This window comes from Neotamlana sedimentorum (assembly GCF_000943565.1).
Taxonomy (GTDB): Bacteria; Bacteroidota; Bacteroidia; order Flavobacteriales; family Flavobacteriaceae; genus Neotamlana; species Neotamlana sedimentorum.
Window position 1 is genome coordinate 461,371 of record NZ_JTDW01000004.1, and the last position, 57,671, is coordinate 519,041.

Sequence of the window (57,671 nt, forward strand, 5' to 3'; positions counted from 1 at the left end):
CTTTATGCATAACTTCTACAGCAAACATTGGTATTACACCAACTAAGGAGCGTACTTTTAAACGGTCGGACTCTCCGTTATGCATTTCTACTACATCGTAATAAAAATTATCTTCATCGTCCCATAACGAAATATCGCGTTCACCAATATGATGCATTGCCCAAGCAATATTTAAAAAGTGCCTAAAAAATTTAGCCGCAGCATCTTCGTACGATCTGTTTTGGTCGGCAAGCTCAAAAGACATGCGTAACATATTTAATGTAAACATGGCCATCCAGCTAGTCGCATCGGCTTGTTGCATTCTTGAAATACCTGGAGGCATGTGGTTTCGGTCGAAAACACCAATATTATCTAGACCTAAAAATCCGCCTTCAAATAAATCGGTTCCATTTTGATCTTTTTGATTTACCCACCATGTAAAATTGAGTAATAATTTTTGAAAAGCGCGTTCTAAAAACTCGATATCGCCTTTACCTGTATGTGCTTTATCTTTTTCGTAAACATGCCAAACAGCCCATGAATGTACTGGAGGATTTACATCGCTAAAATTCCATTCGTAAGCAGGAATTTGTCCGTTAGGATGCATATAGTTTTCTTTTAAAACCAGCAAAAGTTGTTCTTTCGCGAAATATGGATCGACCTCCACAAAAGACGCCATATGAAATGCTAAATCCCAGGCAGCATACCATGGGTATTCCCATTTATCGGGCATAGAAATAACATGTCTATTTGTAAGATGTTGCCAACTTAAATTACGTAAATTAGTTCGGTTTGGCTTAGCTTCATTTGGCCCACCAAACAACCACTTATGTACATCGTAATAATAAAATTGTTTTGTCCAAAGTAAACCTGCAAAAGCACTTTTAGCAATCTCTTTATGCGCAGTTGGCAGGTCGTTTTTTAAGGTTTGGTTATAAAACGTCTCACATTCGTATATTCTTTTATGGAAAATATCGTCATAGTCGTCCCAAGGATTTTCATTCTTATCTTTACTTAACCTAACTCTAATCGTTTTGGCTTCACCTGGATTTAAACTTAACTTAAACCAAGCCGCGAATTTCGAACCATTTTTCTCAGGGTTTACAGTATTTTTACCATTAACTACATGCTCGTTTATGCCATCTTTTACATAATCGACATCGTTTGGAATATTATAAATTCGTTTATTATTCGTTTCATTTTCACAAAATAATTGCTCTCCACCTTCGTGATAAAAATAATAACGACCGTTTCTAGTGCTTCGTGAATAGGCACTCGTATCATTTATTGATTTGATAGTTGGGCGCGTATGTCGCTTATTGTGTTTCCAAAAATTTCGAAACCACAAATGTGGTAACACGTGGATATCGGCAGTTTTATCTCCTCGGTTTACCACGGTAACTTTCATTAAAATATCGTTAATATCTGCTTTTGCATACTCAATATAACAATCGAAATAGTCATTATTTTTAAAAGCTCCGGTATCTAAAAGCTCATATTCAAACTCATCTCGACTTCTGTGATTGCCCGAAACTAAATCGCTATAAGGAAATTCGTTTTGTGTGTATTTATATAGATATTTACAATAAGCATGCGATGGCGAAGAAGCTAAATGAAAATAAAGTTCCTTTACATCTTCACCATGATTTCCTTGGTTATTGGTTAAACCAAATAAGCGTTCCTTTAAAATAGGATCTTTTCCATTCCAAAAAGCAGTTGCTAAACATAGAATTTCTCTAGAATCGCAAAATCCTGCGATACCTTCTTCTCCCCAACGAAAGGCGTTACTTCTTGCCTTGTCATGATCTATAAATTCCCAGGAAGTACCGTGTTCACTATAATCTTCTCGTACTGTTCCCCATTGTCTGTCGGCTAAATATGGCCCCCATTTTTTCCAATTTCTATAAGTGTCGGGAACCGATAATCGTTCTACTTCAGGACCGTTTTGATTCATATAATGTACAATTAAGTTTTAAAACATCGTTTTAACAGCTACTTAGGATAGCATGTATAACTTAATTAAAAGTACAGATTTTTTAGTAAAATTCTATCCTTTAAGGCGGATGTTTCTTATTAAATTTTGAAAACTAACTTATGTGCAACCCTAAGTTTATATAATTCATTCTGTAAATAAAACAATCTTCAACCATTTATGAATAAAAATGAATCGCTATAATTTTAATTTAAGTAATTCTTCTTCGGTAAATACACTTCCAGATGATGGTAACACTTTTCTAAGGTTTTCAATATCTTTTTCAGTTAACTTGGTATTACTCTCAGAAAAAGCATTCTTTATATACCTAATAACATCAAGAATATCCTTATTAGTAAAATCGCTATTGTTACCTAAACCAGGCATTGTTATATTTAAATCGAATCGTTGTTTATTTACATGAATTGGTCCTGTTAACCCGTGAAGTAAAACCAATGCTAATTTTTTCGAGGAACCAGAAACGTATTCCGAATGAATTAATGGCGGTGCTAAACTCTCCACACCTTCCCCATCAATACCGTGGCAAGTCGCACAAAGTTGTTTAAAAATGCGATATCCAGAAGTTCTAGAATCTGTTACAACATTATTATTAACGTAAATTGAATTTTGCTTATTTAAACTTTTATTGTTTATGGCGGTTTGTAAGTTTCTTGTTATTAAAGAATCTTCATTCGTATTATTTTTTTCTATGTGTTTTAAATAGTCTGTTTCAAAAGTTGTTAAACTATTAAGCGCGGCTTCTTGATAGATGTTATTTTCAGCGTAACGTTTCGATAAAGTATCTATTACATTAAAAAATTCAGAATCATTAAATGTAGCCCAGCTATTTAACGAACTTAAAATATATAAATCTATTTCCTGATTATTAACTTCAATAAGTTTATTTAAAATTTCATAGAATGTTATTGCATTTTCCTTAGTAGCAAATTGTTTAGCTAAAACTATAGCATGACATTTTACTTTAAATTGTTTTTCGCTATTTAATAACTTCAATAAATCGTTAAAAGTTAAGCTAGACAAACCATTTAAAGTGTGTAAGGCATGAATTTTAGAGATTTCATTTACAGTTTCGTTATTAATTAACTGCAATAAAAGCGCATTGGCTTCTTGGTTATTACGCCATATTAGTTTTTGTTGCGCTTTATCTCTTACCCAACCGTTATCGTGCTTTAATAATTCAACTAACTCCAATACATTTAAAGAGTTAAACTGAATTGGTTTATAGTTTTTATTTGAATTATTATGCGTTATTTTTAAAATCCGTCCCTTTTTTAAAATAGTATCCAATCTGCTTTTTGCTAATGCGTTATGCAAATACGGCGTCATAAAAGCTTTATCTTGAATAACACCGCGATGCATATCTACAACATAAAGATTTCCATCTGGACCGTTATTAATGTTAACAGGTCTGAAACTGGTATCTGTAGTTGCCAAAAACTCTTTATTTTCTATAGCTTGATTGGCACTTAAATTAACTTTATTAAAATTGACTATATTTCTTTTAATTAAGTTAGCTTCTGGAACACAAACAAAAGCATTTTCAAGGTAGCTATCTGGAAATTGGTTACCTCTGTAAATTAACGGGCCACATGCCGATGTAACATTAACCAACAAACTATCGGCATTTAAAACACCTTTTACATAACCTCTATTTACTAAAGTTGGATGCAACGGATATACTTTTTGATTAGGAGTTAAAGCTTGACCTAACACCGATTTTGGTTTAAAGTAGTTGTTTTCAATTATAGTGTTTGGCAACACATAATCTCCCAGCAATTGCGTACTATTAGTATTGTAAAACAGTCTTCCAAAATTATCTTTGGTAATGCCCCATTGCCCTCTAAAAGTTGTTGGTTCTTTTAACCATTTACCAGCCTTTCTTTGATATCGAAAATGAGATTTAGCGTTATAAATCCAATTATCAATATGCATTAACAATCCGTTGGGTTGATGTTCTACGTTACCACCATCGGCATATAAAGAATCTACTAAAACTTTATTTTTAGGCTTATCGTTTTCAATCTCAACAAACCATAAATTAGGAGGTTCGGCATAAAGTAAACCGTTATAAACATGAGCAATTGCTCGTGGTAAAACCAAACTATCAATAAAAACCTTCTTTTTATCTACAATACCGTCGTTATTTGTGTCTTCTAAAATTGAAATAACGCCATTTGGTTCGTCGTCTCCTGTACCTTCAAGATTTGGCATGTAGCCTTTCATTTCAACGGTCCACATGCGTCCAGCATCATCAAATTCTAAAGCAACTGGAGCGTCTAAGAAAGGTTCGGAAGCAACAACTTGAATGTTAAAACCAGGTTCAATTTTATAGTCGATTAACGATATTTCGGGAGTGTTTTTAGTTTCAGTTTTACAAGAAGAAATAATAGCTACTAAAAAAAGGCTTATTAATACATGTTTGTTTAAAAATTGATTAAAAAAATGACCTCTTATTTTAAACAAATAAGCAATGTTAACCGGCATATATATAAAGTTTAGTTTTTAATTACTTGCAATAATATAAAAAGAAATAAAAACACAGTAAATATTTCAAACAGTTAACAAAAAAATACAACCCAGATAAAAATGATTCACCAAGGATTAATTTATTTTTTTAATTTTTAAATGAAAAATGCCTAAATATTTCGAAATGCGGCTGAAGGTTTTGTACTTGGCAAAAATGGAGCAGAAAAATAGATTTTAAGGAATCAAAAAAATATAACCTCCAGGCGTTTAAATTTTACGCACAAAAAAAAGCCTTTCAAAAAATTGAAAGACTTAAATAATTTAATTCCTAATTAGTATTATAAAGAAGCAACGTGCTTAGCCAAACCAGATTTAAGGTTAGCTGCCTTGTTAGCATGAATTACATTTTTCTTAGCTAATTTATCTAACATAGAAACTACAGAAGGAAATAAAGCTTCAGCTTCTTTTTTATCTGTTAATTCACGTAACTTTTTTATAGCATTACGAGTCGTTTTGTGTTGGTATTTGTTTAACACTCTTTTCGCTTCGTTACTTCTAATTCTTTTTAATGCTGACTTATGATTTGCCATTTCTTTTTATTGATATTTTTATTTAAAAAAATTGTAGCCCGTAGGGGAATCGAACCCCTCTTACCAGGATGAAAACCTGGCGTCCTAGCCGATAGACGAACGGGCCATTTAGGTTATTTCATTATTTAATGAACTAAGCAATTCGTGATTGCGGATGCAAATATACAACTCTTTTTAAATGCTACAATACTTTTTTAAATTTTTTTAAAAAAAATTTTAATTAGTACGCTTTTGCAAATAAAACCCTACCTTTTGAAGGCGCTCCAGAGTATACACAAAGGCCATTTTCTTCCTCTTGATTTAATGGAACACACCTAATAGTTGCTTTTGTAAGTTCTTTAATTTTATCTTCGGTTTCGGCAGTGCCATCCCAATGTGCCGAGATAAACCCTGTTTTTGTTTCTAATACGGTTTTAAACTCTTCAAAAGTATCAACTTTAGTAATATGTGTATTTCTAAAATCTAGTGCTTTATTAAATAAGGATTCTTGTATTTCGGTCATTAAACCTTCTACTTTGTCAATTAATCCATCTAAAGGAACAACTTCTTTTGTTAAAGTATCTCTACGAGCAAGCTCTACGGTTCCATTTTCTAAATCCCTTGCTCCTATCGCTATTCTTAAAGGAACACCTTGTAATTCGTGCTGTGCAAATTTAGCACCTGGACGTAGCGTATCTCTGTTATCGAATTTAACCGAAATGCTTTTAGCTCTTAAATCGTTAACAATTCCATTTACAACTTCTGTAATAGCTGCAAGTTGTTCTTCACTTTTATATATAGGAACAATAACAACTTGATTTGGCGCAAGGTTTGGAGGTAAAACCAACCCGTTATCATCACTATGCGTCATTATTAAAGCTCCCATTAAGCGTGTTGAAACACCCCAAGATGTAGCCCAAACATAATCTTGCTTCCCTTCTTTATTAGCAAACTTAACATCGAAAGCTTTTGCAAAATTCTGACCTAAAAAGTGCGATGTTCCTGCTTGTAGTGCTTTACCGTCTTGCATTAACGCTTCAATACAATATGTTTCTTCGGCACCAGCAAAACGTTCGCTTTCTGTTTTTAAACCTTGAATAACCGGAATAGCCATAAAATTTTCAACAAAATTAGCATACACATTATTCATTTGTTCAGCTTCAACAATCGCTTCTGCTTTAGTAGCATGAGCGGTATGCCCTTCTTGCCATAAAAACTCTGCTGTTCGTAAAAACAAACGTGTACGCATTTCCCAACGCACCACATTGGCCCATTGGTTAACAAGAATTGGTAAATCGCGATACGACTGAATCCAATTCCTGTAAGTATTCCAAATAATGGCTTCACTTGTTGGTCTAACAACTAATTCTTCTTCAAGTTTAGCATTAGGATCAACACGTAACTTACCTGGCTTATCTGGATCGTTTTGCAGTCTATAATGAGTTACCACAGCACACTCTTTTGCGAATCCTTCCGCGTTTTTTTCTTCAGCTTCAAACAAGCTTTTCGGCACAAACAATGGAAAATAGGCGTTTTGGTGTCCAGTTTCTTTAAACTTTTTATCTAATTCCGCTTGCATCTTTTCCCAAATAGCATACCCATATGGTTTAATTACCATACACCCTCGTACGGCAGAATTCTCTGCTAAATCAGCTTTTACAACCAACTCGTTATACCATTTTGAATAATCTTCTGCTCTACTGGTAAGTTTTTTACTCATATCTATATTTTGGCACAAATATTGTGACTATGTTAAATAAAAAAATAGTTCAGCAAAACTAACTATTTTTGCGATGTTCAACAATAAAAAAGAAAGAGTTATGCAGTTTAAGAAATACATATTTGCGAATCTATCGAAAATAGGCCTATTTGGTTTGTTATTTGCATTAGTTTCGTGCGGTTCTTACCAATACGTTGGAGGTGCTAATGATGGTATATACGGAAACACTAATACGCACACGCAATACGAAGAGGCTATTGTTGAAGTTCCAGAAGATAACCCTAACGGCAATAGTAACTATTACGAGAATTATTTTAAAACAAAATCTATTGAATCTGAAGGTTTATACGCCAATGGTGAAATTTTCACCGATATAGATACTTATGAAAACGACAATTTTGTTGAAAACGATAGCATTGCTAATAATTACCAAGGGTATGCTGGTTGGGGACAAATAAACGAGAGCGTTACCATTAATTATATTGACAACGGTTGGAATAACTGGGGTTGGAATGCTGGTTTTGGGTGGAACACTTGGGGCTGGAACGATTGGAGATATAACCGTTGGGCTTGGAATCCAAGATGGAATTATGGCTGGAATAACTGGGGCTGGAATAATTGGGCTTATGGTTATTACAATCCTTATGTTTATGCTGGTTGGGGATACAATTCTTGGTATTACGGAAATAACCGCGCTTTTTACAATTCAAACAGATATTATAATAATAGATATACAAACAGAGCATCGTATAATGCAACTCGAAGAGGTAGTTATGCCAATAATAATGTAAACTCCACAAGTAGACGAAGCTCGGTAACTTCGAGAACGTCAACTTCAAAATACAATACAACAACAAGACGTAGCAGTATAAATAGTAATAATGTTTCGGCTTCAAGAAACACTACCGGATCGACTACAGTTAGTAGAACATCTAGAACACCTGTATCTAATTCTACTTCAAGAACATCTTCAACTGTAAGAAGAAGTTCTAGTACTGTAAACAATTCAGGAACAAATTCTAACAGTTCATATACCCGACGATCGTCTTCACAAACATCTACACCTTCTAGAAGTTACACGCCAAGTTCAACCTCAAGATCATCAAGCTCAAGCGTGCGATCTTCAGGAAGTTCTAGCAGATCGTCTGGAAGCTCAAGCAGATCGTCATCAGGAAGTAGCAGAAGACGCGGTTAAGATTATTAAAAAATTAGAAAAAAATATATGAAAAAGATAAGTTTACTAGCCATAGCTGTGCTTTCTATGGCGTTTAGTTATGGCCAAGAAATAACGGATGCACTTCGTTATTCACAAAGCGAAATTCAAGGAAGTGCACGCTTTAGAGCTTTAAGTGGTGCTTTTGGAGCCTTGGGTGGCGATTTAAGTGCTGTAAGTATAAACCCAGCTAGTTCGGCTGTTTTTAATCAAAGTTATGTGTCTTTTACAGTATCAAATTTAGATACAAAAAACACCACCAACTATTTTGGAAACGATGTTAAAACAAATAATTCTACCTTCGATGTAAATCAAGGAGGTGCGGCTTTTGTTTTTGCAAGCAGAAATAACTCGCCTTGGAAAAAACTAGCTTTTTCTATTGCTTACGATAAAACCAACGATTTTAGTAATAACTGGACCGCTTTTGGGACAAACACCAACGACGATGTTTTCGTTGATAACACCACAAACGACGTATTGTCTCCAGCAAACTCGATTGCGGGCTATTTTTTCCTTCATGCCAACGGATTAAGACTAGATGAAATTGAACGTTTAGATGGGGAAACCTATTCTGAAGCTTATCAATATATAGGTAACGAATTTGGGTTCGCAAACCAACAAGCTTTTTTGGGGTACGAGTCTTTTATTATAGAACCAGAAGATATTACCAACGATGCTAATACGAGATATTATTCTAACGCTGCTCCAGGTAACTTTATGCACGATTACTCTTATTTTGCTACGGGCTACAATGGGAAAATTTCGTTCAACTTTGCTACACAATATGAAGATGATTTATATTTAGGAATAAACCTAAACTCACATTTTATTGATTACGAACGAACCACCTTGCTTTTTGAAAACAATTTTAATACCGCTTCAACAATTGATTATATTGAATTCGAAAACTCACTTAGAACTCAAGGTAATGGTTTTTCGTTTCAAGTAGGTGGTATTTATAAATTAACTCCTAATCTGCGCATTGGTGCAACTTACGATTCTCCTACTTGGTACACCATCGACGAAGAAACCACACAATACATTGCAACAGATGGTAGCAATGGTTTTATTGAAATTTTTCCAGATGTAGTAAACGTTTACCCACGTTACAAACTTAAAACACCATCGAAAGTGTCGGGTAGTTTGGCATATATTTTTGGAAATCGTGGCTTAATTAGTTTCGATTACTCTAACAACGATTATGGTAAAATGGAATTTGGGCCAACTGAAGACGCATACTATCAACAACAAAACGAATTAATTGCAAACACTTTTACAAGTGCTTCAACTTACAGACTTGGTGGCGAATTAAAACATAAGCAATTTAGTTTTAGAGGTGGTTACCGTTTTGAAGAAAGCCCTTACGAAGACGGTGAAACTGTTGGCGATTTAGAAGGTTTCTCCCTCGGTCTTGGTATTAGTTTTGGTAATACTAAACTCGATTTTACTTACGATCAAGCAGAGCGTTCGTACTTAACACCATTATATAGTACAGGATTAATTGATACAGCTTCAATTGATAGAAAAAATTCGAATCTAACCTTAACATTAGCATTCAATCTTTAAAAAAAGAAACCTAAAAAAACTTAGCCTGAATTAATTAAAATTCAGGCTTTTTTATGCAAAAAAACATATAAATAACATTTATAATATTATTACAATAATTGTTTGTTAAGAATAAATTGAAAAAAACGGAAATGTTTATCTTTGCAAACTAAAATTACACCTGATGAAAATTGACAATCACATTGACGAACATGACGCCTTAGGAGAAGACCACATTGGAACTTCATCAAACACACCACTTCGTTTAGATGCTTTTGAGCTTTCAAACGAAGAAAAAATTGAAATTATAAAAGACGATGTACGTCATATAATGGAAACTCTTGGTCTTGACTTAACAGACGATAGCCTTAGTGGAACACCAAACCGAGTTGCCAAGATGTTTGTAAAAGAAATTTTTGGAGGCTTAGACCCTAAGAAAAAACCTAGTGCTTCAACTTTCGACAATAAATATAAATACGGTGAAATGTTAGTAGAAAAAAACATCACCTTATACTCTACTTGCGAACACCATTTATTACCAATTGTAGGTAGAGCGCATATTGCCTATATCTCGAACGGCACTGTAGTTGGTTTATCTAAAATGAATCGTATTGTAGATTATTATGCAAAGCGTCCGCAGGTACAAGAGCGTTTAACTATTCAAATTGTAAAAGAATTACAAGAAGTTTTAAACACACAAGATGTGGCATGTGTAATTGATGCAAAACACTTATGCGTAAATTCTAGAGGTATTCGCGATATTGAAAGCAGTACAGTTACCTCAGAATTTGGCGGAAAATTTAAAGACACAACCGTACGTCGTGAGTTTTTAGATTACATTCAATTAGACACTAAATTTTAATATGTTCCACAAGCGTATTTGAGTTTAAAATACTGAAACAAATACCTCATCAACAAACCACAAAATACAATGCAACTGTACCAGCATAACCAAATAAAAATATACAATTCTATAACAGGACAAAAAGAAGTTTTTAAACCAATTAACGAAGGCTATGTTGGAATGTATGTTTGTGGACCAACAGTTTACAGCAATGTACACCTTGGTAATGTACGTACATTTATGTCTTTTGATGTTATTTTTCGCTACCTAAAACACTTGGGATATAAAGTACGTTATGTTCGAAATATTACAGATGCAGGTCACTTAGAAAACGATGCCGATGTTGGTGAAGATAAAATAACTAAAAAAGCACGTTTAGAACAAATAGAACCTATGGAAGTGGTACAACGCTACACCGTAGATTTTCATAATATTTTAAACACGTTAAACTTTTTGCCTCCAAGTATCGAGCCTACAGCCACGGGCCATATTATTGAGCAAATTGAATTAATTGGTAAAATAATTGATAACGGATTTGCCTACGAGGTAAATGGCTCGGTTTATTTTGATGTGCATAAGTTCGACGAATCTAACGAATACGGAAAGCTTAGCAAACGTAAGTTAGAAGATTTAATTCACAATACACGTACTTTAGATGGGCAAAGTGACAAGAAAAACCCACAAGATTTTGCGCTTTGGAAAAAAGCCGAACCAGAACACATTATGCGATGGCCTTCACCTTGGGGCGATGGTTTCCCTGGTTGGCACTTAGAGTGTACTGCAATGAGCACAAAATATTTAGGTGAAACCTTTGATATTCATGGTGGCGGAATGGATTTAAAATTCCCGCATCACGAATGTGAAATTGCTCAAAATGAAGCTGCTTTAGGAAAATCGCCGGTTAACTATTGGATGCATGCTAATATGTTGGAGCTTAACGGGCAACGCATGTCTAAAAGTACAGGAAACACAATTAATCCGCACGAGTTACTTTCGGGTAACAACGATAAAATGAGTAAGGCATACTCGCCTAGCGTGATTCGTTTTTTTATGGCGCAATCGTCCTATAGAAGTGTTTTAGATTTAACCGATGACGGCTTAAAAGCTAGCGAAAAAGGTTATAATCGTTTAATGGAAGCACTTTCACTTTTATCGAAGCTTGAAGCGTCAAAAACATCGTCGGTTAACATTAACGAATGGCTTCAAAAATGTTATGATGCCATGAACGACGATTTTAATACGCCCATTTTAATCGCTAATTTATTTGAAGCGGCTAAAATTATTAATCAAGTAAAAGAAGGAAGTCAAACATTAAACGAGGCAGATTTAAAAACTTTGAGAACAAGTATAAATGCTTTTGTTTTCGATGTTTTAGGACTTTTAAATGAAAGTGAAAACAATGCTGGAACCGATAAACTTGCGGCAGCTGTAGATGTTTTAATAAAATTACGCCAAGAAGCTAGAGCAAATAAAGATTTTGCATTATCTGATAAAATTCGTGATGAATTAGCAGCAGCAGGTATTCAATTAAAAGATGGAAAAGACGGCACCACCTTTTCTGTAAATTAGAACATTGATTATCAGTCTGAACTCGTTTCAGAATCACACCAACTTAAATTTAATGAGAACCTGACACTAGTTCAGGTTGAAAAAGCATGAAAAAACTACTTGTTGCACCATTTCTGTTTTTAATAAAGGGATATCAAATTTTTATTTCACCTTTAACTCCTGCTACTTGTAGATTTCAGCCCACTTGTTCTCATTATACCACAAAAGCCTTAAAAAAACATGGTTTATTTAAAGGTAGTTGGCTTGCTATAAAGCGCATTAGCCGTTGCCATCCTTGGGGCGGCTCCGGTTACGACCCCGTACCTTAAATTTAACAATTAGCAATATTCCCTACGTATTTTACCGTATTCTTAAAATTTCAACACTTTAAGTGATTGATTATTAAGTATTTTTTGTACTTTTATAACATCTCCCGCAAATATAATTCCCCACATTTCTACGTAATAGTTTTAGGTTCACGCCTAGAAATAAATTTTAATTCTTAAAAACGGATTCTTTTTCGCAAGTGGCTTTATACCTATTTGCGAACTAAGTAAGCTTTAAAATTGTTGCTGATTGCTGTTGTTGGGTGGTTTTAAATAAATGTTTTTAGAATTAAAATGTGATATAAACATTCTTTTACATTTTAAAACCATAAACCATGACCAAAACAGCTAAAATAAAAGGGCATAAAATTAAGGTTGAAGACGTAGACTTTAAAGTTCCAGAAACACTTCAGCAAAAATTTAAACTAAAAAGCTATATCGAAGTTTCATCAACGCGTTCTGAAAATAAAGAAGAAACTATCGAGTTAGAGGAAAACGATTTAATCGCGCTTCAATTTTCCGACAATACAGAATGGATTGGTCACCCAGAAGATGTACAAGATATTTACGATAAAAAAACACGTAGTCAGCGTTCTTTAGCTAAAGAAGATTATGTTTTTAACATACAAATTACTTCAGAAAACAACAGAGGTTTCATTAATCGTGCATTAGTTAAAGTTTTTAGCGTTTTTACCCCAGAAAAGGCAACTAAACTTAAAGAGAAAACATTACTTCAACTAGCTAAAGCTTACGATAAAAAAGTACAACCAAAAATTGGTTTGTTTCAATTAGACAAAAACTTCAATAAAACAAAGTTTAACCAAAATGACGTAGATTCTAAATCGCATTTATTATTTATTCATGGCACATTATCAACCACTCACGACGCCTTTCAAAAATTAAACAGCAACAACGCGACATGGCAAAATTTAGTCGAGCTTTACGGATCGCGAATTTGGGCATTAGAGCACCATACCCTTTCTGTAAGCCCGCTTCAAAATGCTTTAGACTTTTTAAATGCTTGCCCTAACGGCAGCATTATCGATATTATTAGTCATTCACGAGGTGGTCTGGTTGCCGATATTTTAGCAAAATGCGATTATCGTAATCAAGTAACTGGATTTCATGAAACCGAAATAGCCATTTTAAAAACAAAAGAAGACGAACAAAACAAAACATTAATGGTCGCCATAAATAATGTGGCAAAAACCAAAAAACTACAAGTTAACAAAGTTGTTAGAGTTGCTGCTCCGGCATCGGGAACCACCATTTTATCTCGTCGTATAGACCATTATTTCAACCTAATTTTAAACGCTGTATCTATGGCTTTTGGTATTACAAATCCGTTTTACCACAGCGTTAAAGCCTTTTTATTAGATATTATAAGTCAGAAAGAAAACCCAGAAGTACTTCCCGGATTAAATAGTATGATGCCCGAATCGTCATTTCAAAAAATGATGAATATTTCGGCAACCACTGTAGAAAGTGAATTATATAATATCGCTGGAGATTCAGATATTTCTGGATTAAACCTACATTCCTTAAAAGTTATATTAGCCAATTTATTTTACCGAGGTGCTAACGATTTAGTTGTCGATACCAATCGTATGGAACATGGCGTTACTCGAACTAGTGGCATGTATAAATTTTTAGCCAAAGGTGGTAATACGAGTCATTTCAATTATTTTACAGCCAGCAATTCTAGCAATGCAGTTTTAGATGCTCTAAAAGCCAACGAAGAAAATCCATCTTCATTATTTACAAAAAGCCTATACACCCAAGGAAATCGTGGCATTCTACTCGATAAATTTTCTATGGATGGCGTGTCGTATTCTGTTGAAAACGTAACTAAAAATGTGGCGATTGTAATACCCGGTATAATGGGCTCGTCGCTAGCACAAAACAACGAACACCAATGGGTTAACATTCGAAAAATATTTGATGGTGGAATCGTTGACAATCTTACAATTAACAAACCTAACGTTACAGCTAGTGGCGTTATAAAGGACTTTTATAATAATTTCGCAGAGCATTTACTAAACGATTACGATGTTATTACTTTAGAATTCGATTGGCGAAAATCGTTAAAACAAGCGGCTAAAGACCTCAAAAAGCAGGTTGAAAGTGTGTTACAAAACAAAAACATAAAAATTCATATCGTTGCACACTCTATGGGTGGTTTAGTGGTTAGGCAATTAATGATGGATTTTCCAGAGGTTTGGACTAATTTTAAACAAAACACCTTCAATAAGTTTGTAATGCTTGGTACGCCATGGTTAGGATCGTACCTTATTATGGAAGTTCTTACTGGCCATAGTCGTCGTGTAAAACAACTGGCTGCTATCGATATAAAAAACGACCGTGCCGATTTGCTAAAAATCTTCTGGAAATACCCTGGCGTGTTCGAATTATTACCTATCGAGGAAAGTGAAAATCGTCCGTTTTGGGACCCTAAATTCTGGGAAGACATCAATACTATTTCCGATTTAAAACACATGCCAGATCCTAATGATTTTAAAAAAGAACTAACTCATTTTAAAAACTATCGCGATCAAGTCATTGCATTTACAAACAGCCTTCAACCAGAAGATTTTAACAACATTTATTACGTTTGTGGGCTTGCCAAAGAAACGGTTTTCGATTATAAATTTAAAAACCGATTCTTATCAAAAAACAAAAAATTAATATACGAAGCTACTTCTTATGGTGATGGCAGTGTAACTTGGGAAACTGGTGTTCCTAAACAACTACTTAATACACAAAAAATATTTTATACACATACTTCGCATGGCGATTTGGCCAATGAAGGATATATTTTTAAAGGTGTTTCTGAAATTTTAAGTACCGGAAGCACAAACCTTTTAAGTAACGAACGAACAGGAACTCGCAGTGGTGAAATAATTACAGAAGTTTATGAAACTCCAGAGCCTATTTACAATGAAGCAGCTGTAATTAACGGTATTTTCGATATTAAAAAAGACATTGAACCCGAAGTAGAAAGCTTTAATGTTCGCGTTGTACATGCAGATTTAAAAGTGGCTTTTTACCCGGTCATGGTTGGACATTTCTTTATGGATTTAATTTTAAGTTCAGAAAAAGCACTCGATAAATATCTCGACGATCGTTTATCGCAACGCATGAATATTGGCTACTATCCGGGTAAAATTGGTGAAAGCGAAGTGTTCTTTAACTTAAAAACACAACCCAAAGGAGCCATTGTTTGTGGTTTAGGAAATGCCGATACGGTTACTCCTTTCCTACTTTCTAAATCTGTTAAACAAGCCGTTTTAAAATACGCTATGTTTATGCGTGACAACTACACGCTGCCCGAAGCCAAAAAATATGCCACCGGAATATCTTTCGTATTAATGGCTATTGGTTACGGCAAATTACCGGTTGAAGATTCTGTAAAAGGTATTTTACTTGGTGTGGCAAAAGCCAATAAACAAATTAAGGAAACAGGCGAAGGCTTAAAACAAATTAAAGATATTGAGTTTATAAATTATTACGAAACTATTTCGAGCGAGGCTTATTTAAGTTTGTACAGATTGCAAGAATCAGACAACCGCGTAATTTTTAATTTGCATCCTAATATTGTGAGGCGCGCAGGTGCTAAAAAGCGAAATAACTTTAGGAATAACGACTACAATTGGTGGTATAATTTACATATTGGCAGCCTGATTGATGCTAAAAACCCTTCAAAAATAAATGGGTTTAAATATTTTTCATCAAATAAATTAGCTCGTGTAGACGAAGAAAAAATAGGCATTAAACTATCTAAAATTTTATATCTATTAGAAGAAATGTCTGCTACTTACGTTTGGGACGAACGCCTATCGAAAACCTTATTCGAAATGTTAATTCCTAACGATTTTAAAAACATATTTAGAGATCAAAATAACGTTATTTTAAAACTCGATAAATACGCCGCCCAAATACCGTGGGAGCTTTTATTTGACAGTTCTACTACCGATAAACCAGCATCGGTAAACACAGGATTTATTAGGCAGCTAATTACTCAAGATGGCAGCCAAAACACACCTGTATCGTTAAACAATCAAGATGTTTTTGTTGTTGGCGATCCCGTTTATAACGAACGCGGATTATTTCCGTTACCAGCTGCAAAAGAGGAAGCCATTTGGGTGATTAATAAATTTAAAAAAGAAGCTTTTCGTGTAAACCCGCTAATAAATTCCAACGCCAAACATATTATGATGGAATTGTTTAGTAGACCTTATAAAATCATGCATTTTGCAGGTCATGGTGTTTATAATCCGGGAGATGATAATGTTGGAATAGCTATTGGAAACGGACTTTGTATTGACCCTGCGGTTATTAATCAAATTGGCTATGTTCCAGAATTTATTTTTATAAACTGTTGTTTTTCTGGAGTTTTAGATGCGGAAGACGACATATATAGTAAAAACCGATTTAAACTAGCTGCAAACATAGGCACGCAACTTATTGAAATGGGCGTTAAAGCCATAATTATTACGGGTTGGCCAGTCGACGATGCAGCAGCAAGAACCTTTGCCGAAACCTTTTACAAAAAAATGTTTGAAGGTTATAATTTTGGCGATGCTGTACAAAAAGCTCGAATGGCGTGTCATAACAACCACTCTGGAACAAATACTTGGGGCGCATACCAATGCTATGGCAATCAATATTACAAGTTTCGAAATAGTAGTAAATCAAAAAAAATAAATCAGAAGTACATTATTGCTTCCCAAGTTTATACCGATTTAGACAACTTACTTATAGCCGTTCGTGATAAAAATGTAACTAACGACGCTGCTATCGATAAACTAAATATCATTTTAGATAAAACCCAAGAATCAAACTTAATTGATGCTACCGTTTTAGAAAAAGAAGCATTAATTTATGATGAATTAGGGCATTCGAATTTAGCTTACGAAAAGTATAAAGAGTTATTTGTTTTCGATAATGGCAACTTCTCCATAAAAGCTTTAGAACAGTATTGTTTAGTACAATCGGTTATTTTAAAGAAAAACATAAATAATTACCTTGAATCGAAAGAGAATGAAAAAGTTGAAGATTTAATTTCGGAATATATTGCTGAGATAAAGCTGCTAACCTTGGCAGGAAGAAATACCACACGATTAAATATTGTAGCGAACGCCTATAAACAAACTGCACCATTTTTTAAACGTCCTAACGAACTCCAGCATTTATTTGAAGCCTATAAACTCTATCAACATGCTCTAGATATTTCAAAAGATAAGTACGACGGTAAATACCTCGATGCTTTCTCGAACATGATTTTTATTGCCCATTGCTTAGAGTCACTAAAAGGAAGTATAACCTTTAAAGATGCCCTAAAAAATAGCGCATTACTTCCTGAAGACAGTGATTTCGATAGTTTAAAAACCGAATTCACGATGTTGGATTTACTAGGCAAAAACAAAGCTTTTAGCGCAGTAGCAGATTTAGATAAATTTCTTGAAGAATATTACCAACGTCTAGACGATTTCGATAAAGCAGATGTTGATATTTCGGTGCTTTTCGGTATGACCGAAATTAGTTATGCCCGATTAATACTTTCAAAAAACAATAAAGATCAGCTAGATGGAATAATACTAAAATGGTACAAAGAAATATTTAATCTACTGTATAGTCCAAGGTATATAAATGTTGAAATTGAACAAATTAAATTCCTATTACACTACACCAAAAGCAAAACGGTTAAAGCAAGTTTAGAATTTATTTTAGAAGAACTAAATAAGAAAATTAAATAAAAGGTCATGGCTACATTATATCTAGGAAGTTGCGATACTGGAAAGCGACCGAATAACCGGAAAACGTACTTAAAACCCTACCACATGGATGGTCTTTTACTTGATAAAGTTTCGTTTAGAGACGACGACAGAACCAAGTGGCGTTCGTTTAGAAATGTTGATGGAAACGAGGTTTTAATGCTACAACAATTTTTGTTTGATGCTGGTTTTATGCCTCGAAACGACTTTAGTGGCATTTTTGGTTATGTTACTCAAGCGGCTGTAAGGCTATTTCAAGAATATGTGCGCACGGTAGAAAATGTTAGCACAATGGTGCCGGATGGTATTGTTGGTGCTGGTACCATGAAACATATAATGCGGTGGAAAAACAACGGTATAACTTCGGTTTGGAGCCAATTTAAAACCAACCCAACACCACAATATATAAACTGGATTAATCTTTTAAATAAAGCGAAACAACACTACGCTTTAAACCCAGGCCCTATTTTAAGTGAATTTAATACATTAGGCAAAACGTACTCCAGCATAAAACCACACGATTGGGATTTTAGTACCGATAAAATTCACCTAATTGGTGTTCGTAGAAACCAAAATGAAAGTACTACAAAACGTAAAAACGACGATTTATTCTTTTTATTAATTAATGGTATGGTATTTACATTTTGGGGATCGACAGACCCGAGTGTAACCATGGCACAACGCCAAGACGAAGCCTTTTTAATTGAAGGCCAACACTTATATAGATTTGGATGGCACAAAATAACCAACGAACGTAAAATATATCGTGCCTTAAAGCCTAAAAACCCAAAAGGCGTTATGATTCTTCGCGATTGGGATAATAATAATTCTCTAACAAACAACGATTTAAAGGTTGTCGATAATCAAGGTCGTACAAAAGGGCTTCAAGTAAATCCAAGCATTAATATTCATTGGACCGGAGTTGGAAGCTCTAATTTTTCGGCAGGATGCCAAGTTATTGCTGGTAAAAGCTATTTAAATCATAACAACAAACTACAAAACTGCTCGGGCTTTGCTTCAACGAGTTACAGCGGATTAACAACTTCAAAAAAGAAAACAAAAGGCGCTTACAATATGTTTACCGATTTGGTACTTTGTTATGCACCTCCAAATATTTCTGAACTTTATTACACGCTCGGACGTGAGGAATCACTCGATTTATCTTCGGAATTTGGAAGCGATTTTGCTTCAAAAACCTTAACAAAGCTTCAATCGATTTAAAACCATAAAAACTTATTACCCCATGAAAAACCCAATTAAACTTTTCACATTAATTACTACTTGTTTACTGCTTAGTTCATGCTATTCTGTACGACTTCGTAGTGTAAACGGCACTTATCAACCCGATCCGCTATTATCGCGAAACGATTATTACAGAGGCATGGAAGTTGTAGAACTCGATACGGTTATTAAAATTGATATAGTTTCAAAAGACTTCACCTATTTAATTAAAGAAACCGACGCTTGTAAATCTGGCAAACTACATACGGTTGAATTTAAAAACACGTTTGGAGGCTCACTTTTAAGTGTATTTTCTTTTGGAAAAAAACGCAAGCTTAAAGTTAAATATGTATGCATGAAACCTACAAATTAAAATTATGGCAACTACAAAAACACACGATTTAAAAACATGGGACACCTTACATAACAACGGTTCTTTCCCATTAAAAAAACTATACATAACAGAGTTAGAAGGCGATGGTATTCTTCCAAAAAAAATCGACCGATATAACGATGCTGTTATTGAAATTCAGCGTTTAATAAAAGAAACTTACGATGCCAATCATGGATTTAGAGCCTATGGTTCGGCTTGGTCATTAAACCATATTGCACATCATAAAGACCGCATGCATTACAATGGCTTTATGAATATTCATATTCCTATTCAATCAGAAAATTTACATAACGATACAAGTTTTAATGCCGAAAATTTATTTCTATTTCAATGTGGCACTACAATTAAACGAATTTCTGAAGTGCTCTCATCTCACGGCAAATCATTAAAAACTACAGGCGCTAGTAACGGACAAACTATAGCGGGTTGTATTTCTACTGGCGTTCATGGTTCGGCTTTCCAAGTAGGTTCGGTACAGGATTATGTTGTAGGGTTACATTTAATAACGGGTCCCAATGTTGACGACAGTGTTTATATAGAACCCAAAAGTAAAGCGGCATTAAATGATACTTTTGCCAAATCGATTTCAAAACAAATTATTAGAGACGATGCCATGTTTTACGCCGCATTGGTTAGTTTGGGTAGCTTCGGATTTATTCACGGTGTCGTAATTGAAGCCGAACCACGTTTTTTACTTAATCGTTATGTTCGAAAAATTGATAAAAATATCGCGTTACAGCTCGCTGATACTTTAGATTTTAAAAATTCTACATTCAAAATAGCTGCGGAAACAACACCTGATGGTTTTGGTAAAACACCATATCATTACAAAGTATTTGTAAATCAATACAGTAATGAAGCAGAATACGTTGTTGAACTTATGTATAAGCATGATTACAGAAACGATTATAAAGACCCGTTTCCAATAATTAAGCAATCCTTATACATGGATTTAATTCATTTATTTACCAAAATGGCAGAAAACTGGCCCAAAAGTATACCTTGGCTGATTAAGCGTTTAGAAAAATCGATTTTGCCAAAAGTCGACGAAGATTTAACCGGAACCTTACCCGAAATATTTTGGGATGCGCCATACCAAGGACCCGCTTTTGCTTGTTCGGTTGGTATTGACCACAAAGATGCTTCGAAAGTTTTAAAACTATTATGCGATTTAACCACTAAAGAAGGACCAATACCAGGTATTTTCGCCATGCGATTTGTTAAACAAACGAAAGCTACATTAGGATTTACAAAATTTCCAATTACTTGTATGTTAGAAATTGATGGTGTACAGTGGAATAAAACTAAAAAAATAATGAGTTTCGAAAAATATTGCACTCGAATTATTGAAGTTTTGCAAGAAAACAACATCGATTTCACTCAGCATTGGGGAAAAGGAAGTCATTGGAAATTTAAAGACTTGGTAAATTACATGTACGGTGAAGATGCCGTAAACACATGGAAATCACAAAGAAAAAAATTATTAAGTGCCGATATGTTACATTTTTTTGCCAACGACTTTTTGTATGAAACAAAATTGGTAGAAGACGATATCATTATAGAACCTACAAATCCGCAAACCGACGACTTAATAACTTAAAAATATTTCTATTTTTGAGGCATTAAACTATAGCTCAAACAAATTTAACTCCAACAAAATCTAAAATATTTAAATCATGTCAGACAAATCTAATTTTCCGTATAAAACCCTTATTTGGGCACTAGTGGCTCTCATTGCTCTTTTTCTATTTAAAAGTCAGTTTGAAAACCTTTTAACCAATGCCTCCGAACTAAATATTATGGGTGTTGTTATTAAAACAAACGATAAAAATGCCCAACGTTTAAAAGATTCTTTAAATAGATACAAAACCGAAGTAGATAAAACCATAACCGATTTAACCGATCAACTTTCAGAAAACGAAGCAGATATAAAGCAACTCGTTTTAAACAACTCCGATTTAAAAAAGCAAATAACGTCCTGCACTGGAGATAAGGTTAACCAAACACCGGTTTTTGTTGGCACGGATATTATGAAAATGCTTAAAAGAAATAATGAATTAAAAGCTAAAACCAACGAAATTAAGAAGGTTGATATTTTGAGTTATAAGAAATAGTATTTTTAATTTCAATTTATTATTATCCTTTAACATCGAGAGCATCTCGCAGGGCATTACCAATAAGCATGAAAGCCATAACCAAACTCATAATACAAAGTCCTGGAATAACGGCTAAATAAGGTTTTCCTAAAATAATATAATTATAGTGATCTTTAATCATGGCGCCCCAACTAGACATGGGCGGTTGTGCACCAATACCTAAAAAGCTTAAGCCACTTTCTATTAAAATAGCCGATGCAAAATTAGCTGCCGATATTACAATTACTGGCGCCATAATGTTAGGTAAAATATGTTTAGTAATAATTCTAAAATGACTGTATCCTAAAGCTTTAGCAGCCGTAACATATTGCATTTCTTTAACCGAAATAATTTGTCCGCGTACAACACGAGCAACTTCTACCCACATGGTTAATCCTACAGCTATAAATACTTGCCAAAAGCCTTTTCCTAACGCTAAAGTAATGGCTATTACTAAAAGTAAGGTTGGAATAGACCAAGTTACATTAATTATCCACATTATGGCCGCATCTACTTTACCTCCAAAATATCCAGCTAAACTTCCCATAAAAATACCAATAACTAAAGATATAAACACAGCAACAAAACCAATAAAAAAAGAAATTCTAGCACCAACAAGAATACGACTTAATAAATCGCGACCATACTTATCGGTTCCTAGTATAAAGTTTTTTTCATTTATGAAATCTTCGGCCGACTTATTAGGAAAAACATTTAAATTAAGTTTTTTTTCTGTACCTAATAAGCCATCAGAAGTATATTCTGTATAAAACAAATTATTATTCTCAATTTTATAATTAGAAATAGGCACTTCAGTATTTATATTTATTTTACCAAAGAATAATTTATCGAAAATATTTTGCTTGGTTTTTAAATCTGAAGGAATAGTGAGCACTTGAACTTTAAAACCAGGTTTTTTAGAATGGATTGCCAAATGCATTTGGTTAGCATATTGCGAATTATCTGGTGCGAGTACATAAGAAAACACCGAGACCAAACCCACAATAATTATATAGATGAAGCAAAAAACGCCCCAAAAGTTTTTCTTAAACTTTTGAAGCGCTAATTGTTTTAATGACTTTGATTTTTCTGCCATAAAATGTCTACTTTTTAACTGCTGAAGCCACCTTTTTAATTGGGTAAGATGCTTTTAAATCTTCTAATACATTTAAAGCTTCTTCAATGTAAACATCTTTACTTAAACTCTTGTGCCATCGTTCCCGTTTTTCTTTTAAATCTGAAGAGTCATTTTCAATCAAGGATTTTTCAAAAGTTGTTGAATAGAAATTTAAATGAGCGTTATAATCATCAATAGCATCGAATTTTTTTGACTCTGCTTCATTTTTTTCATTTTGTTTCACATAATCATTGTAGTTTAATGAGAAAACAGTTTCATCAATTTTATTTTTAACCCATTTAGCATTTTCATCTATTAATGCAATTTGCGGATTATTTTTCATTCGCTCATTACTTTTAGCCACCGTAGTCTCGTAATCGAAGTAATTTTCCCAAGGAGTATAAATAGCTGGGTCTATTTCGTCCCAAGGTAATGGGTTATCCTTATCTTTTTCACCAACATTTATATAAGTAAAACGCCCAGGAACAGTAACATCACTTTTTACTCCTTCTAACTGAACCGAACCTCCGTTAATACGATAATATTTTTGTGTTGTTAAAGCCAAGGCTCCTAAATCACCAGCATTATTGTTACGTAACATATTATTTAAGTTCATAACATTTTGCACAGTACCTTTTCCGTAGGTTTGCTTACTTCCAATAATAATTGCTCGTTTATAATCTTGCATTGCTGCAGACATAATTTCGGAAGCAGAGGCTGAAATTTCGTTTACTAAAATCACCAATGGACCATCCCACGAAATAGATTTGTCTCTATCCTTAAGCACCTCCTTGGCTTCGCCCGTAGAACGTACTTGTACAATAGGACCATCTTTTATAAATAGACCTGCCATTTCTACCACAGTAGGCAATGATCCTCCACCATTATTTCTTAGATCTAGAACTAGACCTTCCATTCCTTCAGCTTTTAAATGCTCTATTTCAGCCTTAACATCTTTAGCTGCGTTAATATTCTTATAATCCTGAAAATCAACATAAAAAGCTGGCAAATTAATTATACCAAATTTTTTTCCATCTTTTTCAACTACTGAAGCCTTAGCATAAGTATCTATAATTTCAACAATATCCCGAGTAATTGTAATGTCTTTAATCGTCCCATCAACCTTCTTAACGGTTAATGTTACTTTAGTTCCTTTAGGACCTTTTATGTAATTAATGGCATCGTTAATTCGCATACCAACAATATCCACAGGAGTGTCCTCGTCTTCTTGCTTTACTTTTAAAATAACATCTTCAACTTCAAGCTCTTCTCCTTTCCAGGCAGGACCGCCAGAAATTAACTCAACCACTTTTATATAATCCATTCGTTTTTGTAAACGAGCTCCAATACCTTCTAGTTTTCCTGACATACGTTGATCGAAATCTTCTTTATTTTTAGGAGCCAAATAATAGGTATGCGGATCGAATTCTTCTACAATTGTATTTACATAAATTGCAAACCAATCTTCTCTTGTTTGGTCATCTATATAATCTTCAAAAATAATATTCAATGATTTTAAAGTAGCTTCTCTTGCTTCTTTCTCAATTTCAGCATCAGATTTTACAGTATACGACGGGTCTTTTTCTTTTTTTTGTTTTTCTTCTCTTTTAAGATCGTCGTAGTTTGAAATAGTTGAAAATTTTAACTGTTTTCTCCAACGCTCCGTCATTTCTTTTTTATTTTTCGGGAAATCAGCCTTTTCTGTATCACTATCATAAGATTCGTTAATAGTATAATCGAAAGGTTTAGCTAAAACTGCTTTGTATATTTCTTTAGCTTCCGCAATACGTTGTAACGTTCTTTGATTAACAACATTAAAAAAAGTTATATCTGTTGCCTTTAATTGATCGTCGATAGTTAACTTAAACTTTTCGAAATCTTTAATATCCGACTCATAAAAATAACGTTTAAAAGGATCGGTTATAGAAATATAATCTTCGAAAAAATCTTCCGAAAATGTATCATCAAATTGAATTGGATCAAAATGCCCTTGTTCTAAAACAAAGGTTATAATTTGAATTAATAATTTATCCTTGTCTGGGTTATCAAATTTTTTTGTAGTAAAACTGCACGAAGCAAATGCTAATAACAATACCAAAAGCATTGCTTTATAATTCCTTTTCATAATTTTTCTCATCTATTAAATTTAGTTGCTCTAGGAAGCACGACATTATTTTTACTAAAATAGTAGAAAAAAGTATGCCAAAACAATCAAACGCTACTAATTTTTTGTTAAACGACCTTATTTAATCTTTTAATATGTAATTTATGTATTTTAGCGCATAGAATTTAAACAAACAGTATGGCAGAAAGACCACTTATTTTAGTAACTAACGATGATGGCATAAATGCTCCTGGAATTCGTGCTTTAATTGAAGTTATGAATGAGCTTGGAGATGTAGTTGTAGTAGCTCCAGACAGCCCGCAAAGTGGCATGGGACACGCTATTACGTTGTACTCCACGCTTTTTGCAGATCCTGTAACCATAGACCAAGGTCCACAAACAGAATACAGCTGCTCCGGAACACCTGCCGATTGTGTAAAAATTGCCATTAGAGAAATTGTAAATAGAAAACCAACGCTTTGTGTTTCAGGTATTAATCATGGGTCTAACGCTGCGATTAATGTGATTTATTCGGGAACTATGAGCGCTGCTATTGAAGCTGGTATTGAAGGTATTCCTGCCATTGGATTTTCACTATTAGATTATGGTCATGATGCTAATTTTGAACCATCGAAATCTTTTATAAAAACCATTACAGAGCAAGTTTTAAAACATGGTTTACCCGAAGGTATTGTTTTAAATGTAAACATACCAAACGTAACTAAAGATGCTATAAAAGGTATTAAAATTTCTCGACAAGCACGATCGAATTGGGTTGAAGAATTCGATAAACGCCAAACACCACAAGGAAAAGATTATTACTGGCTTACTGGAAAATTTGTTAATTTAGATGACGGCAAAGATACCGACTCCTGGGCGCTAGAGAACAATTATATTTCGATAGTCCCAACACAATTCGATTTAACTGCACATCACTTTATAAAGAATTTAGAAAACTGGAATTTAAATGATTAAAAAAGACGTTATTATAGGAATAATAGTTGGCTTAGTTGCCAATACAATTGGCTTAATATTAGCAGCAATGTTACTTGGTGGTGGCGACGATTTTACCGCTGTTATTAAAGCAGCCATTAGTGAAGGTTTTTTAGGTAAATTAATAAGTTTAGGTGCTATTTTAAACCTGATTGCTTTTTTTGTTTTTATTAGAAAACGACAAGATTACAAAGCGCGCGGTGTACTTTTAATAACTGTTATTTTAGCTGTATGTACCTTTATTTTTAAAATATTTTAGACCATTAATAAATGACATATTACATTCTTGCTGGCGAAGCTTCGGGCGATTTACATGGCGCTAACTTAATGAAGGCATTGTACAAAGTTGATGCTAATGCAGACATTAGGTTTTGGGGTGGCGATGCCATGCAAAATGTTGGTGGCACTTTAGTAAAACACTATAAAGAGCGTGCTTTTATGGGATTTATTGAAGTTATTTTAAACCTCAATAAAATTTTTAAACTAATAAAATTTTGCAAGCAAGATATTGCAACATTTAAACCCGATGTTATTGTATTTATTGATAACTCCGGATTTAATTTACGAATTGCAAAATGGGCAAAACAGCAAGGTTTTAAAACCAATTATTATATTTCTCCACAAGTTTGGGCATCGCGTGCAAAACGTGTTTTTGATATAAAACGAGATATTGATTCCATGTATGTAATTCTTCCTTTTGTTGAAGATTTTTATAAAAAATACAATTACAACGTGCATTTTGTTGGCCATCCTTTAATTGATGCCATTGCAGATAGAACCCAAGTTAAAGAAGCTAAATTTAGAGCAGAAAACAAATTAGGAGACAAACCTATTATTGCGCTTTTACCTGGAAGCCGTAAGCAAGAAATAACTAAAATGCTCTCAGTAATGCTAAGTTTAGTAGACGATTACAGCAATTACCAATTTGTAATTGCAGGAGCGCCAAGTCAGGAGTTTAGTTTTTACCAGACCTTTATAAAATCTAATAACGTTAAGTTTATAGCTAATAAAACCTATGATTTGTTGAGTATTTCGTATGCAGCATTGGTAACTTCAGGAACGGCAACTTTAGAAACCGCTCTATTTAAAGTACCGCAAGTTGTGTGTTATAAAGGTAGTAATATTTCGTACCAAATTGCAAAACGTATTATTACCTTAAAATATATTTCGTTGGTGAATTTAGTAATGGATAAAGAAGTGGTTACCGAGCTAATTCAAAACGATTTCAATAAAAAACGCTTAAAGCAAGAATTAAACAACATTTTAAATGAAGACATGCGAAAAACCATGTTTTTGGATTATTTTGAATTAGAAAAAAAATTAGGTGGTAAAGGTGCCAGCAAAAAAACAGCCGAATTAATTTTTAAAAATGCCCAAATTTAATATTACCATGAAAAAACTTGTACTTTTATTAATGCTTCTTGTTGCATTTAGTAGTTGTAAATCTTCAAAGAGTACAAAAGGTAAATCATCTAAAACTACCGTTAAATCTAAAAAAAACACATCAAAATCTAAAGCAGATAATATTATTGATTATGCCGAACAGTTTAAAGGCGTAAAATACAAATGGGGAGGAACCACTAAAAAAGGAATGGACTGCTCTGGCTTAATTTACACTTCATTTACAGCTAACAATGTGCAACTACCTAGAATATCGAGAGATATGGCGAAACGTGGTACAAAAGTTAATTTAAAAAATGTACATAAAGGCGATTTACTCTTTTTTAAAACAGGAAAAAATAAAAGAAACGATATTAACCATGTAGGATTGATTGTAGATATTGTCGATAATGATATTAAGTTTATTCACTCTACAACTAGTAAAGGTGTTATTGTTTCAGGACTTAATGAAACTTATTGGTTAAAAGCTTTTATTGAAGCGCGTCGCGTTTTGTAAGATATTTATTATATTTAGAAGCGACTATGAAGCTTCTAAACTTTACCATTATCAATCTTACTATTTGCCTAATTCTAGGCATTGTAATGGGTTATTTTATAAATATAACCGTTACAATTTCATTAGTTACTTCTGCCCTATTTTTATTGTTATTAGCCATAAGCTATGTGTATTTTAAAAACAAGCTTAATTCATTGATATGGTTTGGAGTTTTGGCTTATTTAACAATTATTTCTATTGGTGTACTTACCGTAAATTTTCATAATCAAAAAAACCATATAAATCATTATACTAAAACAATTTCCTACGGCGAAAACAATATTAAAACTATAAGTTTTAGGGTAAAAGAAATACTGAAACCAGGAAACTATTATAATAAATATGTGGTTGATATTTTAAAAATTGATAGCACTAAAGTTTCCGGAAAAACACTATTAAACATTGAAAAAGATAGTACCGAAATTCGTTTAAATGTTGATGAAATAGCCATAACCAAAGCACAGTTAAAGGATTTAATTCACCCTTTAAATCCGCATCAATTTGATTATAAAAACTATTTAAGTAAGCAATACATTTACCATCAAATATTCACAACAAATAATGCTGTTTTAAAACTAGACTCAAAATCAAAAAGTATTTTAGGTTTTGCAAACACTATTAGAACCTTTATCAATGCAAAACTTAAAGATTATCATTTTTCAAAAGATGAATTAAGCATTGTTAATGCACTACTGTTAGGTCAACGACAAGATATTAGCAAAAACATTTACACCAGTTACACCAATGCTGGAGCTATTCATATTTTAGCGGTTTCTGGTTTACACGTTGGTATTATTCTCTTTATTTTAAATATTGTTTTTAAACCTATTGAACAATTTAAAAATGGTAAGGTGTTTAAAACTATTTTAATTGTTTGTTTCCTTTGGGCTTTTGCTGTAATTTCAGGTTTATCGGCTTCAGTAACGCGAGCAGTTACTATGTTTAGCATTTTAGCAATTGCTATGAATTTAAAACGGCCAACTAATATTTACAACACCTTAGCCATTTCAATGTTTTTTATTTTATTAGTAAAACCTATGTTTTTGTTCGATGTTGGTTTCCAACTTAGTTATTTAGCCGTTTTTAGCATTGTTACTATCGACCCTATTTTATATAAACTATGGCAACCCAAAAATAAGTTTCTCGACAAATACTGGCATACTTTTACGGTTACAGTATCTGCTCAATTTGGTATTATTCCTATTAGTTTATATTATTTTCACCAGTTTCCGGGGTTATTTTTTATTTCGAATTTAGTTATTATTCCTTTCCTCGGCCTTATTTTAGGTTTGGGAGTTTTGGTAATTGTATTAGCTTGTATAAATGCCTTACCTCAATTTTTAGCTACAAGTTTTGGCTATATAATTAATTTAATGAACGATTTTGTGGGTTGGGTTTCTCAGCAAGAAGACTTTCTATTTAAAGCTATTCCTTTTAGTTTTATTTATGTAATAACTAGCTATTTTTTAATTACAGCTTTTGTGAGATGTTGCATTAAAAAAACTTATTGGAACATTCGTTTATTCTTGATTTCTGTCTTAATATTTCAACTAGCTTTTTTTTATACAGATTTAACTAAACCTTCAAACGAATTTATTGTGTTTCATAAAAGTAGATTTAGCCTTATCGGAAATACTTCAAACAACAATATTACTATTGCTTCAGATTTAGATAGCTTAGAACATTCAAAAACAAAAATCATTAAAGATTACCGCATAGGAAACCACATAAATCAAGAAAAACATCAAGCTTTACAAACCTATTATCAACTCAACAACACTTCTATTTTGGTAGTTGATAGCTTAGGAATTTATAATTTTAAATCCGTAAAACCAGATTATGTATTACTGCGGCAATCACCAAAAATTAATTTAAACCGATTGATTGATTCTATAAACCCAAAACAAATTATAGCGGACGGCAGCAATTACAAAAGCTATATTGAACATTGGGAAACCGTTTGCTTAAAACGAAAAATCCCTTTTCACCAAACAAGTAAAAAGGGCGCTTTTATTTTAAATTATTAATTGTTTTAATTTACTGGTGCTACAATATTATTAGCGACTTCGAGCCATTTTTGAGCACCTCCGCGCACGTAACCCGTTTTTCCTAAGCTATTTAAATTCTTTTTTCCATCTTGCGCCAAACCAGGTTTTGCAAAATGTACCGAAGGATATCCAGTTACTTTAAATATTTTTTGAAGTTGATAATTCTGAATTTGTAACTCGCGCTCTAATTGTTTACGTCTCGGAAAATCTAACTCTACTAAAACAACATTTTGTTTTGCCCAGTTTTTAAAATCGGAAGTTTTAAACACTTCATTTTGCAATCGAGTACACCATCCGCACCAATCGGAACCTGTAAAAAATAACATTAAAGGTTTGTTTTCAGAATTAGCTATTTCGTAAGCCTCATTCATATCGGTATGCCATGTTAATGCTTCTTGAGCATTAGAAACAGAATAAGAACCAATAAATAAAAACGTTATTAAAATATATCTCATAATCTATTATCCTTTAAATTCAGCATTAAAGTTTTCATAATATGTATTAAATTCTTCTTGCGAAGTTATATTCTTATGGTCGTCGTTTTTAAACATCTTTAAATAAATTTCAATTTGACTTGGGGTTTGATATCCGCGCAACGGTGTAATAAGATCTCCGTTTTCATCGAAAAACACAACCGTTGGATATGCATTTATTTGAAGATATCTTGCAAAATCATGTGGTGAATTTCTACTGTTTGCATTTGCAGGATTATAATCAGGGTTACCAAAAACGGTATCTTTATAATTAATCTCATCGTTACCTTCACCATTAAACTTTACGGCATAATAATGTTGATTTACATAGTTTGCTACGTCTTCATTTTGAAACGTGTTTTTATCTAGCATCTTACAAGGCCCGCACCAACTGGTATAAACATCCATCATAATTTTTTTGGGTGTTTTCTTTTGAAGTGCTAAGGCTTCATTTAAGGTTAGCCACTTAATTTCTTGAGCACTAGTTGTAATAGTAACCAAGGCAATAAAAATTGTAAATAGTATATGTTTCATAACCCGTTTAGTTTCAAAAGTCGTTCCGAACTTACAAAAAATGCCCCTTAAAAGGAGCATTTTATTCTATTTTTTATGATTTTATCGATTAACGAACACCATGCATTAGCTTTTTTATGATTGGTTGAAATACGATTGAAATCACACCTACAGCAACAGACACTATTGTTAACAACCAAAAGAAGTAACTAATACCGTTCTCGTCGGCAATTTTATCTACGTTTTCACCAAATACTCCAGCACCTTTCATACCAATAGCAACGGCTAAATACCAAACTCCAAACATAAAAGCTATCATTCTTGCTGGCACTAATTTACTAACATAAGATAACCCAACCGGAGAAATACAAAGCTCGCCCATGGTGTGAAATAAGTACACTAAAATTAACCAAATAATACTAACCGAAGCTGTTTTAGCTCCTGGCTCAATACCCGCAGCTCCAAAGGCTACACAGGCCATTCCTAACCCTAATAAAAACATACCAATACCGTATTTAACATTGGCAGAAGGATTGTATTTACTTTCCCACCATTTTGAAAACAACGGTGCTAATGTTATTATAAATAACGAGTTTAAGCTCGCAAACCAAGAGGCCGGAATTTCTAAATTTTCACTATTAAATTGATTAACTAGCATCCATATAGCAATACCCCAAACAATAATAAAACTTAAGCTTAAAACTAAGTTTGCCCACTTATATTTAGCAAAAGTTTGTTTAAAAAGTAAAATTAGTACCCATGAAATAATACCTAAAGGCACAACCACTAAACAGGTATTTACAATTCTAAAAATATTCGCCGAGGCACCATCTAAAGATCTATCGGTATAATCGTTTGCAAAAATAGTTAGTGTTCCTGGAGATTGCTCGAAAATAGCCCAGAAAAACACCGAAAGTAGCGCGAAAAATGCAACTGCTATTAATTTATCTCTGGTTATGGAAGAATATTGTGTAAAGCGATAAACTAGTAATACTAAAAACAATCCTAATGCCGTTAAAATGGCTATATTATTGCCTTGCTCTCCTAAAAAGCCAAATACATTAATTGCGCCATCGGAAATTGTGGTTGCTGGCGCATTAATAATCCACAGTAACCCTAAAGCTACCATAATAAATATTAATATTAATTGCCATGTGGTAAATGGTACACGTTTATCGGTATCTTGAGCTTCAATAGAATTGGCATCATTCTTTACAGGTTTTAATCCTATTTTTCCAAATATATTTTGAGCCAACCAAAACTGAATTAACCCAAAAAGCATGAACACTCCTGCCAAACCAAAGCCTAAGCTCCACCCCACTTGTTCACCTAAATAACCGCATAAAATAATTCCAATGAAAGCACCAGCATTTACCCCCATGTAAAATATAGTGTAGGCACCGTCTTTTTTCTCGGGTCTATCTTTATACATTTCGGAAATAATAGAAGTCATATTAGGTTTAAAAAAGCCGTTACCTATTACCAACAAACCTAAACCTAAGTAAATAGACCAAGGCGTTTCTATAGCCATTGATGCGTGACCAAGCGTCATTAAAAGAGCACCTACTAAAACGGCATATCTAAAACCTATAATTTTATCGGCAAAATAACCACCCATCATAGTTGATAAATATACCAAGCCTACATAAGAGCCAAATAAAGCCATAGCATGCTCTCGCGGCCAGCCCCAACCTTCATCGAATAATGAAGCGGTTAAGAATAACACTAAAAGTGAACGCATGCCGTAATATGAGAAACGTTCCCACATTTCGGTAAAAAACAATACAAATAATCCTGATGGATGACCTAAAACGGTGCTTTTAAAAAATTGATCGGTTGAATTTTGAGCCATGTTTTTTTCTTATTATTGTTTATCTGCTATCTCAAATCCTTCTGCTTCTTTTGTACTGTAATCAACCTCATTATCTTCTGCGCCATGAGTTAATTTCTTTAATTTCTTTAAAAATAAAAATACCAAAAGCGCAAAACCAATACAAAAAATAGCTATTCCTGTAAATACTTTAAACTCGCCGAAAACCGAAGAGGATTCTCCTAATAAACCTGCTGCTTTATTTCCTAAACCTGTTGTCGCAAAATAAATACCCATCATAATAGAAGCATATTTTGCTGGAGCTAATTTTGTAACAAATGAAAGTGAAACTGGAGATAAACACAACTCACCAATTGTATGAAATAAATAAGCTAATACTAGCCAAATCATCATAGAACTTCCAGTTGTATCATATTCGTTTGCTGCTGCCGACATAAATAAGAAACCTACACCTGTAATACCCAAACCAACAATCATTTTAAAAAGCGAAGAAGCCTCTGTTCCTTTTAATTGTCTCTTAGACCAAAATCCTGCAATAGCAACACCTAGTGTTATAATAAAGAAAGAGTTTAAAGATTGAAACCAAGTTGCTGGAACTTCCCAACCTAATAACATTCTATTAGTCTTTTCTTTCGCATATATATTCATTAAACCTCCTGCTTGCTCAAATGCAGCAAAGAAAGCTATGATTAAAAGGAAAGAGATTAAAAGTACCACTACTCTATCTTTTTCAATTTTTGTTAATGGTCTTTTATAATCTTCTTGATCTTGTACACTTTCAGACTTACCTAAATAATTACCTACGTGAACTAAGTATTTTTGTCCTGCTAAAAATTGGATTAATCCTAAAACCATTAAAATTCCTGCTAAACCAAAGCCATAATGCCAACCATGAACCTCGCCTACATAGCCTACAACTAAGCCTGATAAAAAAGCGCCTACATTAATGCCTATATAAAATATTGTAAATCCTTTATCTCTTCTTACATCGCCTTTTTTGTAAAGCCCTCCTACCATTGTAGATATATTAGGTTTTAAACACCCAACTCCTAAAATAATAAAACCAAGACCTGTATAAAACGCCCACATAGCTTCTATAGCTAAAACACTATGACCTATAACTAGCAGTACGGCGCCTACAATTACCGATTTTTTTTGACCTAAATATCTGTCGGCTAAAAATCCTCCAGGAATAGACATTATATAAACCAATGCAGTATACCAACCATATAGCGCTAAAGCTTCACCTTGCGACCAACCAACACCCGGATTTTTCCCTGTAGTTTCTGATGTTAAGTATAACACCAATAAAGCACGCATACCGTAATAAGAGAAACGCTCCCACATTTCGGTAAAAAACAAAACATAAAGCCCTTTTGGGTGCCCCCATAATTCTTCTTCATGAGGCCTTTTAATGGTTGTTGAATTCGTCATAAATATATTTTGATAGTTAGTTAATTTTTATCTTTTAATATTCGATTTGGTTTTTATTTCTTCTGGTTTTTCGTCTTTTATTTTATCACCTAAATTTTCATCAATAAAACTGGTCATTTTATTATATAAATGAAGTCTAGTATTCCCACCATAAATACCATGGTTTTTATCTGGATACATGGCCCAATCGAATTGTTTATTCGCTTGAATTAAAGCTTCAGTTAATCGCATAGCGTTTTGAGCATGCACATTATCATCGGCAGTTCCATGGACTAAAAGAAAATCGCCTTTTAACTTATCTACGTGATTTATTGGCGAATTTTCGTCGTAACCAGATGGGTTTTCCTGTGGGGTGGTCATATAACGTTCTGTGTATATAGTATCGTAAAAACGCCAGCTAGTTACTGGTGCAACAGCAATAGCCATTTTAAAGACATCGTTTCCTTTAAATAAGCAATTACTACTCATAAAACCACCAAAACTCCAGCCCCAAATTCCTATTCTGCTCGCATCAATATATGGTAATTCACCTAGTTGTTTAGCCGCAGCTATTTGGTCTTCAACTTCATATTTTCCAAGTTCATTTTGTGTAACCTTTTTAAAATTGGCTCCTTTAAAACCTGTCCCTCTACCATCAACACAAGCAATTATATATCCTTTTTGGGCTAACATTTGGTACCAATAATCGTCTGCTCTATTCCAACGGTTTGCCACTTGTTGCGATCCAGGACCAGAATATTGATACATAAAAAGCGGATACTGCTTATTTTCATCAAAATTGGCAGGTTTTATCATCCACATATTTAAATCATTACCATTTACATGAATGGTACTAAATTCTTTTTCTGAGGTTTTATATTCCGAAAGTTTTTGCGCTAATATATCGTTATCTTTTATGCTCTTGATTAAATTTCCTGATGATGCACTATTTAAAGAATACTCTGGCGGTGTGGTTGCGCTAGAAAAAGTATTGATAAAATACGAGAAATCGGCACTAAACGAAGCATTGTTAGTCCCTTCACTTTTTGTTAATCGCTTTTTGTTTCGTCCGTTAAGCTTAATAGAATATACATCTCTGTTGATAGAACCATTTTCTACCGATTGATAAAAAATAACTTTTTCTTTTTCGTCATAACCATAATAATCGGTTACTTCCCAATTTCCTTTTGTAACTTGGTTAATTAATTTGCCTGTTTTACCGTAGTGATAAATGTGGTTATATCCGTCTTTTTCACTAGTCCAGATAAAACTGTTATCCTTTAAAAAGGTTAAGTTAAACGTTACGTCAATATAAGCTTTATCGGTTTCGGCTAAAACTAAGTTCGATGTGTTTTTATCCGTATTAATCATCCATAAATCCAATTCGTTTTGGTGACGATTCATGTATTGTGCACTTAAAATATCGGCTTCGTTAGTCCATTTTATTCTGGGAATGTAAAAATCGTTATAAGTTTTATCAACCTCAATGTTGCTCACATTTTTATCGTTTAAATTATAAACATGGAGCGACACTTTTGAATTTGCTTCACCAGCTTTAGGGTATTTAAATTCTTGTTGGTCTGGATAAAGCGTTTCACCATAAACATCCATTGAAAACTCAGGGACTTCGGTTTCATCAAAACGAATAAAAGCAATTTTGTTACTATCTGCATTCCAATCAAAGGCACGTACAAAGCTAAATTCTTCTTCGTAAACCCAATCGGTAATACCATTTATAATTTCATTTTTCTTGCCATCGGTTGTTATTTGAAATACTTCGCCTGTTTCTAAATTTTTATAAAACAAGTTATTTTCATGTCCATAAGCTAAAAATTTACCGTTTGGAGAAAAGGTTGGTTCTTGTATTTTATAATCGGCAACGGCGTTAAGCGCTTTAGTTTTTACATTATAAACGTAATAATTACCTAATGATGAACGACGGTATATAGACTCTTCGTTTGTTGCTAACAATACCATAGATTCATCTTTACTAAAGGTATAATCAGAAAAATATTGAATCGCATCTAAATTAGCCGAACTTACTAAAGTTTTAACCTTTTTAAGCGTTTTATAATCGTAAATATCGATTGAAGTACTACGCGTTGCCCTGTCAAAATCTAAAACCGAATATTGCTGTCCGTTCGACATGGAATGTAACGCATCCATATATTCTGTAGCAAAGGTTCTGTTTTTCCAAATGTCTTCAAGAGTAATTTCTTTGATTTGCGCAATTGTAATTGAAGATATAAAAACGCAAATCCAAAAAGATAATTTTAGGTGTTTCATTAAAAATGATGTTTAATTTTCAAAATGAGCCCAAGTTTACTAAAAATTCTGCAAAAAACAGATAACATTAACACTTTAATAAGAGGCTTCTATAAATTAAATAATTAAAACTAAATGAAGAATACTATCTTTGTGCTGCAACTTAATACCTTATGAGTAAATCTATTTCTGGTTTTTCGAAACTATCAAAATCAAAAAAAATTGATTGGATTGTTAACACCTATTTTTCTAATACAGATGATGCCAAACGCATTTTAAAACAATATTGGAATAACGACGAAAAGCTGCAACAACTGCACGACGAGTTTATTGAAAACACCATTACTAATTATTATTTACCGCTGGGTGTGGCACCAAACTTTTTAATTAACAATAAATTATATACAATTCCAATGGCAATCGAGGAAAGCTCGGTTGTTGCTGCTGCAAGTAAAGCTGCAAAATTTTGGATGGATCGAGGTGGTTTTAAAACTAAAGTGATTTCTACTACCAAAATTGGACATGTGCATTTTTTGTTTCGTGGTAATTTCGATAAGTTAAAAACGTTTTTCGATAGCATAAAACCAAAATTTTATTCCGAAGCCAAAAGCATCACCCAAAATATGGAAAAGCGCGGTGGTGGCATTTTAGATATTGAATTAAGAAGTAAAACCGAAGAGTTAAACAACTACTACCAGCTACATGCCAAGTTTGAAACACTCGACGCTATGGGTGCTAACTTTATAAACTCTTGTTTAGAACAGTTTGCCAAAACTTTAAAAACTGAAGCCCTAAATTACGAAGGGTTTACCCAAGATGAAAAACAAATTGAAGTGGTAATGAGTATACTCTCGAATTATGTTCCTGATTGTTTAGTGCGCGCCGAAGTAAGTTGTAAGGTTGATGAATTAACCCAAAAAAACATAGATGGTAAAGCTTTTGCTGAAAAATTTGTGCAAGCCGTAAAAATAGCAGAAATTGAAACCTATCGTGCCGTTACTCACAATAAAGGCATTATGAATGGTATTGACGCTGTAGTTTTAGCTACTGGTAACGATTTTAGAGCCATTGAAGCTGGTGTTCACGCTTACGCTACTAAAAGTGGTGCATATAGCAGTTTATCGCATGCTAAAATTGAAAATGGTGTATTTTCTTTTTGGATGGAAATTCCGCTTGCTTTAGGAACTGTTGGTGGGTTAACAGGTTTACACCCATTAGTAAAGTTAGCTTTAGAGATGCTTCATCATCCTTCTGCAAAAGAATTAATGCAAATTGTGGCTGTTGCAGGATTAGCTCAAAATTTTGCTGCGCTACGTTCCCTTACAACAACAGGTATTCAACAAGGCCATATGAAAATGCATTTGATGAATATTTTAAATCAATTTGAAGCTACAGAAACCGAAAAAAACATACTCAGCAAGCAATTTGAAAACCAAACATTAACGCACAGCGCTGTTGTTTCGGCCATTGAAAACTTACGTTCTAACAACTAATTATGCAAGAGTTTTATAGCAACGGTAAATTACTTTTAACAGGCGAATATGTGGTTTTAGATGGAGTTACTGCTTTAGCCGTACCTACAAAATACGGGCAATCGCTTACAGTTGAAAATATTGAAGAGCAAAAGTTAATTTGGGAAAGTTATAATCACAAAAACGAATTATGGTTTAATGTTGAGTTCGACCTGCTTCAACCATCTACAGAATGGCATGCTACCAACGATATTTCTAAAAGACTAATTCAAATTTTAAATGCTGTGAAGCAGTTAAATCCTGAATTTCTTAACAATAAACACGGTTTTAAAGTGGAGACACATCTCGATTTTCCAAATAATTGGGGGCTTGGAACATCGTCAACCTTAATAAACAATATCGCTCAATGGGCTAAAATTGATCCGTTTAAACTTTTAGAACTTACATTTGGAGGGAGCGGGTACGATATTGCTTGTGCAAAACATAATACAGCAATTACCTTTACCTTAAAGGATAAGAAGTCAATAATAAAGCCAATTATTTTTAATCCCGATTTTAAGTCATTCCTTTATTTTGTTCATTTAAACCAAAAACAAAATAGTCGCGATGGTATAAAGCACTACCGCAAGGAGAAGAAAAATTCTATATTTGAAATTGATTTTATTAATAATGTTACCCAAAAAATTATAGCTTGTAACAACTTTGACGACTTTGTAGAATTAATTGAACTTCATGAAACGTTTATTGCAAAAATCACGAACCAAGTGCCGGTAAAAAATAAACTCTTTAGTGATTTTAATGGAGCAATAAAAAGTCTTGGGGCTTGGGGTGGCGATTTTGTTTTAGTGGCTTCTAGAGACAATCCTACTGATTATTTCGACCAAAATAACTACTCGACAGTTTTAAGCTACAAAGATATCGTTCTTTAGGTCAATTTTCGTCATTAGATTACTTACCTTTAGCGCCTCAAAACAAGCGCTCGTCGAAATTTCCTAATTTACAAGTAAGATTTTACAATTTAAACTCAAAAAACTAAATATCCTTACGGATATTTAGTTTTTTGAAAAATTATTATTGTTTAGTTTTTTCAGGCATCAAAATAAATTCTGCATAATTCTCTGAATTGAAATATTTTTTTGCTGTTTTTTTAAACAGATCAGAATCTATGCTATCAATCTCTTCTTCGTGATGTAAAACATCTTCTAAATTTAAATTATACTCATAAATTGTTTTTAGTTTAGAACTCCAGAAATTATTATTTTCTAAAAACTGTTCGTAGTTAGTTAGTTCTGCTTGTTTTATTTTATTTATATAATTTAAAGATGCTCCATTAGTTTTTATGTCTTCTATTTCTTCTAAAGTCTTAGCAATTAATTTTTCAACATTTTCTGGATCACAAGTAAAACGAATAGCAATTCTATACCATTGATACGGTTTATTTGAAGCAAAAGAGGAAACTCGAACTCCATAAACTCCAGACATTTTTTCTCTTAATTCCTCTGTTAATTTAATTTTTAACAACTTAGCTAATAAACTCAAATTCTCCTTTTCCTCTAAAGAGAAATCAATATTACCTGTAAATCTCAAATCTACAGTACTTTTATCACTTATTCCCTTGTAAAACACCTTTCTCCCTACTCCCGTTGCGTATCGTAACCCTGTATCTTTTGATTTACTTTCAACGTTTATATTAGCTGGTAAACTACCAATGTATTGTTCCACTAAAGGTTTAAGATGTTCAAGTTTAAAACTACCTACAAATATAAATGTAAAGCCATTTGCGTTTGAAAAACGACTTTTATAAAAATTGAATGCTTCATCTAATTGTAATTCACCTTCAATTTGATCAACCGTTAAAGGCATTGCACGTAAATGACTATTGGTAATATGTTTTGCAATTCCTTTTTCAAAATAAGCCCCGGGACTATCATCTTGATTTTTATAAACCGATTTTAAACTCTCCTTAAAGGCGCCAAACACATTTTCATCTTTATTAGGATTTGTAAAATACAAATGAACAAGCTGCATCATGTACTCTAAGTCCTTTGAAGAACTTGAACCAGAAAATAAATCGTCGTAATAATTAATTCTAGGAGATACTTTTACTGTTTTCCCCATGCTTAATTTTTCTAAATTAATGTTAGAAATGCCATTAACCCCACTCTTACTAATAATATTACCAGCATTTCGAGCTGAAACATAAATAGAATCTGGCGCTGTTGAGCTCCCTCCAGATCGGAAACCACTCATTGAAATTAAATCGTTTTGAAATGTTGTTGGTTTTACAATTATAGTAATTCCATTTGCCAATTTCCAAGTCGTTACGTCTACCTCTTTATTGTAATCGGTAGCAACAATACGTCCTTGATTTGGTGGTGTTTCTAATAATTTTACATTAGATAATTTATCAACATAAGGCTCTAATTCTAATTTTTTCACTTTATCAATTAAAGCAATAACTTGTTCGTTTTTTGGTGTATTAACACCTTCTTTTTGTACAGTATTTACCACAATTGCCATATTATCATCTCTCACCCATTTTTCACTTATAGCATTTACATCTGCTACGGTAATACTTGGTAATATGTCTTTGTAAAAGTTATAGCTAAAGTTATCGCTAGGTATTGGTGTTTTACTAGTAAAATTATCTATATACTGCTCAACGTAATATTTATTCGAGAGCTTACCGTCTTCTTTTCTTCGAATATCAGCATTGTTTAAAAAGAGCTTTTTGTAACGCTTAAGTTCTGATTCTGTAAAGCCATATCGTTTGGCACGTTCACTTTCTATTAACAGCCCTTCTATACCATTTAAAAGTTGATTTTCTTTTAAAGAAGCTCCTAAAAAATAACTATCTGTAGTTGCTAAAAAATTTCCAATACCGGCTTTAGCAGATAAAAACGGGGCATTAGGTTGCACTTCTATTTCAGATAGTCTTTGACGTAACATTCCTGAATATAAACGCTGTAAAACAACTTGTTTTAAGTCGTTTAACGTGTTTACCTCATCTTCAAGTCTCTTAACATAAATAGACACTTTTGAACCTGTAGCTTCTTTATCTGATTGTACAGTTACTGCTGGCTTATCATTATTTGGTATGTTGTAATATAATCTCTCTCTTGGCTTTTTAGTTGATTTAATACCACTAAATGTAGTTTTTATTTGCTGTTCAATTTGTTCTAAATTAAAATCACCAACAAAAACTAAAGCCATTAAATCTGGTCTGTACCAATCGTTGTAAAAACGCTTAAGCGCACTATATTTAGCATTTAAAATGACGTCGAGTGTCCCAATTGGAGCGCGCTCTGCATACCTTGAATTATTTGTTAATACAGGTATAGATTGGTAATACATTCTAGAACCTACACCGTTTCGTGCTCTAAGTTCTTCGGCAACAACACCTCGCTCTTTATCTATTTCTTCATGATCGAAAGTTATACCGTCTGCCCAATCTCTTAAAACTTGTAAACTTGTTTTTAGGGTTTCGTTATCTGTTGGAACAGATAGCTTATAAACCGTTTCATCAAAACTTGTATGTGCATTTAAGTCGGCACCAAACTCGACACCAATACTTTGTAAATAATTTATAAGTTCATTTTTTGGAAAATGTTTTGTACCATTAAAAGCCATATGCTCTATAAAATGAGCTAACCCTAGCTGGTCTTGATCTTCAAGTATTGAACCTGCTTTTAAAACCAAACGTAGTTCTGCCTTATTTTTAGGTTTTGCATTTCGCTTTATGTAATAAGTTAAACCGTTTTTTAGCTTTCCTATTTTAATAGAAGGATCGTTTGGAATATTATTTTGTAAATTATTTTGAGCCGAAATATTAAAGCTTTTAAAGCTGAAAATGATGGCTAAAATGACTACTATTTTTTTCATTATAATTAAGTCTTAATTGTATTAAATATTAAAATTTATGATACTTGGGAGTCCCTTTGAATAAGTTGAAAACGCAAAGAATAGGGCTTTAGAATTCTTTAATAGTCTAAAGCCCCTTTAAATAATAACTAAATCAAATTATTTAACTCTTTTAAAAGTCTAAATACCCTGGATTTTGTGGTCCGAATTCTAGGTTAGTTTGTAATTCGGCTAAAGGAATTGGTAATATATATTGGTCTGAACTGGTTACAGCATCTTTTAATGTTTCAATTTTCCCATGACGAATTGCTGCAAACCAAACCGCTCCAGATTCGAAACAAAGTTCTTTTACATACTCATCGAAAATTAAATCTAACAATTCTTGCTGATTGGTATATGCTAGTTCTGGCGCAGAACCTCCATAAGCTCTATTTCGTAATACATTTAAAGTATTTTCAGCATCATCTAACAAATTTAAACGTGCTTGACATTCTGCTTTTATTAAATACACCTCCGCCAAACGCAAATAGTTTGTAGGACCTCCAGAAATTTCGGTTGTAAATATTTTTTTCAGCCTCAAGTTACTTGTATCATAACTATTTTCTTCACGAGGGTCGTTTTCTAAATAACTTTGTAACCAAGTAGATGTTTTTGGTAACGTTTGATAATAGTAAGAAAATTTATTTGATTGTCCTTCACCAACAACTCGACAAAAAATAACTTCACTATTTGCTTCACCATTAATAAATATATCTTCAAAATTAGGTTCAAGACTTACATCTCCCGAATTAATTACCTCATCGGCTAGTGAAATGGCTTCGGTATAATTTTCGTTTCCTCCCATATACAATAATACATTTGCCTTAAAAGATTTAGCAGCTAAACTTGACGCATAATAATTATTGCTAAAAGTGGTGTTTTTTTGAATACTCATATCCAAATCTGCTAAAATAAAATCGTAACATTCTTGTACTGTTGAACGTTGTTTCTGGCTATTTTCAACTGTCGATACAACATCTCTTAAAACAATGCCGTAAGAACTAGATAAATCAAAAAATTGCCCAAAGCTTCGCAATGCTATGTAATGTCCAAATGCACGCATAAAATAAGATTCACCTAATATTCTATCTTGCTCTGTTTGAGACACTCCTGCATTATTTGTTACAGCTGCAATTGTTGCGTTTGCTGAATTTATGATATAATAAGGCCATTCGTAAAATGTATTTAAAGTTCCATCTTCCGGACTAATTACATTACTGGCAGCCTGACCAAAAATAAATGTGGCATTTGTAGTGGTTAAAGATCCATCTAAAAAAGGAAAACTTAGCTCAAGGTTTTGACCATAAATCCAGTTTAATTGAGTATAAATCCCAATTAATGACGTTTGAGCACTTTTATCGTCGGTTACCAACTGGTCTTCGAACAAATAATTTTCTGGTTGCACATCGAGTGCGTCGTCGCAAGAATAGCTTAACACACTTAAAATTATAATTAATATTATTTTATTTTTCATGTTTTTTTGCTTTAAAAAGTTAACCTTAAACCTGTTATTAATTGCTTGCTTACAGGATATTTATTGCTATCGATAGGATTTCTAAAACTTGCAATGTTTGTAAATTCAGGATCGGCACCAGGATATTTAGTAAACGTAAATAAGTTAGTTCCTGTTAAATATAAATACAGACCTTGTATTTTTAATTTATCTAAAACATCGTTACTAAAGTTATAACCTAAGGTTATATTTTTTATACGTAAATAATCGCCTTTATGCACGTATAAGCTTGACTGTCTGTTATTTTGATTTGAAGTAGAAAGATTAGTTCTATAAACAGCTCTTGGGTATATGGCATCAGTATTATCTGGTGTCCAGCGGTCTAAAGCTAAGGTTGGTTTATTCCCTTGTTCGTTTAAAGTTGTATAACTAAAGGCATTCTCTCCAGCCTTCCAGTAAATATCGTTACCCAAACTATAATTTGCGAAAATATTTAAAGTCAAACCTTTGTAATTAAAGTTTGTATTAATTCCTCCAAAAAAATCAGGTTCAATACTACCAATACTAGTTACATCACCACTTGATGTTGAAGTGCTCACTTCTCCATCGCCATCTAAATCTGCAAAATAAACATCTCCAGGACTTGTTGTTGAGGATTGATAAACACCATCTGGCGCATTGTTATTTAATGCATCGATTTGTTCTTGATTTTGAAAAAGGCCATTTGCAACAAACCCTCGAATTAACCCCAACGATTCACCTTCTCTTAAATACAAACCGTTTAAATAAGTACCTCCAAATTCGTCTAAATAACTAGTATTTAATTTTACTATTTTAGAGTTTGCTGTAGCAGCATTAAAGCCAAAATTCCATTTAAAATTTTTCTTATTTACAAGATTAAAATTTAAAGTAAGTTCGTAACCATCGTTTTGAGTATCTCCTAAATTTGAAATAACGGTGTATAATCCACTTGACGATGGTAACTCTGTTTGATATAATACATCCTTTGTATCTTTTTGGTAATAGGCTACTTCTCCTTTTATTCTGTTATTGAACAAAGCAAATTCTAAACCTAAATCTTTCTGTGTTGTTACTTCCCATTTTAAATCTGGATTACCAATACGCACCGGCACTACTCCTGTATTACCGTTATAAACTCCTAAAGTACTATTTAATGCTCCATATAAGCTAAACGACTGATTAGGATCGAAGGTTACATTACCCGATTGTCCTGTACTTGCTCTCAATTTTAAAAAATTAACGGCATAAGCATTATCCATAAACTTTTCGTTATGAATATTCCATCCTAAACCAACAGATGGGAAAGTAGCCCAACGTTTATTTGCCCCAAATTTTGAAGATCCATCTGTTCTACCCGAAAAGTTAATAACGTATCTGTTATCGTAATCATAAATAAATCGAGAGAAAAAGGATATTAAATTACTGCGAGTAATTGATTCTTGAGCCGATAAACTTTCACCAGCATAACTAATACCTGTAAGCGTATCATCGTTTGGAAAGTTTTCACCATACAAACTATTCGTTACCGAATTTTCGTTTTGATAAGTACTTCCAACTAAAATATTAAAATTACTTTTCGCTAACGAAAAATCGTAAGATAAAGTCCCTTCTACAGTTGGGTTTATCGTATTTCTGTTTATCAAATTTCCTTCACCGTTGGTTGTAGAACCACTAATGGTATAACTTGGATAAAACGAATAACTTTCGGCATCAATATATTGTAAAATACCTGTAGTTTTTAGTATTAAATTTTCTATAGGCTCATACTCTAAAGTAAAATTACCAGCTAAAGAAAATGTTGTTGAAGTTATACGACGCTGAGAAGACGATAACGGGTTATAAATATCTCCTATACGTGCAATTAAATTACCATCCTCATCATAAGGTGTAACATCTGGTCGCAAATAGGTCGCCGCTTCAAATGTGGCAAAAAGACTATTTAAGGCTAAATCACTTTTTACTCTTCCTAAATTAATATTAGAAGTAAAGGACAAATTGTCTTTCAACTTTTGTGTTAAACTTAAGCTATAAGCATATCTTCTTAATTCATCTCCTTTTACACTGCCATCATCACTTTGTAAACTCAAAGAAGAATAATAAGAACCTTTATCACTGCCTCCACGAACGCTAAATGCGTAATTACTAGTTAGTGAAGTATTCCTTACTACTAAATCTTGCCAATCTGTATTTGTGTTTAAATCGACTTCGGTTCCAGCTAAAATACCTTGACCAAAACTATCTGAAGTAGGCACTACTCCACCAGATTCAACATAATTATTGATTGCATCTTCATAAAGTGATTTGTACTGGCTAGAATTTAAAACATCTATATTTTGTACCAAATTAGCACGTTGCGTAACCGATAATTCAAATTGTGGCTTCGATAAACCGCTACCACTTTTAGTTGTTATAACTATAACTCCGTTCGCTGCTCTTGAACCATAAATAGACGTAGCTGTTGCATCTTTTAACACCGAAATGCTTTCGACGTTATTAAAATCTAGAAAACCTAAATCGTTGTTAAATCCTTCATTTTCTAGGGTTGTAGATTCGTTATTACTTAACCCGTCTATAAATGATGCATAACCTGGAATCTCAACAGACGGAGAAATAGGAACACCATCTACTACATAAAGAGGCTGGTTAGTACCTAAAATAGAAGAACTTCCCCTTACCCTAACTCTAGCCGCTGCACCAGGCTTACCACTTGGAGAACTTACTTGTACACCTGCTACTTGACCTTGTAATGCTTGATCTACATTAATAATTGTCCCTTGTTGTGCTAAGCCTTCAACGTTTACTACACCTACCGAACCTGTTAAAGCTTCTTTTTTAATTTTACCATAGGCGACAATTACTGTTTCATCTAAACCAGTTACAGCTACTTTTAATTGTACGTTAATTTTGGAAACATTATTAATAACAACTTCTTGAGTTTCGTAACCAATATAAGAAACAACCAAGGTTTTAGCGTTCTGAACAAATGGTATTGAAAAATTACCATCAAAATCGGTAGTAACACCAGAGTTTCGACCTTTATAAACAATTGTTGCTCCCGGTAAAGGCATACCGCTTTCATCGGTTACCTTACCTGTAATAGGCGCTTGTAATACTTGTTTAATTTTGGCTTTTAAGCTATTTATAACACTTTTTTCTTCGGTGTTTTTAACTATAATAATTTGCTCGTTAATAAACTCGTAATGCAATTGTAATTTGCCAAAAATCCGGTTTAAAATATTTTTTAACTGCTCTTGATTTGAGGTGATATTTATTTTTTCATCCTTGAAGAAAACATCCTTCTCGTATAAAAACTTGAATTCTGTTTTAGTTTCAATTTCTGTTAAAACCTCCTCAATAGGCATGTTGTTACAGTTTAATGTAACTTTTACATTTTGAGAGAACGAATTATTTGCTTGTATTTGAAATAAAGCAAAAAGTAAGAGAATGTAAGTTAGCTTCATCTTTAAACTTAACTCAGGGATATACAATAATTTATCGATCCCTGTAATGAATTTTTTCATACTTTTGGTTTGTATTATGTGTTAGACATGTTCTATCACTTATCTATAGCCAGAAGGTGTTGCAGCACTTTCTGGTTTTTTTATTTTAAGTGACGAGTTATTTTTTTTGAGTTTTGATTAATTAGTTTTTTTAAGTCATCTATTATTATTTTATGGGTTAATTATAATTTTATCTTCATTAACTGTATAAGTAAAACCGCCAGAAACACTAAGACTTTTTAATACTGCATAAATATCTTCAACATCAAACTTTGCGGTAAAAATGCGATCATTTAATGCTTTGTTATTATTTATAAAACTCACATTATACTGACGCTCTATTTTTTTAAGAATACTTTTAAATGGCACCTCGTAAAGTATAAGCTCACCATTCATCCATGCAGTTCGTGATTCCAAATTAGACGAACTCACTTTCGCCTCATTTGTTTCTTTGTTCCATATAGCTTCTTGTCCAGGTTTTAAATTTATCGACTCGGAAGGATTATAAATTACACCTTTTTTAAACATCGCTATCGAACCTTCAACCAAAGCTGTTGTTATATCAATATCTTCCTTATAAGAAGACACATTAAACTTTGTTCCTAATACTTGAATATTTGCAGCATTTGCATTAACAACAAAAGCGTGATTTTTATCTTTGGCAACATCAAAAAAGGCTTCACCCTTTAAAAATACTTCCCGACGCTCTCCTTTTATAAATTTCACAGGATATTTTAAAGATGACCCTGCATTTAAATGTACCATAGTTCCATCTGAAAGATTTACCTCAAAACGTTTACCATAAGGCACATTAATTGTATTATAAATAAGCTCATCTTTTATGGCATGCTTATTATAAGCCAAAGTATTACCAGATTGTACACCTATATGCTCTCCAGAATTAGAGCTTATTAAAGTTTCTTTAGTTAAATCAAGAGTTTTAATCGCACCATTACCTAAAACCAAGGTTACATTTTCATCTTGAATTTTTAATTGGGTATCCGAATTATAAAATCTAGTGAACAAAACCCCTCCAATTGTTAAAAACACAACCAAAACAGCAGCAATTTTATAAAAATTAGCAAAAGTTCTACTACGTTTTAAAGTATATTTTTCTTTTTTAATAACTTCTAAAACGTTTTTCTTAATATTTTGATTATCATAATTTTTAATAGCATTTTCTATTAAAAAGTTGGCTTTAACAAAAGCATTGAACTTTTTTAAATTATCTTGATTTTCTAGCCATTTTGATAGCTCTATCAATTCATCTAAAGTTGCTTCTTTAGATAAATATTTAACTATTATATTTGATTTTGATTCAGGAATCATTTTTAACACACTTTTATATTAACACGAAGCTTAATCACAATACCCTAAGTTTTTTTCAACATTTTTTTAAATTTGCCTAAGAAAATCTATAAAATGTCTGATTTTTCAGAAAATAACGCAAAACTCATACTTGCCTTAAAAGTCGGTAAAACAAATGCTTACAGTTATTTAATTGACTGTTATAGTAATAAACTATTAATTTATGCTAATTCGCTTTGTAGTAATCCAGATTTGGCTCAAGATATTGTGCAAAACGTTTTTATAAAAATTTGGCAAAAACGAGATAAACTAAAAACAGAGATAGATTTACAAGGTTTTTTATACAAATCTGTTTATAATGAGTTTATCGACCAGTATAGAAAAATTAAATCTCAGACCTCTTTAGAAGAAAAATATATTGCTGCAATAAATTTAACAATTGAAGAAACCGACGAGTCAAATTTAAACGCACTAATAAATTTAGTAAAACAAGAAATAAACAATCTACCACCAAAATGTAAAGAAACGTTTATTTTAAGTAAAGAAAACGGTTTAACAAATAATGAAATTGCAGACCATTTAGGTGTTTCAATAAAATCTGTAGAAGCACATATTACAAAGGCTTTCTCAATAATTAGAAAACAACTATCTACAAAAATTAATAATGTATTGTTTTTAGTATTTGGTTAATAGCCAAAATTATTAATTACTAAACTTTCACTAATTTAACAGAATAGGAAACCATTTATATAATATTAACTTTTCTTAGTGTAGAGCAATAAACAAACCTTTATACATTGCTAAAACTTTCTAGTACTGCAAAAACAAGAATAACCTTTAACATTCACGCCGCATAAAGCGCAGTAAGTAAACCAAGTACACTAAATCTAATAAATTACTTTGGGTGATGTTATTCAAAACAATATATTAATATAATAAACGAAACCTTTAGCGTTTATGAAATGCTATTAGTCGAAAAATTATGTACTAGTTAAAATTCTTCTAGTACTTTTATTTTATCATAAATTTTAAGGCATTTATATCAAAAATGATTAGAGAGCAAGTAACCCATCAAGAAAACGAAAAAATTAAATTTAAAGAAGCAGGTAAATTTGAAGATACACGCTATGAAAAAATTCATAATGTTATTTTCGATTCTTCACTAGAAGCTTCAAAAATTGTTGCGCAAGAAATTGCTAATTTAATTCAATTAAAACAAGAACTTAACGAGCCTTGTGTATTAGGTTTGGCTACTGGTTCTTCGCCAATAAAAGTTTATGAAGAGCTAGTAAGACTTCACAAAGAAGAAGGCTTAAGTTTTGCCAATGTGGTAACTTTTAATTTAGATGAATATTACCCTATGGATAGAAGCAACATACAAAGTTACTTCTATTTTATGCATGAGCATTTATTCAATCATGTTGATATTGATCCTGAAAACATAAATATTCCTGACGGAACCGTTAGCGCAAACGAGCTAAGACAATTCTGTGTAGATTATGAAATGAAAATTAAATCTTACGGAGGCTTAGACTTTCAATTATTAGGTATTGGTCGTACAGGTCATATTGGATTTAACGAACCTGGTTCGCATTTAAACTCTGGTACACGAAGTATAACTCTAGACCACATTACTCGCGTGGATGCAGCCTCTGCCTTTTTAGGTATAGACAATGTGCCTAGGAAAGCCATTACGATGGGTATTGGCACAATAAAAAATGCAAAACGTATTGTTTTATTAGCTTGGGGTAATAATAAAGCTGAAATTTTACAAAAAGCCATTGAAGGAGAAATAACACCAAACATTCCTGCAACCTATTTACAGGAACATAACAATACAACCTTTGTTTTAGATAGTGAAGCTTCTTTAGAGCTTACTAGAGTAAAAACACCTTGGTTAGTAACTTCTTGTATTTGGGATGATGAATTAAAATTAAAAGCTGTGGTTTGGCTTAGTGAATTAACTAATAAACCTATATTAAAATTAACCGATAAAGATTATAACGATCACGGCATGTCCGGTCTTTTAACTGAAGAAGGTACAGCATACGACTTAAACATAAAAATGTTTAATAAATTACAGCATACCATTACAGGATGGCCAGGTGGAAAACCAAATGAGGACGATAAATACAGACCAGAACGCAGCACACCGGCCAAAAAACGAGTTATAATTTTTAGTCCACATCCAGACGACGATGTTATTTCTATGGGAGGTACTTTCGATAGATTAGTAGAACAAGGGCACGAAGTGCATGTAGCTTATCAAACTTCTGGTAACATTGCAGTTTCTGACGAGGAAGCTTTAAAATTTGCCGAAGTAGCTTCAACTATAAACCCGAATGCAGGCGAGTTTAACAGTATCATAGAATTCTTTAAAAACAAATCTAAAAACGATATTGATTCCGTTGAAGCAAGAAGATTAAAAGGTTTAATACGAAGAAGTGAATCTGTAGCGGCCACTCGTTATGTAGGTGTTCCTGATGACAACGTTCACTTTTTAGACCTTCCGTTCTACGAAACTGGAACCGTTAAAAAAGGGAATTTAACCGATGCGGATATTAAAATAATGTGCAATTTAATAGAAGATATTAAACCTCATCAAATTTATGCCGCTGGTGATCTAGCAGACCCGCACGGTACACATAAAGTATGTTTAGATAGTTTATTTGATGCCTTAAAAATTCTTAAAAAGGAACCTTATATGGATGATTGTTGGGTATGGCTTTACCGTGGCGCTTGGCACGAATGGGAACCATATCAAATAGAAATGGCCGTACCTATGAGTCCAGATCAAGTACTTAGAAAACGTCACGCTATATTTTACCATCAATCTCAAAAAGATGGGGTTATGTTTCAAGGAGATGATAGCAGAGAGTTTTGGGTACGAGCAGAAGATAGAAACCGCCTTACGGCAACAAAGTATAATAATTTAGGTTTAGCAGAATACGCCGCGATAGAAGCGTTTAAAAGGTATTATTTTTAAATACAACCCTTAAGAGCATTTTTTTAGTTTTCATTTTAACTATTTAGTTAGTAGCGAAATACTACTCGTATAAAAAATACTCCTTTTATATGCGTAATTAAATCGTTTTTACATTATTTAACGATTTAAACCAACCCCAATAGCCATATTGTGTTATGCCAATATAACTATTGGGGTATTTTTTGATATTACTTAAATATATTTAATACATCTTGTTAAAATCTAAATTCATACTTTAACCATAAGCCTTCATAATACTTCCCTCCTAAACTTTCTATTCTTAATTGATGGTATATCATTTAACTATTAATTTATAATCATAGTTATTTCTCCCGTTTCTTAAATAAAATTTCAAATCATTCCTTTAATTTTTATTAATCATATAAACTTAAAAAACCAACTAGTAGGGTCTAGTCTGTTTATTTAGGATTTTTATATATTTGCAGAATGTTCTTATAATTTTTACCAACTCAAAAATATAAAGAAAGCTATTTAAAAAAAATTAAATATGGATAAACAGTTAGTTAGTGATGTAAAAAAAATTTATATAAAAAAATTTGGGGAAGATCCTTTCTTAATATTTTCTCCAGGAAGAATAAATATTATTGGCGAACATACTGATTACAATGATGGTTTTGTATTTCCAGGAGCTGTAAACAAAGGAATATACGCAGCAATTCAAAAAGCCAATACAAATAAATGTACAGCATTTGCTTTGGATAAAAACGATAAACTAGAGTTTAATTTAAATGCTGTAAAACCAATGAAGGAAGGTAGTTGGCAAAATTATGTTCTAGGCATTGTAGCCGAAATACAAAAAACAAATAAAATTATTGGCAACTTTAATATTGTTTTTAAAGGTGATATACCTGGCGGTGCTGGCATGTCTTCTTCGGCCGCCTTGGAAAATAGCATAGTTTTTGGCCTAAATAAAATATTTGATTTAAATTTAACTAAAGAAGAAATGATTTTAATTTCGCAAAAAGCCGAACATAATTATGTCGGTGTAAATTGCGGGATCATGGACCAATATGCGAGTATGTTTGGTGTTAAAAACCATGCATTGCTACTAGATTGTAGAAGTATTAAAGCCAAACCGTTTAAAATAGATTTTAAAGAATATGACCTTGTTTTAATCAATACAAATGTTAAACACAGTTTATCTGATAGTGCTTATAATGACCGACGATCGGCCTGCGAAAATATAGCCAAACGTTTAAAAATTTCGGCTCTTCGAGATGCTAATGAAAGTGATTTGAAAGCCATTAAAAACTTGGTGACTCCAGAAAACTACAATAAAGCTCTTTTCGTTATTCAAGAAAATCAACGCGCTATAAAAGCATCGAAAGCCATGCTAGATAACGACATAAAAACCTTAGGAAAACTTATATATAGTTCGCATAACGGACTTTCAAAACAATATAAAGTAAGTTGTGATGAACTTGACTTTTTAGTTGATAAAGCCCGAAGTACCAAGTACGTAATTGGAGCAAGAATGATGGGTGGCGGTTTTGGTGGATGTACAATTAACTTGATTCATAAACACAGTGTGGATGCTTTTAAGAATTTTGTAGAGACAGATTATAAAAACACTTTTGGCAAAGCTTGTTCTTTTTATAGTGTTACCCTTTCTAATGGAACTCATCTTATAAATTAGTCATATAGTTTTACGAACAACTAACTTATAAAATATTACCAACTGAACCAGAACTAGTTGGTGAAAGTTGAAAAATATAATCCGTGTTTAATTCTTCTTCAATTCGATGAGATACATATAAAATAGCTGTATTCGTCTCTTTAGCAATTTTATTTATTAGATTAGCAAAAAGCACAGCTTCGGTATCATCTAAACCATTAGTGGGCTCATCTAAAATTAAAAGCGGAGGACTCTTAACCATCGCTCTAGCGATTAATACTAAACGTTGTTGTCCTTTAGTTAAATCAAGAAAACTTTGTTTTCTTATTTCAAATAACCCTAAAACTTTTAACCATTGGTGTGCTATTTCAATTTCTAAATGTGAAGGTGTTTTATAAAGCCCTACAGAGTCATAAAAACCAGAAACAACCATATTTCCTATAGAATCTAAACGTGCAAAACCACGAACCATTTCGGCTGTAAAATAGCCTATTTTCTTTTTAATTTCCCAAACACTTTCTCCGCTACCCTTTTTTACATCAAATAAATAAATATTTTGCCCGAATGCTTTTGGGTTATCGCCATAAATCATACTTAACATGGTACTTTTACCAGACCCATTGGGTCCTATTAGCTTCCAAAATTCACCTGGTTTTATAGTCCAAGAAATATCTTTTATAATGGTTCGGTCTGCGTATTTTATTGAAACCTTATTAAATTCAACCAATCGGTTATACTTGTAATTTATAAGCTTATATGGCTTCGGTAATGCTAAATTAAAAGATGTGCTTACATTATCATCTTTTAAATTAACTTCTACAAGTGTATTGTTTTTAATAGAAAAAACCGATTGTATAAAAGACAATACATCGGCTTTTCTATTGGTAATTTGTATTAAAAGTGTATTTTCACTTAAGGCCTGTAACGTAGTTTTAAAAGCTTCTTGCGCTTGTATATCTAAACTTCCAAAAACATTGTCTAACACAATGTAATCTGGTTTTAAATTTATTAAATACTGTAATAATGCTTGTTTTCGCTCACCTTCAGAAGAATGATATAAACTATTATCTACTTTAGTTTTAACATCAACTTTACCATGACGTAATTCTTCATTAATAAGCTTGTTTAAAGTAATATCAGAAAACAAAACGCCTTTTAATCCTTTGGTTTCAGGAATAATTTTTGAATCTAAAATATCTTGAATAAGCGTTTTTTTATCGTCTTTATTCGAAATGTAGAAGGCCGTATGTCTGGCTAGTAAGCTAATAAATTACAGATTTTTTGTATGAAAAGGTATTAAACCTTCAATTGGTCTACGAACAAAATTACCGGCAGTAAATCCCATTTCATCGGCCACAGCTTTAATTTCATCTTGAGCAAAATAACCAATTGAACCTGCAAAATGTACAGGAACTGTTTTAAGTTCTTCTTTATATTGCATAATCATGGTTTCAGCAAATAATTGAATTCCTTTTTTTATAAGATTTATGGTATAATCTGAGTCTTTATGTAAAAACATAAATTCGGCAAAGTTTGCCAAATAGGCATTAGGACTTGGCTTTTTATATAAGTTATTTTTAATAAAATCAGCATCCATATTAAATTTACTTCCAAAGGCAATTTTAATATTTTCGGGCATTTTATTGTAATAATAATCGCGAATTAATTGTTTTCCGTAGTAGTTCCCTGAAGCATCATCCATTAATGTATAACCCAAAGAGATAACACGTTGATGAAGGTTTTCGCCATCGTAATAACTACAGTTAGAACCTGTACCTAAAATACAAACTACCGCAGCTTCCTTAGGGTTGTTAATTGTAGAATATACAGCAGCTAAGGTATCTTCATTTACTTCAACGTGGGCACTAGGAAACATTTTGTTTAAAACATTAGTTAAGCTATGTTTTGCATTTTCTGTTCCACAACCAGCACCATAGAAATACAAGTGGGTTACTTCGTTTTTATGTTTAATTAAAACATCGCTTTTTTCAATACGCTTTGTTAATTTACTTTCAGAAAGAATTGCAGGGTTTAAGCCTTCGGTACGAATTTTTTCTAATAATTTATTTCCATTATTGTCTACCGCAATCCAATCGGATTTTGTAGAACCACTATCAACAATTAAAACCATAAGTTTAAAGATAAAAAAAAACTCCGCAACTATTTACAATTGCGGAGTTTTGAAGTTATTTACAATATTATAATGCACCAATGTGTTGTGCAAGATCGATTAGTTTAGTTGAGTAACCAAACTCGTTATCGTACCAAGAGATTAATTTAATGAAACCATCATTTAATCCTATACTAGCTTCAGCATCAAAAACACTTGTTCTAGGCTCAGACACGAAATCTTGAGAAACAACACCTTCTTCAGTGTATCCTAACACACCTTTTAATTCGTTTTCTGAAGCTTCTTTAAGAGCTGCTTTTACTTCATCAAAAGAAGCAGGGTTTTCTAAACGACAAGTTAAATCTACTACAGATACATCTGGAGTTGGTACTCTAAATGCCATACCTGTTAATTTACCGTTTAACTCTGGAATTACTTTACCAACAGCTTTTGCAGCACCAGTTGATGAAGGAATAATGTTAGAAATTGCAGCACGACCTAATCTGTAGTTTTTTCTAGATGGCGCATCTACAACAAACTGTGTTGAAGTTGATGCGTGAACGGTTGTCATTAATCCTTCTGCAATACCAAACTTATCGTTAATTACTTTAGCTAAAGGCGCTAAACAGTTAGTTGTACAAGATGCGTTTGATACTATTGTATCGTCTGCAGTAATTTTATTGTGGTTAACACCCATTACAAACATTGGAGCATCTGCAGAAGGTGCAGAAATAGCTACCTTTTTAGCACCAGCTTTAATGTGAGCTTGAGCTTTATCTAGAGTTGTAAAAATACCTGTACAATCTAAAACAACAGTTGCTCCTACAGCATCCCATTTTAAATCTTCTGGGTTACGCTCTGCAGTTACACGAATTTCGTTTCCGTTTACTACTAAGTTTCCGTTATTAATATCGATAGTTCCGTCGAATTTTCCGTGAACTGAATCGTATTTTAATAAATATGCTAAGTGCTCAACGTCTAATAAATCGTTGATACCTACTATTTCGATATCTGGTCTAGCAGCTGCTACTCTAAAAGCGATTCTACCAATTCTTCCAAATCCGTTAATTCCAATTTTTAATTTTGACATAATAATAGTTATAAATGTTTATTTAAGTGCTCATAATATCTGACACTCGTAGTAATTCTAAATTAATTTTTGTTTTTCCTTTTATTGCTTGGTCTAAAGGTGTTAATTCCATTTTTCCGTTAATTAAACCAACCATATAGTTTGTTTCTCCATCTAAAATAGACTCAACAGCTTTTACACCCATTCGGCTAGCTAAAACGCGATCGAAACAAGATGGTGCACCACCACGTTGCATATGTCCTAATACGGAAACACGTACGTCGTAGCCCTCCATGTTTTCATCAACATAATCTTTAAGTTCGAAAATGTTTTTACCTATTTTATCTCCTTCGGCTACAATTACTATACTAGAAGTTTTTCCTGTTGTTTTACTCTTGTTTAAAGAGTCTACTAACCTTTCTAATCCTAAGTCTTCTTCAGGAATTAAAATTTCTTCGGCACCACCAGCTATACCTGCGTTAAGTGCTATATGGCCAACATCGCGCCCCATAACCTCAACAAAGAATAAACGATTGTGAGAACTTGCTGTATCTCTAATTTTATCGATAGCATCTACAACTGTATTTAAAGCTGTATCGAACCCTAAGGTATGCGATGTGCCTACAATATCGTTATCTATAGTTCCTGGAATTCCCATTACAGGGAAACCAAATTCATTATTAAATACAAGTGCTCCTGTAAAAGAACCATCGCCACCAATAACAACAAGTCCGTTTACATTTTCATTTAGTAGGTTTTCGTATGCTTTTTGTCTGCCTTCCTTAGTTCTAAACGTTTTAGATCTTGCAGATTTTAAAAAGGTTCCGCCTTTATTGATTATACCTTTAACACTACGGGCATCTAGTGATTCAAAATCACCATCAATTAAACCTTCGTATCCACGATATACGCCAATACATTCTATATTATGGTAAGCACAAGTTCTAACTACTGCACGAATTGCAGCATTCATGCCTGGGGAATCTCCACCAGAGGTTAAAACGGCTATTTTTTTTATGTTTTCCGACATTAATTTATGTACTTTATTGAGTAAAATTACTAAACAAAAAGCACATATCTAAAGGATTCCAACATTTTTAATAATACTTTAAAAACTATAACGTTTTAGTTGATAAAAATGTACGAAACTTTGTGTTTTATTAGATTTTAAGCTATTTCTTTGAAGATGTTTTAAACGAAATATGCTCTGGTAAGCTCGTATTATTTTCTTCTTCTGGAGACTCTTCTAAAACAGTATTTTCATCTTGTTTATTAAAAATTTTTTGAAGCAATTCTTTAAAGGTATCGAAGTCCACGTTATAAGATATACCTATACCTTGAGTATACCCAATTTGCTCTCCAAAATTTTGAATACTATTTTCTCGATTAAACACTTTTGCGGTAAGGGTTCCTTCTTCATTTAAAAGAAAACTTATTTCAACATCACCAGCTACCACAGTTTCGGTTGCTCCCCCCACGGGAACACCAACTTTACCATTTATTAGCACTCGATCGTTTAACTGGGTTTGTAATGTAAAACCAACCCTATCATCAGTTTGATAATCTGGTGTATTTTGGCCGGCTTCATAATTTAAACCAATATTAAGTTTACCATTGTTGTTAGAAAAAATACCGTTTATAATACCGTTTAAACGCTCTGCAATAGTTCCTGAAAAATTTAGTTCGTTTAAACCTTGAGAGAAAGATCCCGTTGAAATTAAATACAAAGCCTGGTTTTGTTTGTTCTCATCAGAATCCAAACGATATTGAAGCTCTGATTTTATAGATGAACTTAC

General features: G+C 32.9%; 40 protein-coding genes and 1 tRNA gene (2 of these 41 only partly in view). 20 read left to right on the forward strand and 21 right to left on the reverse strand.

Translation table 11 applies throughout. The features are described 5' to 3' along the window. The 5 genes from PW52_RS06925 to proS all read right to left on the reverse strand — a co-directional run. A protein-coding gene (locus PW52_RS06925; RefSeq protein WP_044632186.1) for an MGH1-like glycoside hydrolase domain-containing protein crosses the window boundary here: on the reverse strand, positions 1-1,933 show its 5' portion. 686 nt of this gene lie to the left of the window's left edge; the window shows 1,933 of its 2,619 coding nt (coding positions 1-1,933); its start codon is at positions 1,931-1,933; its stop codon lies off the left edge, out of view. A 216-nt stretch (positions 1,934-2,149) separates the two neighbouring features. Continuing rightward, positions 2,150-4,456, reverse strand: a complete 2,307-nt coding sequence (locus PW52_RS06930; protein WP_082050855.1) for a DUF7133 domain-containing protein — start codon at positions 4,454-4,456, stop codon at positions 2,150-2,152. A 320-nt stretch (positions 4,457-4,776) separates the two neighbouring features. After that, positions 4,777-5,028: a 30S ribosomal protein S20 gene (rpsT, locus tag PW52_RS06935; protein WP_044632187.1), complete on the reverse strand. Its 252-nt coding sequence runs from the start codon at positions 5,026-5,028 to the stop codon at positions 4,777-4,779. Positions 5,029-5,062: 34 nt separating this feature from the next. Continuing rightward, positions 5,063-5,134 (reverse strand) — tRNA-Glu (locus tag PW52_RS06940). A gap of 114 nt (positions 5,135-5,248) precedes the next feature. Next, positions 5,249-6,727 carry a proline--tRNA ligase gene (gene proS, locus PW52_RS06945; RefSeq protein WP_044632188.1) on the reverse strand — a complete coding sequence of 493 codons (1,479 nt, stop codon included), beginning with the start codon at positions 6,725-6,727 and terminating at the stop codon, positions 5,249-5,251. Between the two features lie 100 nt (positions 6,728-6,827). On the opposite strand from proS, the gene PW52_RS06950 reads away from it, so the two are divergent. The 10 genes from PW52_RS06950 to PW52_RS06995 all read left to right on the forward strand — a co-directional run bounded on the left by PW52_RS06950 (position 6,828) and on the right by PW52_RS06995 (position 21,706). After that, positions 6,828-7,922, forward strand: coding sequence for a hypothetical protein (locus PW52_RS06950; protein ID WP_131453983.1), 1,095 nt, complete (start codon positions 6,828-6,830; stop codon positions 7,920-7,922). A gap of 27 nt (positions 7,923-7,949) precedes the next feature. Further along, positions 7,950-9,506 carry an OmpP1/FadL family transporter gene (locus tag PW52_RS06955; protein WP_044632190.1) on the forward strand — a complete coding sequence of 519 codons (1,557 nt, stop codon included), beginning with the start codon at positions 7,950-7,952 and terminating at the stop codon, positions 9,504-9,506. Between the two features lie 163 nt (positions 9,507-9,669). Then, a complete protein-coding gene (folE, locus tag PW52_RS06960; RefSeq protein ID WP_044632191.1) occupies positions 9,670-10,347 on the forward strand; it encodes a GTP cyclohydrolase I FolE in 678 nt (225 codons plus the stop codon). Between the two features lie 69 nt (positions 10,348-10,416). Then, positions 10,417-11,898: a cysteine--tRNA ligase gene (gene cysS / locus PW52_RS06965; protein ID WP_044632192.1), complete on the forward strand. Its 1,482-nt coding sequence runs from the start codon at positions 10,417-10,419 to the stop codon at positions 11,896-11,898. A gap of 86 nt (positions 11,899-11,984) precedes the next feature. Next, the gene (gene yidD / locus PW52_RS06970; protein WP_044632193.1) at positions 11,985-12,206 is read left to right on the forward strand and encodes a membrane protein insertion efficiency factor YidD; all 222 of its coding nucleotides are present in this window, start codon (positions 11,985-11,987) and stop codon (positions 12,204-12,206) included. Between the two features lie 332 nt (positions 12,207-12,538). Then, positions 12,539-17,959, forward strand: a complete 5,421-nt coding sequence (locus PW52_RS06975) for a DUF7379 domain-containing protein (protein ID WP_044632194.1) — start codon at positions 12,539-12,541, stop codon at positions 17,957-17,959. A 6-nt stretch (positions 17,960-17,965) separates the two neighbouring features. Then, positions 17,966-19,198, forward strand: a complete 1,233-nt coding sequence (locus tag PW52_RS06980) for a peptidoglycan-binding domain-containing protein (RefSeq protein WP_044632195.1) — start codon at positions 17,966-17,968, stop codon at positions 19,196-19,198. Positions 19,199-19,220: 22 nt separating this feature from the next. Then, a complete protein-coding gene (locus tag PW52_RS06985; RefSeq protein WP_044632196.1) occupies positions 19,221-19,571 on the forward strand; it encodes a hypothetical protein in 351 nt (116 codons plus the stop codon). A gap of 4 nt (positions 19,572-19,575) precedes the next feature. Further along, complete coding sequence (locus tag PW52_RS06990) at positions 19,576-21,192, forward strand: FAD-binding protein (RefSeq protein WP_044632197.1); 1,617 nt, start codon at positions 19,576-19,578, stop codon at positions 21,190-21,192. 76 nt (positions 21,193-21,268) lie between these two features. After that, positions 21,269-21,706, forward strand: a complete 438-nt coding sequence (locus tag PW52_RS06995) for a hypothetical protein (RefSeq protein WP_044632198.1) — start codon at positions 21,269-21,271, stop codon at positions 21,704-21,706. A 22-nt stretch (positions 21,707-21,728) separates the two neighbouring features. Here PW52_RS06995 and PW52_RS07000 read toward each other — a convergent pair whose 3' ends face one another. Together PW52_RS07000 and PW52_RS07005 are read right to left on the reverse strand one after the other, a co-directional pair. After that, on the reverse strand, positions 21,729-22,823 hold the full coding sequence (locus PW52_RS07000; protein ID WP_044632199.1) for an ABC transporter permease: 1,095 nt from the start codon (positions 22,821-22,823) through the stop codon (positions 21,729-21,731). Between the two features lie 7 nt (positions 22,824-22,830). Continuing rightward, positions 22,831-24,969: a carboxy terminal-processing peptidase gene (locus PW52_RS07005; RefSeq protein ID WP_044632266.1), complete on the reverse strand. Its 2,139-nt coding sequence runs from the start codon at positions 24,967-24,969 to the stop codon at positions 22,831-22,833. Positions 24,970-25,146: 177 nt separating this feature from the next. Between PW52_RS07005 and surE the strand changes: the two genes are divergently transcribed. The 5 genes from surE to PW52_RS07030 are packed head-to-tail and all read left to right on the forward strand — an operon-like array spanning position 25,147 to position 29,904. Then, positions 25,147-25,923: a 5'/3'-nucleotidase SurE gene (surE, locus tag PW52_RS07010; protein ID WP_044632200.1), complete on the forward strand. Its 777-nt coding sequence runs from the start codon at positions 25,147-25,149 to the stop codon at positions 25,921-25,923. Beyond that, positions 25,916-26,200, forward strand: a complete 285-nt coding sequence (locus PW52_RS07015) for a hypothetical protein (RefSeq protein ID WP_044632201.1) — start codon at positions 25,916-25,918, stop codon at positions 26,198-26,200. Before surE ends, PW52_RS07015 begins: the two co-directional genes overlap by 8 nt. A gap of 11 nt (positions 26,201-26,211) precedes the next feature. Continuing rightward, the gene (gene lpxB, locus PW52_RS07020) at positions 26,212-27,324 is read left to right on the forward strand and encodes a lipid-A-disaccharide synthase (protein WP_044632202.1); all 1,113 of its coding nucleotides are present in this window, start codon (positions 26,212-26,214) and stop codon (positions 27,322-27,324) included. 7 nt (positions 27,325-27,331) lie between these two features. Next, positions 27,332-27,838, forward strand: a complete 507-nt coding sequence (locus tag PW52_RS07025; protein ID WP_044632267.1) for a C40 family peptidase — start codon at positions 27,332-27,334, stop codon at positions 27,836-27,838. 26 nt (positions 27,839-27,864) lie between these two features. Continuing rightward, a complete protein-coding gene (locus PW52_RS07030) occupies positions 27,865-29,904 on the forward strand; it encodes a ComEC/Rec2 family competence protein (protein ID WP_052823409.1) in 2,040 nt (679 codons plus the stop codon). 5 nt (positions 29,905-29,909) lie between these two features. On the opposite strand, the gene PW52_RS07035 is transcribed toward PW52_RS07030, so the two are convergent. The 5 genes from PW52_RS07035 to PW52_RS07055 form a co-directional block, all read right to left on the reverse strand. Next, a complete protein-coding gene (locus PW52_RS07035; RefSeq protein WP_052823410.1) occupies positions 29,910-30,380 on the reverse strand; it encodes a thioredoxin family protein in 471 nt (156 codons plus the stop codon). Between the two features lie 6 nt (positions 30,381-30,386). After that, positions 30,387-30,932, reverse strand: a complete 546-nt coding sequence (locus tag PW52_RS07040; RefSeq protein ID WP_044632204.1) for a thioredoxin family protein — start codon at positions 30,930-30,932, stop codon at positions 30,387-30,389. Positions 30,933-31,020: 88 nt separating this feature from the next. Next, positions 31,021-32,763, reverse strand: a complete 1,743-nt coding sequence (locus PW52_RS07045) for a peptide MFS transporter (protein ID WP_044632205.1) — start codon at positions 32,761-32,763, stop codon at positions 31,021-31,023. A gap of 12 nt (positions 32,764-32,775) precedes the next feature. Beyond that, on the reverse strand, positions 32,776-34,176 hold the full coding sequence (locus PW52_RS07050; RefSeq protein ID WP_044632206.1) for a peptide MFS transporter: 1,401 nt from the start codon (positions 34,174-34,176) through the stop codon (positions 32,776-32,778). 27 nt (positions 34,177-34,203) lie between these two features. Continuing rightward, positions 34,204-36,441, reverse strand: coding sequence for a S9 family peptidase (locus PW52_RS07055; protein ID WP_044632207.1), 2,238 nt, complete (start codon positions 36,439-36,441; stop codon positions 34,204-34,206). Between the two features lie 152 nt (positions 36,442-36,593). Between PW52_RS07055 and PW52_RS07060 the strand changes: the two genes are divergently transcribed. Then, entirely contained in the window at positions 36,594-37,913 is a 1,320-nt protein-coding gene (locus PW52_RS07060; protein ID WP_044632208.1) for a hydroxymethylglutaryl-CoA reductase, degradative, read from the forward strand. A gap of 2 nt (positions 37,914-37,915) precedes the next feature. After that, positions 37,916-38,821, forward strand: coding sequence for a GYDIA family GHMP kinase (locus tag PW52_RS07065; RefSeq protein WP_044632209.1), 906 nt, complete (start codon positions 37,916-37,918; stop codon positions 38,819-38,821). 142 nt (positions 38,822-38,963) lie between these two features. Here PW52_RS07065 and PW52_RS07070 read toward each other — a convergent pair whose 3' ends face one another. From PW52_RS07070 to PW52_RS17085, 4 genes are all read right to left on the reverse strand, one after another. Then, positions 38,964-41,774, reverse strand: a complete 2,811-nt coding sequence (locus PW52_RS07070; RefSeq protein WP_044632210.1) for a M16 family metallopeptidase — start codon at positions 41,772-41,774, stop codon at positions 38,964-38,966. Between the two features lie 151 nt (positions 41,775-41,925). After that, positions 41,926-43,266, reverse strand: a complete 1,341-nt coding sequence (locus tag PW52_RS07075; protein WP_044632211.1) for a RagB/SusD family nutrient uptake outer membrane protein — start codon at positions 43,264-43,266, stop codon at positions 41,926-41,928. Between the two features lie 11 nt (positions 43,267-43,277). After that, positions 43,278-46,787 (reverse strand): SusC/RagA family TonB-linked outer membrane protein, encoded by a 3,510-nt coding sequence (locus tag PW52_RS07080; protein ID WP_082050856.1) that lies wholly within the window; start codon positions 46,785-46,787, stop codon positions 43,278-43,280. Between the two features lie 150 nt (positions 46,788-46,937). Beyond that, positions 46,938-48,095 (reverse strand): FecR family protein, encoded by a 1,158-nt coding sequence (locus PW52_RS17085; RefSeq protein WP_052823411.1) that lies wholly within the window; start codon positions 48,093-48,095, stop codon positions 46,938-46,940. A gap of 93 nt (positions 48,096-48,188) precedes the next feature. Here PW52_RS17085 and PW52_RS07090 point away from each other — a divergent pair, with 93 nt between their 5' ends. From PW52_RS07090 to galK, 3 genes are all read left to right on the forward strand, one after another. Then, positions 48,189-48,764, forward strand: coding sequence for an RNA polymerase sigma factor (locus tag PW52_RS07090; RefSeq protein WP_044632213.1), 576 nt, complete (start codon positions 48,189-48,191; stop codon positions 48,762-48,764). 358 nt (positions 48,765-49,122) lie between these two features. Then, the gene (nagB, locus tag PW52_RS07095; protein WP_044632214.1) at positions 49,123-51,060 is read left to right on the forward strand and encodes a glucosamine-6-phosphate deaminase; all 1,938 of its coding nucleotides are present in this window, start codon (positions 49,123-49,125) and stop codon (positions 51,058-51,060) included. 508 nt (positions 51,061-51,568) lie between these two features. Next, positions 51,569-52,717, forward strand: a complete 1,149-nt coding sequence (galK, locus tag PW52_RS07100; RefSeq protein WP_044632215.1) for a galactokinase — start codon at positions 51,569-51,571, stop codon at positions 52,715-52,717. Positions 52,718-52,742: 25 nt separating this feature from the next. On the opposite strand, the gene PW52_RS07105 is transcribed toward galK, so the two are convergent. The 5 genes from PW52_RS07105 to PW52_RS07125 all read right to left on the reverse strand — a co-directional run. After that, complete coding sequence (locus PW52_RS07105) at positions 52,743-53,843, reverse strand: ATP-binding cassette domain-containing protein (RefSeq protein WP_052823412.1); 1,101 nt, start codon at positions 53,841-53,843, stop codon at positions 52,743-52,745. 123 nt (positions 53,844-53,966) lie between these two features. Continuing rightward, positions 53,967-54,827 (reverse strand): N-acetylglucosamine kinase, encoded by an 861-nt coding sequence (locus tag PW52_RS07110; protein ID WP_044632217.1) that lies wholly within the window; start codon positions 54,825-54,827, stop codon positions 53,967-53,969. 67 nt (positions 54,828-54,894) lie between these two features. Continuing rightward, positions 54,895-55,896 carry a type I glyceraldehyde-3-phosphate dehydrogenase gene (gene gap / locus PW52_RS07115; protein ID WP_044632218.1) on the reverse strand — a complete coding sequence of 334 codons (1,002 nt, stop codon included), beginning with the start codon at positions 55,894-55,896 and terminating at the stop codon, positions 54,895-54,897. 22 nt (positions 55,897-55,918) lie between these two features. Continuing rightward, positions 55,919-56,905 (reverse strand): 6-phosphofructokinase, encoded by a 987-nt coding sequence (gene pfkA / locus PW52_RS07120; protein WP_044632219.1) that lies wholly within the window; start codon positions 56,903-56,905, stop codon positions 55,919-55,921. A gap of 142 nt (positions 56,906-57,047) precedes the next feature. Further along, positions 57,048-57,671: the end of a translocation/assembly module TamB domain-containing protein gene (locus PW52_RS07125; protein ID WP_044632220.1), read on the reverse strand. The gene runs 3,762 nt beyond the window's last position; 624 of the gene's 4,386 nt are visible here — the last part of the coding sequence; its start codon lies off the right edge, out of view; it ends in the stop codon at positions 57,048-57,050.

What these genes read in the sequence shown, in the direction of transcription:
- PW52_RS06985 (WP_044632196.1), top strand. Translation starts at nt 19,221, where the DNA reads ATGAAAAACCCAATTAAACTTTTCACATTAATTACTACTTGTTTACTG.
- PW52_RS07040 (WP_044632204.1), bottom strand. Translation starts at nt 30,932, where the DNA reads ATGAAACATATACTATTTACAATTTTTATTGCCTTGGTTACTATTACA.
- PW52_RS07060 (WP_044632208.1), top strand. Translation starts at nt 36,594, where the DNA reads ATGAGTAAATCTATTTCTGGTTTTTCGAAACTATCAAAATCAAAAAAA.
- PW52_RS07090 (WP_044632213.1), top strand. Translation starts at nt 48,189, where the DNA reads ATGTCTGATTTTTCAGAAAATAACGCAAAACTCATACTTGCCTTAAAA.
- PW52_RS07080 (WP_082050856.1), bottom strand. Translation starts at nt 46,787, where the DNA reads ATGAAAAAATTCATTACAGGGATCGATAAATTATTGTATATCCCTGAG.
- PW52_RS06975 (WP_044632194.1), top strand. Translation starts at nt 12,539, where the DNA reads ATGACCAAAACAGCTAAAATAAAAGGGCATAAAATTAAGGTTGAAGAC.
- PW52_RS07045 (WP_044632205.1), bottom strand. Translation starts at nt 32,763, where the DNA reads ATGGCTCAAAATTCAACCGATCAATTTTTTAAAAGCACCGTTTTAGGT.
- galK (WP_044632215.1), top strand. Translation starts at nt 51,569, where the DNA reads ATGGATAAACAGTTAGTTAGTGATGTAAAAAAAATTTATATAAAAAAA.
- PW52_RS07055 (WP_044632207.1), bottom strand. Translation starts at nt 36,441, where the DNA reads ATGAAACACCTAAAATTATCTTTTTGGATTTGCGTTTTTATATCTTCA.
- pfkA (WP_044632219.1), bottom strand. Translation starts at nt 56,905, where the DNA reads ATGTCGGAAAACATAAAAAAAATAGCCGTTTTAACCTCTGGTGGAGAT.
- PW52_RS07070 (WP_044632210.1), bottom strand. Translation starts at nt 41,774, where the DNA reads ATGAAAAAAATAGTAGTCATTTTAGCCATCATTTTCAGCTTTAAAAGC.
- lpxB (WP_044632202.1), top strand. Translation starts at nt 26,212, where the DNA reads ATGACATATTACATTCTTGCTGGCGAAGCTTCGGGCGATTTACATGGC.
- cysS (WP_044632192.1), top strand. Translation starts at nt 10,417, where the DNA reads ATGCAACTGTACCAGCATAACCAAATAAAAATATACAATTCTATAACA.
- PW52_RS07030 (WP_052823409.1), top strand. Translation starts at nt 27,865, where the DNA reads ATGAAGCTTCTAAACTTTACCATTATCAATCTTACTATTTGCCTAATT.
- PW52_RS06930 (WP_082050855.1), bottom strand. Translation starts at nt 4,456, where the DNA reads ATGCCGGTTAACATTGCTTATTTGTTTAAAATAAGAGGTCATTTTTTT.
- surE (WP_044632200.1), top strand. Translation starts at nt 25,147, where the DNA reads ATGGCAGAAAGACCACTTATTTTAGTAACTAACGATGATGGCATAAAT.
- PW52_RS06950 (WP_131453983.1), top strand. Translation starts at nt 6,828, where the DNA reads ATGCAGTTTAAGAAATACATATTTGCGAATCTATCGAAAATAGGCCTA.
- PW52_RS17085 (WP_052823411.1), bottom strand. Translation starts at nt 48,095, where the DNA reads ATGATTCCTGAATCAAAATCAAATATAATAGTTAAATATTTATCTAAA.
- PW52_RS07000 (WP_044632199.1), bottom strand. Translation starts at nt 22,823, where the DNA reads ATGGCAGAAAAATCAAAGTCATTAAAACAATTAGCGCTTCAAAAGTTT.
- PW52_RS07005 (WP_044632266.1), bottom strand. Translation starts at nt 24,969, where the DNA reads ATGAAAAGGAATTATAAAGCAATGCTTTTGGTATTGTTATTAGCATTT.
- yidD (WP_044632193.1), top strand. Translation starts at nt 11,985, where the DNA reads ATGAAAAAACTACTTGTTGCACCATTTCTGTTTTTAATAAAGGGATAT.
- proS (WP_044632188.1), bottom strand. Translation starts at nt 6,727, where the DNA reads ATGAGTAAAAAACTTACCAGTAGAGCAGAAGATTATTCAAAATGGTAT.
- PW52_RS07110 (WP_044632217.1), bottom strand. Translation starts at nt 54,827, where the DNA reads ATGGTTTTAATTGTTGATAGTGGTTCTACAAAATCCGATTGGATTGCG.
- PW52_RS06995 (WP_044632198.1), top strand. Translation starts at nt 21,269, where the DNA reads ATGTCAGACAAATCTAATTTTCCGTATAAAACCCTTATTTGGGCACTA.
- gap (WP_044632218.1), bottom strand. Translation starts at nt 55,896, where the DNA reads ATGTCAAAATTAAAAATTGGAATTAACGGATTTGGAAGAATTGGTAGA.
- PW52_RS07035 (WP_052823410.1), bottom strand. Translation starts at nt 30,380, where the DNA reads ATGAGATATATTTTAATAACGTTTTTATTTATTGGTTCTTATTCTGTT.
- PW52_RS06955 (WP_044632190.1), top strand. Translation starts at nt 7,950, where the DNA reads ATGAAAAAGATAAGTTTACTAGCCATAGCTGTGCTTTCTATGGCGTTT.
- PW52_RS07075 (WP_044632211.1), bottom strand. Translation starts at nt 43,266, where the DNA reads ATGAAAAATAAAATAATATTAATTATAATTTTAAGTGTGTTAAGCTAT.
- nagB (WP_044632214.1), top strand. Translation starts at nt 49,123, where the DNA reads ATGATTAGAGAGCAAGTAACCCATCAAGAAAACGAAAAAATTAAATTT.
- PW52_RS07065 (WP_044632209.1), top strand. Translation starts at nt 37,916, where the DNA reads ATGCAAGAGTTTTATAGCAACGGTAAATTACTTTTAACAGGCGAATAT.
- rpsT (WP_044632187.1), bottom strand. Translation starts at nt 5,028, where the DNA reads ATGGCAAATCATAAGTCAGCATTAAAAAGAATTAGAAGTAACGAAGCG.
- folE (WP_044632191.1), top strand. Translation starts at nt 9,670, where the DNA reads ATGAAAATTGACAATCACATTGACGAACATGACGCCTTAGGAGAAGAC.
- PW52_RS07015 (WP_044632201.1), top strand. Translation starts at nt 25,916, where the DNA reads ATGATTAAAAAAGACGTTATTATAGGAATAATAGTTGGCTTAGTTGCC.
- PW52_RS07050 (WP_044632206.1), bottom strand. Translation starts at nt 34,176, where the DNA reads ATGACGAATTCAACAACCATTAAAAGGCCTCATGAAGAAGAATTATGG.
- PW52_RS06980 (WP_044632195.1), top strand. Translation starts at nt 17,966, where the DNA reads ATGGCTACATTATATCTAGGAAGTTGCGATACTGGAAAGCGACCGAAT.
- PW52_RS07025 (WP_044632267.1), top strand. Translation starts at nt 27,332, where the DNA reads ATGAAAAAACTTGTACTTTTATTAATGCTTCTTGTTGCATTTAGTAGT.
- PW52_RS06990 (WP_044632197.1), top strand. Translation starts at nt 19,576, where the DNA reads ATGGCAACTACAAAAACACACGATTTAAAAACATGGGACACCTTACAT.